Raw genomic sequence first — 44,425 nt, 5'->3', positions numbered from 1 at the left:
GATGGCGTTCTGGAAATCTAACCGCCTAGGCTGACACAGAATTTTGAACGCCCTCGAAAAACATTTTGAACACTGCCCAAAAAATGTACTTAATTGTAAGGGCCTCTGATATTTGCTCAATGATTGAAATCGCACTGCATTTCAGACCTTAGCAAAAAATTATCAGTTTAAAAATTATTACAGCCTATGCGTCAATATCTGGTGAAATATGCAACCTATGCCGCTTTTCGTTTGCAATACATGGACCCATTGACCACTTAATCAATTGATATAATCTGATCCGCCTTTGCAGCATATGGCGCAACTCGCACCATCGCCAGTCGCCGAGAGTCGCTGCCAGTGGTATGTTATATAAGATACGCTACATTAACAGAGAGATACCATGAAGCCAGCTGTCATCGATGCACGCATTACCCCGGAAGGTCGTCTGGATGTGTTGTCCAAGGTCGAGGTTGGCAAGCTGCTGGATACCAGCCAGGGCGGGCTATACAACATCTTCCGCAACTGTTCGCTGGCGGTGCTCAATTGCGGCAACCAGATGGATGACGGCAAGCAGCTGCTGGAGCGCTATAAGAGCTTTGACATTCGCGTGGTGCAACAGGCCCGCGGCATCAAGCTGGAGGTGAAAAACGCGCCGGTCAATGCCTTTGTCGACGGGGTGATGATCCGCGGCATTAGTGAGCACCTGTTTTCGGTGCTGCGCGATGTGATCTATGTCAGTGATGAGATCAACGATAATCCGAAGTTTGATATGGACTGCTCCGACGGCATCACCAACGCCGTGTTTCATATCCTGCGCAATGCCAATATCCTGCGGCCCAACACCAACCCCAATCTGGTGGTGTGCTGGGGCGGACATTCGATTACCCGCAAGGAATACGATTACACCAAGGAGGTGGGCCATGAGCTGGGCCTGCGCGGTCTAGACATCTGTACCGGCTGCGGCCCTGGCGCCATGAAGGGCCCCATGAAGGGCGCGACCATCGGCCATGCCAAGCAGCGGCTTGATGACGGCCAGTACCTCGGCATCTCCGAGCCGGGCATCATCGCCGCCGAATCCCCCAACCCTATCGTCAATGATCTGGTGATTATGCCGGACATCGAAAAACGGCTTGAGGCCTTTGTGCGCACCGGGCATGGCATCGTGGTGTTTCCCGGCGGCGCCGGTACCACGGAAGAGCTGCTGTATCTGCTGGGTATTCTGCTGCACCCCGCCAACAAGGATCTCCCCTTTCCCCTCATCCTCACCGGGCCGGCGAGTGCCGAGGCATTTTTTATCGGCGTCAATCAGTTCATTGCCGACACCCTCGGCATCGAGGCGCAACAGCGTTACAAGGTGATCATCAATGATCCCGCCCGCGTGGCGCGCGAGATGCACGCCGGCATTCAGGAGGTGCGCGATTTTCGCCGCACCCATGGCGATGCCTATTATTTCAACTGGCTGCTGAAGATCGACAAGGACTTCCAGCAGCCGTTTGAACCGACGCATGACAATATGCGCAATCTTGTGCTGCACAAGAGCCTGCCGAACCATACCCTGGCGGCCAACCTGCGGCGTGCCTTCTCCGGAATTGTCGCCGGCAATGTGAAAGACGACGGTATCCGCGCCGTGGAACAGCATGGGCTGTTCGAGATTCATGGCGATGCCGACATTATGGAGCCCGTCGATGCCCTGCTGGCCTCTTTCGTCGAGCAACACCGCATGAAACTGCCCGGTACCCAATATGTGCCGTGTTATCGCATCATAAAATAGCGGCCTCACGCATTGCACCCATAAAAAAACCCTGGACCCACCTGGCCCAGGGTTTTTTATTAAAGACATACTTCCCGTTACTGCGGCTCAGTGAAACGCGGAGGTCTCCTCCATGCTCAACATCTCTTCGCCTTCCTCTGCCTCACCCTCAGTGAATCCCGCCGCACCGGCGATGGCGCTCAGCAGCACATCACTGGGCCCACCCCCATCAATCGCGGCGGCCTGGGTTGCCTGCTGCTGCGTCTGTGTTTCACTGAGCGTTTCCGATTCCAGCTGAATCCGTCCTTCATTTTGCGTTTCAATAGTGATTCTCATCGCTTATTCCTCCTTAAGATTACCAGCCCAGAATGGCGTAGCGTGCCTCGATGTTGACCGCCTGATTGGTCAGGTTTTTCACCGTGATCCAGTAGGTAATATGCTGGTCACTGGCGCGTTCCACCTGCACATCAAAATCGATCTGTGGTCCGCCGGATCGTGGCGTCAGTGGCACAACATTCCACACCACATGCCAATGCTCGGGCCAGCTGTGGGTAAACCATCGCTGGGTCGCATTCGCCGCCACCGGCCCCGTGAATTGCACCCCGATCCATTTATTCTCATACAACGCCGACTGCACGAGCTGGCGCAGGTTGGGGCGTCTACCGATACGCTGTGTACTGGGCCGACCCGTCGCGCTGGTCTGCGCGCTGCCGGTACTGCGCAACAGACTGCGCGCCCGCGCCGGACTCAGTACCGGACGGCGCCGCGCCTTGAGTACCCCCTGTACGCAGGCCAGTGCGCCTACCACGATGGGCGATGCGCTCGAGGTGCCGCTGAAGCGATCGGTATACCAGAGGTCTTCATTGCTGCCGCCCTGCAGATCCCCGTAACCGGTGGTCGTGACCTCACGCCCCCAGCCCTGGGCGTCCACCGCCGAACCGTAATTGGAAAAATCCAGGCGGGAGCGGTCGGGGCCGTGATTGCGACCGTGAGTGCCGGGCGGCGGGGCGCCCGCGCCCACCAGGATGGCGCCGGAGTCGGCCGCACTGCGGTTGAAGGGGTTGCGCCAGCTGTTCGGAAAGCCGGCCGGCCGCGTATTGTAGATGGAGGCATTCAGATTTTCCGCGCCATTGCCCGCGGCACCCACCACGATCATGCCCATGGTGACGGCATAACGGACAGCGGCAAAATCATCCGGCCACCACTCGATCGCAATATAGCCCTTTTGATCGCTGCGACCCTGAAAATTAAAACGTGGCCCGGGGCGATGCAATTCCAGCAGGATGATGTCGCCCTTTCTGGAGACCTGTGCCGCGCGTCGAATCGCCCCCGCCGTGCCCATGCCGCCAAAAATGGAAATGCCGCGTATCCGCGCATCGGGGGCAATGCCGGTAATACCAAAACTGTTTCGATCACCGCTGAGCACGCCGATGACGGCCGTGCCGTGATTGCGCCAGCCCATATCGCTTGACGGTGTACCGCCGACCACGCCCCCCTGATTGACGCGCAGATCTTCATGCGTAAAGCGCCAGGCACCCTCGATATCGCAGATACCGACACCTGCGCCGCGCCCACCGCTGAGTGTCGCGGCATAGTATGCATCGATGCCCGCCGGCGCAGGACCGAGGTAGGCCTGGCGTGCCGTGAAATTGATGGTGGCCGGTTCGGCCTCCTCCGCAATGGAACTCATCATGTTGATAAACTCCGGGGCCTCCTCCGCCATGGATTCGGCGCGCGTCTCACTGGGGGTCGCCGGTGGTTTTACATAGGCGGCCTCCACGGCTCCGCAACCGCACAGTTTCGCGGCCAGTGCCTCCAGTTTGTCTTCCGGTGCCTCCACCTTGTAGTACAGCGACAGGTCGGGCAGCTCAGCCATCATTGCCTCGTCGAGGGTCGCTGCTGCGGCCATTGAGCTCATCTCCTGCTGCAACTGTTCTTCGCTGTCACCAAACAGCGGCGCCATGGTGATCCCTTCCTTGCTCAAGATCGCGCTCAGGTCCTTGACGTCGGCCCCCGACAGCGAGCTCACCGTAGTCTGATGCGAGCGCAGCTCCGCTCCCTTCTTCGCCATTACAATGAGTTCGCTGGGCGGTAATTCATAAGAGTGCTCGGCAAACGCCGAGCCTTTTTCCGCTGACTTCTTTCTCGCCATGATCGTGTCCTCCTGACAGTGGTTTAAGGTAAAGAGGCAGGTTCTGCCTCGGGTTTACAATACGCCGCCCTGACGGCGGGCAGTTGGTCAAGCACCGTGGCAATACGCTGGCACTCTTCCCAATTTCCGGCTTCAATCACAAAAAAATAATTTTCGGCCTTTCCTTTTTCGTGACCTGGTTGCTGGTTTGAATATTGAGGCTTGATGATGACGTGTAACGCATCGATGGTGGTCGTCAGTTGCCTGACCATGGGGGCGGATTGATCCTGCACCTGAAACTGATGCGCGACCTCCGGGCTTAATTCAATGATAACTTCCATGTTATTTTGTGCGCTCCCGATGCACTCCTGTGCATTTCTAGTCCATTCCGATTGTGGGTATGCACGTCAGTACAAGCCTGACGCAGTAATCCTTTTCGGTAAGTGTTTTGCAAGGCTAGAGATATAGTAGAGGAAAATGCGCTCGTCAATGGCGCGGGATTATTACCCAATCACAAACGGCTTGCATGAGGGACGGGGTGTTATGACCCGGGTTGGCGATGTAAAAATCTAGACGCCGTAACGCAGGCGATACCACAGCATACCCACCCACTCGTGGAAGACCATGCTGGTCTGATGCAGTGCCCTGGCGCTGGGCAGAAAGGCCGACAGCTCCAGTTCGCGTTGACTGCTACCGCCGAAGGCGGTGGGGGCGGGATGCACGATGATCCCGAACTTCTCGAAGGATTTTACGCTGCGCGGCATGTGCAGGGCATGGGTGACCAGGTAGATCGAGGTGATGCCTTCTGCCTTTAAGATGTCGCTCGCGTATTTTGCATTTTCATAGGTGGTGTGGCTCTGCGTTTCGTGCCAGCGCACGGCCAGGGCATATTCCTCTTCGATGAGTTGCTGCATCATCTGTGCCTCGGACGGATGTTCGTCATCACCCAGACCGCCGCTTACCAATACCGGTAACAGGCTGCGGCGCGCCAGCCAGACCCCGTAACGTATCCGTTCCAGCGCCATCGCATTGGGTATGTCGCCGCCATATTCGGGACTGTCGTGACGCCGACCCGCACCCAGAATCACGATCGCCTGCGGGGGCTGTTCTGTCGTCTCGCTGACTACCTTCGGTGAGAGGGCAGTTACGGGCTCCAGCCAGGACAACAATAGCGTGGCACTGATGGGCAGACTGACGAGATACAGCAAGGCAAGACTACTTAATGCTATATGGCGTCCGCTGCGCGGGTAGCGCGGCATCAGCAGCAGGCCCAGCAGGGCTGCAATAATAAAACCACCCGGCGGTAAAATGAGTTGTTCCAGCACACCGCCGATGCCCACCGCCATGCTTATGCTTCCGTGCGCCCGCTACCGTGAGCGGCAACCGCATTGGCCAGCGTGGCGAATTCCTGCAGGCTCAGGGTCTCTGCCCGTCGCTGCGGATCGATGCCCACCGCCTCCATCCGCTCTGCGCTGATCATCGGCTTGAGGGTATTGCGCAGGGTTTTGCGGCGCTGGGAAAAGGCCTGCGTCACCAGCGTCTCGAACACCCTTGTGTTATCCACGGCCACCGGCGGCTGTTGATACGGCACCAGTCGCACCACCGCGGAATGGACCTTGGGCGCCGGAGAAAAGGATTCCGGCGGCACATCCATCAGCGACTCAACCCGACAGTGGTACTGCATGGCGACACTTAGCCGGCCGTAGCTTTTGGTGTTTGGCGTGGCGGCGAGCCGGTCTACCACCTCCTTCTGTAACATGAAGTGCATGTCCTTAATCACTTCATGCCGTTCCAGCAGATGAAACATCAGCGGCGTGGAAATGTTGTAGGGCAGATTGCCGACGATGCGTAAGGGACGGCCATCGCCCGCCAGCGAGGCGAAATCAAAGCGCAGGGCATCAATCGCATGGATCTGCAGCTGACCCTTGTCACGACAGTTTGCCGCCAGTTTGGGAATGATGTCCCGGTCCAGTTCGATGGCATCCATCGCCGTTACGCAGGGCAACAACGCCTCGGTCAGCACGCCCAGGCCGGGGCCGATCTCCACCAGGTGATCGTCGGTCTGCGGATGGATGGCGGCCACAATGCCCGCCACGATATACGGGTCCACCAGAAAGTTCTGCCCGAAACGCTTGCGGGCGCGATGCGTGGCGGGGCCGGTGGATGGCTTGTTGGAAGAACCCTTCATGCGACGGGGTGTGCCTGCGGATTATTTGTCTCCGTCATCGTGGTTTGATCCGTCTCTGGTTTATCATCTGGTTACTGTTCGGGTTACTGTTCTGGTTTATCTTCTGATTTATGTTCTGCCTGATGCGACAAGACATGCGTCACCATCTCGCTGGCGATGCGCAGGGCATACAAGAAACTATCTGCTTTGGCCTGGCCGGTGCCTGCCAGGGATAGCGCCGTGCCATGATCCACCGAGGTGCGAATAATGGGCAGGCCGAGGGTGATGTTCACCGCCTCACCAAAACCCATGTGCTTGAGCACCGGCAGTCCCTGATCGTGATACATCGCCAGCACCGCATCCGCGCGCGCCAGATTGTTAACCGTAAATAGTGTGTCTGCCGACAGCGGGCCTTCGATACTGCCCGGCCGCGCCTGCTGGGCGATGCGTGCGCGCACGGCATCCAGCGCCGGCGTGATCACCTCGATCTCCTCGCGCCCCAGATGGCCGTCTTCTCCGGCGTGCGGGTTCAGGCCGCAGACCAGAATGCGGGGGGCATCAATCCCCAGCCGGGTCTGTAGTTCACGATATAGAATCTCCAGCACCTCGGTCAGCCGTTGCGGGGTGATCGCGGCCGGCACCGCGGTCAGCGGCAGGTGGGTGGTCACCAGCGCGACACGCAGGCCTTCGGTGGCGAGCATCATCACCGGATGCCCGCCGGTGCGTTGGGCCAGGTATTCGGTGTGCCCGGAAAAGGCGATGCCGGCCTCATTGATCACAGCCTTGTGTACCGGCCCGGTGACCAGCGCATCAAACACGCCGCGTTGACAGCCATCGATCGCCGCATCAATCGTCTGCAGCACATAGGGGGCATTCAGCGGATTGAGGACACCGGCCTGCACCGGAGCGGCGAGGGCGATATCCCAGACCAGCAGGCGGCCGGCGCGGTGCGGTGCGCGCGGCTGGTGCTGCATTTCTGCAAACGGAATAATCTCCAGCGGCAGGCGCAGGGCGGCAGCGCGCTCGGCCAGCAGGCGCGCATCGGCGATGACCACCAGCGCAAAGGCGTGATCCTGTTGCGCCAGTTGCACGCACAGGTCCGGCCCGATGCCGGCGGGTTCGCCGGCGGTGATCACCAGTCGCTGTATGAATCGATTCATCGCTGCCTGTATCGTGGGGATGGTCAATTGTGTGGTTGTCGCCGTGGTCCGGCTGTTAGTTAGAGGCGATTTTCGACAAAGGCCTCATCACGGATGCGGCGTATCCACGCCTGCATGGCCGGGTCTGTTTTACGCGCGCGCAGCACCTCCTGGGCCTTTTCACGCTGCACCTTTGCGGTGTTGTCGTGGTCTCTGCGTTCCAGCACCTGCAGTACATGCCAGCCAAACTGGGTGCGTACCGGCTGGCTGATCTCATTCACTGCCAGGGCCTGCATCGCCTGTTCAAACTCGGGCACCATCTCACCCGGATTCACCCAGCCCAGGTCGCCGCCCTGGACGGCGGAACCGGGGTCCTTGGATTCGGCCCTGGCCAGCGATGCAAAATCCTCTCCGTCCAGCAGACGCCGGCGGATCTCGTGCAGCCGTGCGAGGGCCTGGTCATTGTCCTCTCCCAGCTCCGGGCGAATCAGGATGTGGCGGGCATGGCTCTGCGTCACCACATGCCGGGCCTCGGGGCTGCGCTGGTCCAGCAATTTAATGATGTGAAAACCACTGGGGCTGCGCAGGGCGTCGCTGATGCTGTTGTCTTGTTGCAAGAGCACCCAGTCAGCAAACAGGGTCGGCAGGGCGGCGGCCCGACGCCAGCCAAGATCGCCGCCTTCCAGCGCCTGCTGCCCGTCAGACACCGACACCGCAGTCTGATAAAAATCGGCGCCGGCACGCAGTTCGGCAACCACCTTTTCGGCCTTTGCCCGGGCCGCGGCAATGTTCTCCGCGCTCGCCGCTTCGGGTACGGAAATCAGGATATGGCCGAGATGGAATTCCTTATCGACACCACTGCGCAATGCCTGGTTGCTGATAAAGGTGTCTATTTCCTGTTGGGTGATGACGATCCGGTTGGTTACCTGGCTCTGCTGCAGACGATTGATGGTGATCTCTTCACGCATGTTTTCGCGAAAGTCTTCATAGTCCAGCCCCTCTCTGGCAAGGGTGTCACGGAACTGGCCCAGGCTCATGCGGTTCTGCGCGGCGATATTTTCCACGGTGCGATTGAGGGTCTCCTCATCCACCCGGATGCTGCCGCGGTTTGCAATCTGCAACTGAATGTTGCGCAGGATCAGGCGCTCCAGCAATTGGCGCTGCAGCACCGCGTCGGGGGGCAGCTGGGTGTTCTGCTGACGCAGCTGCTGTTTGATCAGCTGCATCTCCTTGTCCAGCTCGAGGGCGGTGATCACCTGATCATTGACCACCGCCACGATGCGATCCAGCGGATCGGCAATTGTCAGCGCGGCCTGCGCCGAGGGGCCGGTAAGGGGCAGTGTGATCAGGCTGGCCATCATCGCCAGCGTTACTATCATGCCCAGGCTTCGGTTGTTGCTTACAACTTGCTTCATGGAAAAGGCTCTCTCGGTTGCTATTGGCTGGCGGTTTTCGGTGGGCACCCGGCGTACGCATGCGGCGGCTCAGGGCGCTAGGATATCACGTGCCAGCAGATCCTCGACCTTACGGCCCACGCTGGTCAGGCCCTTCAGCTCCAGTTGCAGCCACAGGGAGTCGCTCAGCTCGGCCTCGCTGACATCCACCCGGTAACGGCGTTGCACCACGCGCAGCGACCAGCAGCAGCTCTGGTACTCGATGCCGGCCAGCGACTCCAGCGTCACCTCTTCTTCCAGCGCGCGCAGCCAGCGGCCCACCACCGACCAGCGCGCGGTCACCGGCCACATCCCGGCGATATCCACCTGCTTGCGGATGTCGCGTTCATAACGATAGCCCAGCCGCAGCACCCGGCGCTGATCCTTCTGATAGCGCCAGTCCAGGGTGCCCCGTTCGGTCTTCTCTTCGCGGTCATTCCACTGCCAGCTGGCGCTGGCGCTCTGGGTCGGTGTCCAGCGACTGCGCAGCATCGCCAGCCAGTCCGACTGCGCCTCGGTCTCCACGCTCTGCCCCGGCAGGGTCACCTCGCGGTCACGAAAATAGAGGATACGACCCAGGCCTGCGTTCAACAGTTCCCGGCCGCGCTCATCATAAAAGCGGGTGTTGAGCGCCAGGCTCAGCTGATTGGCGTCGCCGACACGGTCGGCCCCGTTGAAGCGATTTTCCCGAAACAGCTGATCAAAACCGAACAGCGACAGGCTGCTGTCAAACACCCGCGACACGCCGGCCGTATCGACGATCAGCTCATCCTGTTGCCGTTTGGGTACGTACAGATAATAGAGGCGTGGCTCCAGGGTCTGGCGTCGGGCCCGGCCCCAGCCCTCCAGCTCACGTTCGAACACCAGCCCGCCATCCAGGCTAAACAGGGGCAGGCTGCGCGCCGGGCTGGCATCGACGCCGGGATCCACCTCGTGTCGCGACTCCTGCAGGGCATACTGGGTGTGGCGGAAGGACAGCCTCGGCAACAGGAAGCCTGGCGCCCCGCGCAGCGGCCAGCCCAGCTGGCCCTGCAGATCCAGCCGACTGCCCACCACACCCTCGGCGCGATCAAAGCGCACCGCCTCACCCGCCAGGCTCAGGGTCAGTCCCGCCGGCGCCACCCATTCGCGGCTGGAGAGCCGCAGCTGGGGCAGGCGCTGATAGGGGCGGGCGCTGACCGGCAGACTTTCATCCAGGGTCTGATAACCCTGCAACAGCAGGTTCGCGCGCCAGGCCTCGCCACGGTATTCCACCTCACCCCGGCGCTCCAGGTGGGTCACGCTGGTGGTCGCCAGGTCACCGCCAAAGTCATCCAGATAGTCCTTGTCCGACGCGAAGCGGTAGTCCATCTGGGTCCGCCATCCCGCCGCCGGCGTGCCGGCGTGGCTAAACTTCAGCGCACTGCGCTCCTCTCCGAACACCCGGTCATCGCTGATGTGGCCCAGATCCAGCTGGCCGCGGCTGTTTTCATTCAGGTAGCGAAACTCGCCCTCCAGCAAGGTGCCGCGGCGCGTCATCAGCCGTGGGGTCAGGGTCGCATCCCGCTGCGGCGCCATGTTCCAGTACCAGGGTACCGCCACCTCCGTGCCCGCCACCGAGGTCTCACCGATCGAGGGCACCAGGAAACCGGTCTTGCGACCCGCCAGCGGAAAACTCAGGTAGGGGAAATAGAAGATCGGCACGTGCAGAAAACTGACGCGGGCGTGGCGGGCGACGCCCTCATTGGCCGCCGTGTCCAGCTCCAGGCTGGAGGCCCTCAGCAGCCAGATCTCATTGCCTTCATCGCAGGTGGTGAAGCGGGCCGCCTGCAGGCGGGTGCGGGTGGGGCCCAGCAGCTCCAGCCTGTCGGCCTGGCCACGAATATGCTGGTCGGTCAGCCAGAAGCGGGCGGGACTGAAATCGCCGCTGTCGGTCGCCAGGTCCAGACGGGCGCTGTCGCTGGTCAACACCTGGGTCCCGTTTTCGTAACGCACCTGGCCGTCGGCCTGCACGGTCTCGGTCTGTTCGTCGTAGTGCAGGCGGTCCGCCCACAGCCGCTGCCCGTCCTGGCGGCCCACCACCTTGCCCTCCAGCCGGTACTGATTTTTTTCGATTACTGCCTGGTCCGCGCTAAAGCGCCAGCCCGGCTGGTCGGTGCCCGCTGGCGCCGGGTATGGCGGGGCGATGTCGACAAAGGGTGTGCGGCAGTGTTGCCAGGGTATCTCCGCCGCCGACAGCGCCGGGGCGCACAGCAGCAGGGCGCCGGCCATAGCCGCCGTCGCCACTGCGACGCGGTGTGCACTATGGGCCAGGCGGGGTCTCGCGGGCATGTCGTGCTTATTTGCCAATACAGAAGCTGGCGAAGATCTTTCCCAGCAGCTCGTCGGCGGTGACCGTGCCGGTGATCTCGCCCAGCACCTGCTGGGCCTGCCGCAGCTCCTCCGCCAGCAGCTCACCGGCGGCGTAGTCCTGCAGCTGTCGTTGCCCATGCGCCAGGTGTTGCTGGGCCTGGGACAGGGCGTCCAGGTGACGGCGGCGCGCCATGAACTGGCCCTCACCGCTGGCCGCATAGCCGACACAGGTTTTGAGATGCTCGCGCAGGGCGGGCAGGCCGGCACCGGTCTGGGCCGAGACCGCCAGGGTCTCGAATCCCGTCACCGCCGGCTCCACCGGCGCCGCGCCCAGCAGGTCGAGTTTGTTCTGCAGCACCGTGATCGCCGGTCCGGCATCCGCCAGTCTGGCCAGCAGGTCCTGCTCCGGGGCGTCGAACGGCTGGGTCACGTCATGCAGGAACAGGATGCGATCGGCGGCCGCGATCTCCGCCCAGGCGCGGCGCACGCCCTCCTGCTCTACGGCGTCGTCGCTATCCCGCAGACCCGCGGTATCGATGATGTGCAGGGGCAGGCCATCGATCTGGATCTGCTCCCGCAGCACATCCCGGGTGGTGCCAGGAATGGCGGTGACGATGGCGGTGTCGCGGCCGGACAGGGCATTGAGCAGGGTCGATTTTCCGGCGTTGGGGCGGCCGGCGATCACCACGGTCATCCCCTCGCGCAGCAGGTTCCCCTGCTGGGCGCTGGCCAGCGTTTCGGCCAGCCGGGCCTGCACCGCCTCCAGCCGGGCCTGTACCTGGCCGTCGCCCAGAAAATCGATCTCCTCTTCCGGAAAGTCAATGGCGGATTCCACGTACTGGCGCAGCTCGGTGAGCGCCGCCACTAGCTCGTGCACCCGCTCGGAAAAGGCCCCCTGCAGGGAGCGCAACGCGAGGCGCGCCGCCTGGGCGGAGGCGCTGTCGATGAGATCGGCCACCGCCTCGGCCTGGGCCAGGTCCATCTTGTCATTGAGAAAGGCCCGCTCGGAGAACTCGCCGGGGCGGGCCGCGCGGGCCCCCAGGCCCAGGCAGCGCTGCAGCAGCATGTCCATCACCACCGGACCGCCGTGGCCCTGCAGTTCCAGCACATCTTCACCGGTAAAGGAGTGGGGGGCGGGGAAATAGAGGGCCAGGCCGGTGTCGAGCGCTGCGCCATCGGCGGCCCGAAAGGGGAGGTATTCCGCCTGGCGCGGGGCGGGCACATGGCCGACCATCTGCGCGGCGATGGCGCCGGCCAGGGGCCCGGAGATACGGATGATGCCCACCCCGCCACGTCCCGGCGGGGTGGCCAGGGCGGCGATGGTCTCTAAAGCGCTGTTGCGGTTGATCGCGTCACGGGTCTGCACTTTGGTTTGCAATCTGGTTTGCACTGAGGCTTGCACTATTTCCACCGTCGGCTCACTGCGCGTTTTCCGCCCCGGGGCGAGGCCGGCCTTACTACCGACCGCCTCCTAGCTGGCCTGCGCCTCGACCTGGCGGGTGATATACCATTGCTGGGCAATGGACAGGCAGTTATTCACCACCCAGTACAACACCAGCCCGGCCGGGAAGAAGGCAAAAAAGGCGGTAAAGATGATCGGCAGGGCCTGCATCACCTTTTGCTGCACGGGGTCCATCGGCGGCGGGTTGAGCTTTTGCTGAATGAACATGCTGATGCCCATCAACAGTGGCAGCACGTAATAGGGGTCCTTGGCGGACAGGTCCTGAATCCACAGGAAGAAGGGCGCCTGGCGCATTTCCACACTCTCCAGCAGCACCCAGTACAGCGCGATGAAGACCGGGATCTGCACCAGGATCGGCAGGCAGCCGCCCAGGGGATTGATCTTTTCCTTCTTGTAGATCTCCATCATCGCCTGGCTCATCTTCTGCCGGTCATCCCCGTAACGCTCCTTGAGAGCCTTCAGTTTGGGGGTCAGACGGCGCATGTTGGCCATGCTCTTGTAACTGGCGGCGGACAGCGGATAGAAGATCAGCTTGATGATCAGGGTCACGAAGACGATCGCCAGACCCCAGTTGCCCACCACGCTATAGATCTTTTCCATTACCCAGAACACGGGCTTGGCGAGGATATCCAGTACCCCATAGTCGACGGTCAGGCGCAGATTGGGATCGATCTGTTCCAGGCGATGCTGGTCCTTCGGGCCGGCAAAAAACCGTGTGCCGAAATGGGCGCGGCCACCCGGCTCGGCGACGCGCTCCTCACCGGAGAGGCCCAGCAGGTAACGGCCATCGGCCAGGGCCTTGGTGTAAAAGTGGCTGGCGGCATCGGCCGGGGGAATCCAGGCGGCCAGAAAGTAGTGCTGCAACATGGCGATCCAGCCGCCGGTGTTGTAACTCTGCTCCGGCTTCCATTGCGCCATGTCACTGAATTCCACCTTTTCGTAGGGGTCCCAGCTGCTGGAGACCACGCCACCCGTGTAGGTGTAGATGAACATGGACTCGCGCGCCATCTCGGTGCGCTGAAACTGCTCGTAGCTGCGACCCTTCCAGATCTCCTGACTGGCATTGTGTACCTCTACATCGATGGCAATGACATAGCTGTCGCGCTGGAAGGTGTAGGTTTTGGTGACCGCGATACCGTCATCGCTCTGCCAGCGCAGGGCCACCTTTAGCTCGTCCTGACCCTCGGTCAGCACATAGTCGGTTTGCTCGGCGCGATAGAGTGCATGGTGATCGGGGGCCTTGCCCTGTGAGGCGAGCAGGCCGGACTGCGCCACAAAATAGCGCGGCATGCGGTCATTCAATAACTGGATCGGGACCTCCGGCGTATCCTGTTCAGCCGGATACCGGGGCAAGGCCACCTGACTGATCTCGCCACCGGCGGTATTGATCGTCACCTTCAACATATCCGTGGTCACGCTGATCGACTCACCGCCCATCCTGGTGATGCCGGGCGCCGCATCGGCCTGGCTGCTGCTGGCGGGATCGCGCAGGCTCGGGATCACGGCCGGGGTATCGGCGGGCGGGACGGACGCCGTTTCACCCGCCACACCGGGGCCGCTGGTCTCGACCACCGCCGGGGCGGGCGGTTGATTTTCCGCCTGCCAGGCGGTGAAGATCATCAAAATGACCAACGAGAGGGCGATAAATAAAACCAGTCTTTGATTATCCATTATTTTTTACGGCGCACTTGTGATGATGTTGCTGTGAATGGGTACCGCCCGGGGCGTCCTGCCCGGGAACGAGATCGATGCCGCCCGGGTGCCAGGGGTGGCAGCGCAGCAGGCGCCGCAGGGCCAACCAGCCCCCCTTGATCACGCCATGCTGTTGCAGGGCCTCCTGGGCATAACAGGAACAACTGGGATAAAAACGGCAACTCGGACCGAGCAGGGGGCTCAGCAGATATTGATACGCACGGATGATGAGGATCAGGATTTTTCGCATCGTTTTGCGACTCTTCGCCAGTGTGCCTTCAGTGCCTTTGTCAGGTCCGGGTTGCTCGTCGTGTGTGCCGCGTCCCGATTCAACACCACGATATCCAGTCCCGACAGTATGGCGTAATGCTGCCTGAAACTCTCGCGGATCAGGCGTTTGACGCGATTACGTCCCACCGCGGTTTTGATGAAACGTTTGCTGATGGCCATACCAAGACGGGCATGATCCAACCCATTGTGTCGCGCCAGCACGGTGAGGGCGTTATCCGAGGAGCGGCATTCCGTTGCCTTGAACACGCATTGAAAATCGGCACTACTGAGCAGGCGATAAGTCTTCGGAAAACACTGGCCCGTGCATTTTTCGGCATGGCCATCCGTCTCATCTTCCGCCATTGGCTGATTCGCCATCTGCGATACCATTGAACCTGCTTTCAGTAGTGATGAGTTCAGCGGCTTATCCCACGTCTGTTCGACGGAAAACAGGCTGGATCTTCTGCTGGACCTTCTTAAGGGGAGCTCACGTCAGGTGAGCCCAGATCCGCAAACGGCCCCCGATCGTCTCATCCTGAGCCATCGGTTGGCGCGTCTGTTTTACGCGCTTAGGCGCTTACGGCCCTTGGCGCGACGGGCGCTGATGATCTTGCGGCCGGATTTTGTGGCCATACGGGCACGAAAGCCATGGGTACGCGCACGGCGTAAATTGCTGGGTTGAAAGGTTCTTTTCATAGCACTATCTTCCGAAGTTTTTAATTATGTCGCGGTGCATTGCTAGTCCCTACCCGATGTCCCGGGTCCGGAAAGAGCAGTGACACCCTTGAGTGTAGATTTTTGATTCACTTTGCCGGTCGCCTCTGGCGGCGGACCTTTTAGCACCGGGTCTTTACCACAGGTCTTTTTTACTGACTTATTTTTTACGAACTACTCTATGAGGAGTATGGGGTTCCACAAAAAGTGATCCGCTAAATCCGGCCCTAAAACCCAGGGCCTTATACCCGTAAAAAGCGGCGCAGATTACTTTAAAAAGGCCTGTTGTGTCAAGCGATTACCCCCTCTAACGGCGATAAGAGATATTTGTCCACCGGTGTGGATAACTTTCCCCGGCACGGGTAAACTCGGCGATCTTTATGGCAACTCGTTTTCAAGCGTAGCGCTTGGACCTTCACTGCACATCATGACCTATTTCGCCCTTCATGTCGGTTACCGCAGCCTCTCCCTCGTGGAGCGTCTGTCTTGAGCCTGTTTACCGAGATCTGGCGGCAGTGCCTGGTCCGTCTCGAGGCCGAACTGACCTCCCAGCAGTTCAATACCTGGATTCGGCCCCTGCAGGTGATGGAGGACAACACCCAGCTACGCCTGCTGGCGCCGAATCGTTTTGTGCTGGACTGGGTCAACACGCGGCTCCTCGAGCGCATCGAGGCGATGGTCAAGGAGACCGGTGACGACAGCATCCGTCACGACGTCATCCTGGAGATCGGCGGTTCCTCTCCCAGCCTCAACCAGACCGCCCGCCGCGAGCGCGCGGCCGGTAGTGCCGGCCCCATGCCGGTGCAACGGGGCAATGACCGGCAGCGCAACAGCAAGGTCTCGCACAATAGCGGCCTCAATCTCAGCGCCACGTTTGAAAACTTTATCGAAGGCAAATCCAACCAACTGGCCCGTGCGGCCTCCTACCAGATCGGCGAAAATCCGGGCGGCGCCTATAACCCCCTGTTTATCTATGGCGGGGTGGGGCTGGGAAAAACCCATCTCATGCATGCCGTGGGCAACCTCATTGTGGAGCGCAACCCGGCCGCCAAGGTCGTCTACCTGCACTCCGAGCGCTTTGTGCAGGACATGGTGAAGGCCCTGCAGCACAATGCGATCGACGACTTCAAGCGCTATTACCGTTCCGTCAATGCCCTGTTGATCGATGACATCCAGTTTTTTGCCGGCAAGGAACGGTCGCAGGAAGAATTCTTCCATACTTTCAATGCGTTACTGGAAGGTCAGCAACAGATCATCCTCACCTGTGATCGCTATCCCAAGGAGGTTTCGGGACTGGAAGAACGCCTGAAATCGCGTTTCGGCTGGGGATTGACCGTGGCGATCGAACCGCCGGAGCTGGAGACACGGGTCGCTATTCTGATGACCAAGGCCGCCCAAATGGGGGTGGAACTACCGCAGGATGTCGCCTTCTTTATCGCCAAGCGGATCCGCTCCAATATTCGAGAGCTGGAAGGGGCCTTGCGCCGGGTCACCGCCAACGCCAAGTTTACCGGCCAGCCCATCACCCCGGATTTTGCAAAACTGGCCCTCAAGGATCTCATCGCCCTACAGGACAAGCTGGTCACGATCGAAAATATACAGAAAACTGTCGCAGAGTATTTTAAAATACGCGTCGCAGAGTTATTGTCCAAAAAGCGAACCCGATCCATTGCCCGGCCCCGACAGATCGCCATGGCGATCGCCAAGGAACTGACCAATCACAGCCTGCCTGAGATTGGGGATGCCTTTGGCGGCCGTGATCACACCACCGTATTACATGCCTGTCGCAAGGTGGCGGACTTAAAAATAACGGAGCCACGCATCATGGAGGACTATTCGAACATTATGCGGACCCTGTCCAGTTAATGTCTTTCTCCACCACCTGACACACATAATGGGCAATAATGGATCGATATTGATACGGAAAACGACACAAATGATCCTCGTAAAAGCTCGGTCCAAATCCTGGGTACAGACTGTGGATAACTTTTTAAAACAATAGATTCACAAACTTATCCACATTTTGCCCACAGGATTTGGGGCATCGATACCGGCCTTATCAAGCGGGTTTGAAACGAGATAACTCATTGAATATAAATAATAAATAGAGTTATCCACAGTTGTGCGTAAGCCTAATAATAGTAATAATAACTTCTTTAAATAATACTTTATTTAAATAGATGGGATAAGAACAACATGAAATTCTCCATACAACGAGAAACCTTGCTCAAGCCTCTGCAGACGATTGTCGGTGTTGTCGAGCGTCGTCAGACCCTGCCGGTATTATCCAACATCCTGGTAGCAGTAAGCCCGGATAAGTTGTCCATGACGGCCACCGATCTTGAGGTGGAAATGATCGCTACGGTGGCTTTGGAGGGTGCAGTGCCGGGGGATATCACGATTCCCGCACGCAAGATCGTCGATATCTGCCGTGCCCTTCCCGATGGCGCCACCGTACAGATCGCCCTCGATACCGATAAACAACGGGTCACCGTGCGCTCGGGCAAGAGCCGGTTTAATCTCACCACCCTTCCGGTCAGCGATTTCCCCAGCGTAGACGAAATCACCAGCCAGTTTGATTTCTCGCTTCCCCAAAATATTCTCAAGCGTCTGATCGAGAAAACCAGCTTTGCCATGGCCCAACAGGATGTACGTTATTACCTGAATGGCCTGTTGCTTGAGATCTCAAAGGGCAAGGTGCGTGCCGTGGCCACCGATGGGCATCGCCTGGCCCTGTGTTCACACGACTGTGATGTCAGCCCTGCTGATACACTGCAGATCATTGTGCCCCGCAAGGGTGTGGCCGAACTGGTCAAATTGCTTGAGGATAGCGATGCGCCGGTGCAGATCCAGGTGAGCAATAATCACATCAAGATGAGGCTCAATGACTTTATTTTCACCTCAAAACTGATTGATGGCCGCTTCCCGGATTACGAACGGGTGATCCCCAAAAACTCAGATAAACATATTTCGGCCGAACGTGAGCTGCTGCGCCATGCCCTGCTGCGCACCTCGATCCTGTCCAATGAAAAGTACCGTGGTATCCGTCTGCGGCTGTCCAATAATCTGTTGCAGGCCCAGGCCAACAATCCCGAAATGGAAGAGGCGGAGGAGGAGATCGAGGTCAACTATTCCGGTGCTGATTTGGAGATCGGATTCAATGTCAGCTATTTTCTCGATGCCCTGGCCACCATTGATGATGACTCCGTGGCCATTGAACTCGGGGATGCCAACAGCAGCTGTGTGATCCGTCCCCAGGAAGACAGCAGCTGTACCTACGTCATCATGCCCATGCGACTCTAACGCGTCCGGCGGACAGCTGTCCGCCCAGCAGTACCTATGTTGATTAACCTGCGTACTTAAGGCCAATGGCCATTCAGACACTGGAGATCCAGCATCTCCGTAATCTCACCGATCTTGTCATTTCGCCGCAACCAGGCCTCAATTTTGTGTTTGGGGCCAACGGCAGCGGCAAAACCAGCCTGCTGGAGGCGATCCACTGTCTGGGTCGCGGCAAGTCCTTTCGCACCCACAAAACCAATCTGCTTATCAATGAGCATTCCCAGGCCTTTACCGTGGTCGGCAGGATTCGACAAAAGGGACGGAACATCACTATTGGTATGCAGCGTTCCGCGGGCCACAGCCAAATCCGCCTCAACGGCCACAATATCACCCGCATCAGCGAGCTGACCGAGGTTCTCCCCATTGCCGTGATCGACCCTGGACTCCATCGCCTGATGGAGGAGGGACCGGACCTGCGCCGACGATTCCTGGACTGGGGGGTGTTCCACGTGGAACACGCTTTCAACGGGATCTGGAATAACTACCGTCGTTGCCTGGCCCAGCGCAACGCGGCTCTGCGGGCGGGGTGGTCCCAACAGGCCATTGCCCACTGGGACCAGGAGCTGGCGGCAGCAGGCGGTCAGCTGGATCGGGCGCGTCGCGCCTATCTGGAGAGGCTGCTGCCTTTTGTCCGCGAGTTCCTTGTCGCGTTTCCGGCCGTCGCGGGGATCGATATCCGTTATTTGCAAGGCTGGCGTGAGGGAGAGGACTATCTCTCCTATCTATCTGCCCACTATCTCTCCGATCGAGAGCGGGGCTTTACCCAGTTCGGCCCCCATCGCGCGGACCTTCGGATCCGCATCGAAGGCGTAGAGGCGCGGGACTTCCTCTCCCGAGGCCAGCAGAAGATCCTGGTGGCGAATCTGATCCTTGCCCAGTGTCGGCAGATGACGGCACAGAATATCTCGGCGGTGGTGTTGGTTGACGATCTGCCTGCCGAGCTGGATGCCGGCACCCGGGAGATTCTGCTGGAGTTATTGCAGAATTCCCAGGCCCAGGTTTTTTTGACCTCCACCGACCCCACCCACTTTGCGACGCGACCGTCAGCGGCGGGGGTGTTTCACGTGGAACATGGTCGGTTGCGACCCGTATAACCAGATGCTGGTGATATCGCGGGAAGGGTCGTCACCGGGGCGATAGGCTGAATGCAACGGCACTTTACCGCTAAAAATGGTACACTAGCGGCTTCCTGACATGAGGTACGGCAATGGCTAGCGACACTACCTACGATTCAACCAAAATCAAGGTTTTAAGGGGTCTGGATGCGGTGCGAAAGCGTCCCGGCATGTATATCGGCGACACCGATGATGGCACCGGCCTGCACCACATGGTGTTCGAGGCGGTGGATAACTCCATTGATGAGGCCCTGGCAGGTCATTGTACGGAGATCAGTGTCACGATTCATGAGGATGGCTCGCTGTCGGTGGCCGATAACGGCCGGGGTATCCCGGTGGACATTCATGAGGAGGAGGGTCGCTCTGCCGCCGAGGTCATCATGACCGTGTTGCATGCCGGCGGTAAGTTTGATGACAACTCCTACAAGATCTCGGGTGGGCTGCATGGCGTGGGCGTGTCCGTGGTCAACGCCCTGTCCGAGGTGTTGAAGCTGACGGTCTGGCGTAACGGTGAGGCCTATTTTCAGGAATACCACCACGGCAATCCCGTCAAGCCGCTGGAGGTGATCGGGAAGACTGACAGGACCGGTACCGAGATCCGTTTCCTGCCGAGTAGAGAGACCTTCACGGATGTTGAATTTCATTACGACATCCTTGCCAAGCGCCTGCGCGAACTGTCCTTCCTGAACTCGGGCGTGCGCATTGTGCTCAGCGATGAGCGAGTCGGCAAGGATAAGAAGGATGTGTTCGAGTATAAAGGGGGGATCAGCGCTTTTGTGGAACACCTCAATCGCAACAAGACCCCCCTGCATCCCAGCGTGTTTGGTTTTGTGACCGAAAAGGATGGCGTCGTGGTCGAGGTCGCCCTGCAGTGGAACGACTCCTATCAGGAAAATATCTTCTGTTTTACCAATAATATCCCCCAGCGTGATGGCGGTACCCACCTGGCCGGTTTCCGGGGCGGGCTGACCCGTACCCTGAATCAGTATATTGAATCGGAGGGGGCGGCGAAAAAGGCCAAGGTGTCCATGACGGGTGATGATGCCCGCGAGGGGCTGACGGCAGTGCTTTCCGTGAAGGTGCCGGATCCGAAGTTTTCCTCGCAGACCAAGGAAAAGTTGGTGTCTTCGGAGGTGAAGGGCATTGTGGAGTCGGCGATGTCGGAGAAGTGCCAGGAATTCCTGATGGAAAACCCCACGGATGCCAAGGCCATTGTCAGCAAGATCGTGGATGCCGCCCGTGCCCGTGAGGCCGCCCGCAAGGCGCGCGAAATGACGCGGCGTAAGGGCGCGCTGGATATTGCCGGCCTGCCGGGCAAGCTGGCGGACTGTCAGGAAAAGGATCCGGCCCTGTCCGAATTGTTCCTGGTGGAGGGTGACTCCGCCGGTGGTTCCGCGAAACAGGGGCGGGACCGACGCACCCAGGCCATCCTGCCGCTGAAGGGCAAGATCCTCAATGTCGAAAAGGCGCGCTTTGACAAGATGCTGTCGTCGGCGGAGGTGGGTACCCTGATTACCGCCCTGGGTTGCGGGATTGGGCGCGAAGAGTTTAATGCCGACAAATTGCGGTATCACCGCATCATCATCATGACGGATGCCGACGTGGACGGTTCACACATCCGCACCCTGTTGCTGACCTTTTTCTACCGCCAGATGCCCGAGCTCATCGAGCGCGGCCACATCTATATTGCCCAGCCGCCCCTGTACAAGGTGAAGAAGGGCAAACAGGAACGCTATGTCAAAGACGACAGCGAGCTGAATGAATACCTGTTGCAGTCGGCACTGGAGAGCGCGGGCCTCCACGTGAGTGCCGATAGCCCGGCGATTGCGGGGGTGACATTGGAAACGCTGGCGCAGCAATACCTGACCGTGAAGGCCACCATTGGGCGCTTGTCGAGTCGTTATCACATGGAGCTGCTGGACAAGATTGTCTATATGCCGGCGCTGACGGCGGAAAAACGCACGGACAAGGCGGCGGCAACGGCCTGGTTTGCCGAGCTGAGTGACCGGCTCAATGCGGACGATACCAGCGCGGTGCATTATGAGATCGCCGTGGAAGAGGACAACGAACACGGCGGCTGGTTGGCGCGGATCAATGCCATCAACCATAACGTGGGTAATGAGCGGGTGATGGCCAGCGACTTCTTCGCCTCCAGCGAATATCAGAATATGGTCGCGCTGGGCGAACAACTGAAGGACCTGCTGGGCGAGGGGGCCTTTGTGCAGCGGGGAGAACGCCGCAGCGATGTCACCAGCTTCCGCCAGGCCCTGGACTGGTTGATGGCCGAGGCGCGTCGTGGCCAGCACATCCAGCGCTATAAGGGTTTGGGCGAGATGAATCCGGAACAGCTGTGGGAGACCACCCTCGACGCCACTGCCCGGCGTCTGCTGCAGGTGAGGATCGAGGACGCGGTGGCCGCCGACGACGTGTTTACCACCCTGATGGGTGACCAGGTGGAGCCACGGCGTGAGTTCATTGAAACCAATGCCCTGCAGGTCGCAAACCTGGATATCTAGATTGTAAGTAAGTATTTACATACAATGCAGCCATTGCGCCGTAAATAGGTAGAAGGTAATGATGCCCGGTGAGGGGGTATCGGCCGGTCCGCTACCCTGTCTGTGAACCCCGGCGTTTGGCGACAGAAGATAAAAAAAGGCGGCAACCTGGAGAGGTTGCCGCCTTTTTTGTAGCGAGGATCTAGTACTCCTTCATTATTACATTGAAGGAGTACTAGCCTCAGAGATGCGGAGGTAACGAGCCGGTGGTCAGCGTCTCGTCGGTCGCCCGGTTCACGCCTCCTGGTGGTAACGGATCACCCGCTCGACCTCATTTTTAGAACCCAGCACCACCGGCACGCGCTGGTGCAGGCCCTCGGGCTGGATCTCCATGATGCGCTCGCGACCGGTGGAACAGACCCCGCCGGCCTGCTCGACGATGAAACCCATCGGGTTGGCCTCGTACATCAGGCGCAGCTTGCCCGGCTTGCTGGGGTCGCGGGTGTCTTTGGGATACATGAAGATACCGCCACGCATCAGGATGCGATAGACCTCGGCGACCATAGAGGCCACCCAGCGCATGTTGAAATCCTTGTCGCGCGCACCGGTGGTGCCGGCGATACATTCATCCACATAGCGCTGCATCGGCGCCTCCCAGTGGCGCTGGTTGGACATGTTGATGGCGAACTCCGCGGTATCCTCCGGGATGGTCATACCGGGATGGGTGAGGATGAACTCGCCGACGTTGTGATCCAGGGTGAAGCCATTCACGCCCTTGCCGGTGGTCAATACCAGCATGGTGGAGGGGCCGTACAGGGTGAAACCGCCGCACACCTGCTGGGTACCCGGCTGGAGAAAGTCTTCTGCGGTGGCGTCCTTGACGCCCTCGGGGCAGCGCAGAATGGAAAAGATACTGCCCACCGACAGGTTGACGTCGATATTGGACGAGCCATCAAGGGGGTCAAAGGTCAGCAGGTACTTGCCCTTAGGGTATTGCGCAGGAATCGGGTAGATATCGTCCATTTCCTCGGAGGCCATGGCCGCCAGATGACCGCCCCATTCGTTGGCCTTGAGAAAGATGTCGTTGGAGAGGATATCCAGTTTTTTCTGGGTCTCGCCCTGGATGTTTTCACTCCCCGCGGAACCCAGTACACCCACCAGGGCGCCCTGGTTGACGCAGCTGGAGATGGCCTTGCAGGCCGTGACCACGTCGTTGAGCAGCGCAGTAAAGTCGCCGGAGGCCGAGGGAGAGTTACGCTGTTCCTCGATGATAAATTGGGTAATCGTTTCGCCAGTATGCATTGTCTATTCCTGTTCTAGTTTTTGATCAAAATTCGTAATGGTTCGGTTCGTAATCGCCCGGTCAGAGTTCAGCCATGGTTTTGCCATAATTCAGCCATGGTTTGGCGGCTGTGCAAGTCTGCCGATGGCGTGTGACACTGTGACAACAGACCCCAAAAGTGGCCGCGAACCGCACCACCACACTGCCCGGTAAATACCGCCCGCCGGAGCGGATAGTCACAGCCTGACAGAGGTGGAAAACCCCGCCGGGCCGGCCCACGCGCGGCGGAAAAGCCGACCATTCTAGCACACCCCCGTCTTTATTTTAAATACGGGGGATTCTGCCAACCCAGCGGCCACCGTTCCCGTTTAATAGTTGCCTGCTCCCAGTGCAGCCCGTAGCATATGCCGGATTTCCCGCATTGACCGATCAAGAAGAGAACCGAGATGACAAAAACCGTCCGTATCGCCACCCGTAAAAGCCCCCTGGCCCTGTGGCAGGCCGAATTTGTGCGCGCCAGTCTGTTGGCCGCCAATCCAGGTCTCAATGTGGAGCTGGTAAAGATGGTCACCCAGGGCGACAAGATCCTCGATACCCCGCTGGCAAAGGTGGGGGGCAAGGGCCTGTTCGTCAAAGAGCTGGAGCAGGGCATGCAGCGCGGTGAGGCCGATATTGCGGTGCACTCCATGAAGGACGTGCCGGTGGAGTTTCCCGAGGGCCTGCACCTGGCGGTGATCTGTGAGCGCGAAGACCCGCGTGATGCCTTTGTCTCGAATACCTATAACACTATCGAGGACCTGCCGCAGGGCGCCAGGGTGGGTACCTCGAGCCTGCGCCGCACCTGCCAGATTCGCGCCTGGCGGCCCGACCTGGAGATTCTGGACCTGCGCGGCAATGTGAATTCCCGGCTGAGAAAGCTGGATGACGGTGAGTATGATGCAATCATCCTGGCCTGTGCCGGTCTGCTGCGCCTGGAGTTTGGTGAGCGGATACGCACCCACCTGGATCCGGGCTTCAGCCTGCCGGCCATCGGCCAGGGCGCGGTGGGTATTGAATGCCGCATTGACGATCCTTTCATCAATGGCCTGATCGCACCGCTCAATCACTCGGCGACGGCGATTCGGGTGCGGGCCGAGCGGGCCATGAATCATCGCCTGGAAGGCGGCTGCCAGGTACCCATTGGCGGTTTCGCCGAACTGGACGGCGACACTCTGCTGCTGCGGGGACTGGTGGGTCGCCCGGATGGTACCGAGATGGTACGGGGTGAGATTGCCGGGCGGGCCGAAGAGGCGGAATTTCTGGGCACCACCCTGGCGGATGACCTGTTGTCCCGCGGCGCCCGCGAGATATTACAGGAAGTCTATTCCTAAGAAATGTCGACCCCCGAGACGGATCTGTCGGGTATCACGGTCGCCGTCACCCGGCCGGCGCACCAGGCAGAATCCCTCTGTCACTCCATCCAGGCCCTGGGCGGCACCGCGTTACGTCTGCCGGTGATCGCCATCGGCCCCTGTACGGCTGCCGATGCGCAGAGGCTGGCGGAACAGCTCCGCCGGCTCGACGAATATCAGCTGGCCATCTTCATCAGCGCCAACGCCGTTTCCGCCACTCTGCAACAGCTGCCACCCGGACAAGTCTGGCCGGCAACGGTCGCGATCGCCGCCGTGGGTCAGGCCACCGCCCGGGCGATCAACGCACAAGGAAGCGCCCACGGACTGGTGGTATCGCTGGTCTCCCCCGAACCCTACAATAGTGAGGCCCTGCTGAGCCTGGAGCCGATGCAGAACCTGCAGGGCCAGCGCGTGATCATCTTCCGTGGCAAGGGGGGGCGAGAATGGCTCGGCGACACATTACAGGCGCGAGGCGCGACGGTGGAATACGCGGAGTGTTATCAGCGCGTAACGCCGGCCACAGACATGAGCCCATTGTTCCAGTTATGGGAGGCGGCTGTGCGAGTGCCGATTGTGGTGACCAGTAATGAGGGCCTGGAAAACCTGCATGCAATGGTGGGTGAGTCTCATCTACAATCACTCCTGAAGTCGCCGCTGATTGTCGTCAGTCAGCGCGCAGTAGACCTGGCTGAGTCGCTGGGATTTAAACAAAAACCCGTGGTGGCAAAAACGGCAAGTGATGAGGCCCTTTTGTCGGCCATCAAGTGGTGGAAGAGACATGAGCGATAAACCCGTAACAGCGAATTCCGAGCCAGCAAAACCCGAGGCCGCGAAACCCAAGGCCGCGAATGCCGATGCCACGAAAGCCGGTATCAGCCAGGAATCGACCGCGAAGGCTGGGCCTGCGGCTGGCGCCGCCACAAAGCCGACGGAGACGGCCAAACACCAGCCGGCGGCGAAAAAGAGGACAGACAGCCATCGCTCCCCGCTATCCCTGCTGGCGATGTTGATTGCCCTGCTCGCCGCGGGTGCCGCCGGTTATGGGCTCTGGCTGTTACAGATACAGGTGCCCCTCGGCGCGCAGCTGGTGAAAACCCAGGCTGCCTTGCAGACACAGGTCGCCCAGCTGGAACAGGGCTTGCAGCTCAGCCGCGCAGAATTGACGAAGCAGACGCGTGCACAGCAGGTGGTAGAGGATGAACTGCAGACGCTGGGCACGGCGATGCAGGATCTGTCGGCCAGCCTGGGCCGCAGCACCGTGGCCTGGCGCATGGCGGAGGTCGAGTATCTATTGACGGTGGCGAATCACCGCCTGATCCTGGCACAGGACCGTGAAACCGCAATCGCGATTTTTGAGACCGCCGATGAGCGCATCAGGGCGATTGGTGACACCTCGTTATTGAAGGTGCGCAAGGCAATAGCGGACGAATTACAGGCCCTGCGCGCGCTGCCTGAAGTGGATGTTGCGGGACTGGCGCTGCGCGTCGGCAGCCTGCTCGACAGTGTTGAACAGTTACCCCTGCGGGATAAAAACCGCATCGCCGCCGCAACCCGGGAGACTAGCGCAGAAACACCGCCGGCCGACTGGCAGCAGTTTGCGTTGGCCGTGTGGAACGATCTCAAAAGCCTGGTGCAGGTACGCCGTCACCAGCAGCCAACCGAGCCGTTACTGCCGCCAGACCAGACTCGACACCTCTATCAGAATCTCAGCCTCAAGCTCGAACAGGCACGCCTCGCCGTGCTGCAACGTGACACTGCGCTATTCCACCAATACCTCACGGAGGCAGAGGACTGGATACGGCATTATTTTGAGGCCGAATCCGCGGCGGTGGTCAATGCGCTGACGACGTTGGACACGCTGGCCGATAGTGAACTGCGGCCGACGATGCCGGATGTGAGTGCATCGCTGCGTCTGCTACGAGAAGTCATGCAGCAGCAACGAACCGCGACGCGGGTCGATAGCAAGCAGGGCACAACAGAATGAAAATACTGCTGATCAGCCTGGTGACATTATTAATAGCGGTGGTGGTCGCCCTGATCGCCATGGAAGATCCCGGCTACATGCTGATCGCGGTTGGAGGCTGGACGGTGGAGACCACCGTGGCATTGAGTGCGGTGATCATCGTGCTGGTATTTGTCACGCTCTATTACAGTATCCGCGCAACCCGGCGGGTATTGTCAGTACCCGAGGGCGTACGGCAGTGGCGAAAACAACGCCGCGAACAGCAGGCGTTAAAATCACTCACCCGTGGCCTGATTGATCTCGCGGAGGGGCATTGGGCAGCCGCGGAAAAGAAGGTGCTGAAATACGTGTCGGTGAGCGATAACCGTTACCCGGCCAAAGGCTCCACCAGGGACTCTATATCAGGTGAGGCGACATTACTCAATTATCTGGCGGCGGCGCGTGCCGCCCAGGCACAGGGCGCAGATCAGCGGCGTGACCACTATCTGAAACTGGCGCATGAGAATCACCCAGCGGCGGATATTGCGGTGGGTCTGACCCAGGCGGAATTGCAGCTTAAGCAGAATCAACTGGAACAGGCGCTGGCAACGCTACGACATCTGCAGCAGCTGGCACCGAAACAGCCGCAGGTATTGCAGGCGCTGGCGAAGCTTTATAAGCGGCTGGGTGATTGGGAACATGTATTGGAAATAGCGCCCTTGTTACGCAGGCATAAAGTGATGTCGGCAGACGCGGTTACCGAGCTTTCAGAACAGGCCTATTTGATGTTATTGCAGGCGGCGGATTCATTCTCCGAACTCTCCGATGTGTGGAGGCGCATGCCCGAGCCCTATCGGGAAACCGAAACCATTCTGGCGAGCTATGTAACACGCCTGCTGGAGATGGGTGAAAGTAATCTGGCCGAGCCATTGCTGCGTCATGCATTGCATCGACAGTTTAGTGAACCCCTGCTGCGGCTATACGGAAAAATAGAAGGCGCGGAGCCTGCTCGCCAATTGGCGCTGGTGGAATCCCTGCTGTTGAGCCATGCGCGAAATGCCGTTGCCCTGTTGACGGCGGGACGTTTGAGTCTGCGTAACAAATTATGGGGCAAGGCGCGCAGTTATCTGGAGGCCAGTGTGAATGCGCAGCCGAATGCGGAGGCCTATAATGAGCTGGGCAACCTGCTGGAGCGCATGGGCGAAAGTGTGGGAGCCGCGGAATGTTTTCGTGCCGGCCTGAGTCTGCTGCCGGGCTGTGAGCAGTCCACTCCGATCAGTATGGAGCTGGCGGCGAACCCGGTGATTGCCCTGTCGAATGAGGCCGTTTCTGAATCAGAGACGGTGATGAGAAAGGCCGTAGCCGGTCTGCGTACCACTACTTCCGGTGAGAGCCGAACCGCTATTGAGACGGCCGAGGCCGCATCTACAAAAGACGAAAAATAGACCGCCGGCGATGTCGGAAATACGTTGGCCTATTCAGGCTTGGGTGTCTGAAACTCAAAGGCATCCGAGAAATAGCGATCCTCTCTCAGGCCATGCGGTTTGAGGGCATCAAGGGCAGCATGCACCATTACCGGCGGACCACAGGCATACACATCAAAGCCCGCCAGCCCTGCAGGAAAATCCTCGATCACGGCATTGTGCACATAACCCGTACGCATTCCCTCAGCAGGGGCGCTGCCGTTGGCTGACGCGGCCTCGGGCTCGGAAAAGACCGGCACAAAATGAAACTGTGGCAGGTGCCTGGCCCACTTGCGTGGCAGCGCCTCAAGATAGAGGTCTTTGTGGGCACGCACCCCCCAGTACAGATACATGGGCTGGTTCAGACCCTCGGCCAGGGCGTGTTCGATAATGCCCTTGATCGGCGCGAAACCGGTACCGCCGGCGATGAAGATAAGCGGACGCTGGGCCTCTTCGCGCAGAAAGAAACTGCCATGCGGACCCTCAATACGCAGGATATCCTTCTCGTGTAGTTCATCCATCACATAGCCGGTGAAATTCCCGCCCTCCACGTGCCGAATGTGCAGCTCGAACAGCGCATCATCGTGAGGGGCATTGGCGAGCGAAAAGCTGCGTCGGCGGCCATCGGGTAACAGGATGTCGATATACTGCCCGGCGCGAAATTGCAGTCGCTCGGTGTCGGGAAGTTTCAGGTACAGCCGCACCACATCATGCGAAAGAAATTCCTTTTTCTGCACCTTGGTGGGCAGGATTTTGACGGGCAGGTTGTCGGCCGCGCCGATCTCCTTGATCTCTACGCTCAGGTCCGACATTGCGCGGGCCTGACAAAACAGCGCCAGGCCCCGGCTGATATCCTCGTCGCTGAGGGCGGGTGGGCGTTTCGTGCCATAATCCACCGTGCCGCTGAGCAGCCTGCCCTTACAGGCGCCGCAGCCACCACCGCGACAACCGTAGGGAAAGGCATAACCGTGTCGCAGTGCTGCATCTAGAATGGGTTCGTCGGATTCAACGATAAAGCTGTGGCCGCTGGGCTCAATTCGAACTGTAAAACTCATGAACATCCCGGAATTGTATAAAAGGTCAGCGATTATGCGTGAAACACGGGGCGTAAACCACCTATGAAAACTGTGCTTATTGTGGGCTGTGGCGATATCGGCGAGCGTATCGCCGGATTATACCGGCAGAAAAACGTATCGGTGGTGGGACTGGTGCGCAGCGCGGAGAGCGTGCACCGATTGCAGCAGGCGGGGATCACACCGCTACAGGCCGATCTCGGCCAACGGTCCGGTCTGGCTACACAACCGGCGTTACCCACGGCGGAGGCCACGGTGTTTTATCTGGCCCCACCGCCGAATGAGGGGGATACCGATCCGCTGTTGCGCCAGTTTCTGGCGGGTATTGCAGCGAATGCCCTGCCGGAAAAACTGGTGCTGCTCAGTACCACCGCCGTATATGGCGACTGCCAGGGTGATTGGATCAACGAGTCGCATCCGGTCAACCCGCAAACCGCACGGGGCCGGCGCCGGCTGGATGCGGAACAGCTTGCGGGTGAATGGTCACAACAGACCGGGGTGCCGGTGGTCATCCTGCGGGTCGGCGGCATCTACGGCCCCGGCCGCCTGCCCATCGAGCGTATCAGACAGGGCCTGCCTATTCTGAACGAGGCGGAGTCTCCCTATACCAATCGCATCCATCAGGATGACCTGGCCCGGATCTGCGTGGCGGCCGCCGAGCGCGGTACTGCGGGTGAGGTATACAACGTCGCCGATGGTCAACCCGGCACCATGTCGGCCTATTTCAAGGCGATCGCCCGGGCCCATGGTCTGCCGCTGCCGCCGGAGGTAAGTTTGGCCGAGGCGGAAAAGGTGATGAGTGCGGGGATGTTGTCCTATCTGCAGGAATCACGCCGGCTGGATAACCATAAGTTGCTGGCTGAGTTGGGAGTGGAGTTGCGCTATCCGAACCTGACAGCGGGCCTGGCTGAATGTTCTGATGTAGTGGTGCACACTTAAGCACACGCTACGTTATCCACAGCTAATCACGCGGCGCTGGATAAGCGCTATGCCCCGGCTAACGGGGCACCATGACACGGTCCAGACATTCGCCTATTTTAGGTTATGGGCTGTAGGTGCGGGTGTTAGGTTGCGGGCGATGGCGTCGATCAACTGCCGGGCCAGGCTGGTCTTGGATGCCGTGGCAAGCTGCTGCAGGCTATCCGCCGTGATGATCAGCAGGGCGTTGTCGTCGCTTTCAAAGCCCATATTCTCAGCCACCAGATTGGCGGCAATCATGTCGAGATTTTTTCTTTGTAGTTTTTCCCGTGCGTGTTGTTCGAGGTTCTCTGTCTCGGCAGCGAAGCCGACGGTATAGGGGCCGTGTTTTAGTGCGGCGACCTCGGCGAGGATGTCGGGATTGCGTTGCAGTTGCAGGTTGATACTGTCCGCGTCTTTTTTGATTTTGTGGCCAACGACCTGCACGGGTCGATAGTCGGCCACTGCGGCGGCGCTGATGAAGATGTCGCTGTGTTTAGCTTGCTGCATGACGGCATCAAACATTTGCTGCGCGCTACGCACGTCGATACGCCTGACCCGCGGCGGTGTGGCCAGCGCGCTGGGTCCGCTGATCAGGGTCACCGTGGCGCCGGCCTCGGCAGCGGCCTGGGCGATGGCGTAGCCCATCTTGCCGGAGCTGCGATTGCTGAGATAACGCACAGGATCGATGGCCTCCTGGGTAGGGCCGGCGGTGATGAGCACGGTGCGACCGGCAAGCGACCCGCTCTCAAACAAACCCGCGGTTAGGTTGGCCAGGGGTTCCGCCTCCAGCATGCGGCCGGGGCCGACCTCGCCACAGGCCTGATCGCCGCTGTCGGGACCGAACTGGTGTATGCCCCGCTCGCCGAGCTGGCGCAGGTTTTGCTGGGTAGCGGGATTGGCCCACATCTGCTGATTCATGGCGGGGGCGATGGCGATGGGTGCCGCCGTGGCCAGACAGAGGGCGCTGAGCAGATCGTCGGCGCGACCCTGGGCCAGGCGGGCGATGAAATTGGCGCTGGCCGGGGCGATGACCACCGCGTCGGCCCAGCGCGCCAGTTCGATATGGCCCATGGCGGCCTCGGCCCCGGTGTCGAGCAGGGCCGTGTGTACCGGGTTGCCCGACAGGGCCTGAAAGGTCAGCGGGGTAACGAATTCGGCGCCGCCCTCGGTGAGCACCACGCGCACCTCGGCCTGCGCCGCCCTGAGTTGGCGCACCAGCTCGGCGGCCTTGTAGGCGGCGATGGAGCCGCTAACGCCGAGTAGGATGTGCTTGTTGCTGAGGCTGTTCATCGGAGTGTGTGCATAGTGCCTGGACTGGCAGGGAGACCCTGATATTTTAGAGGGGCCTATTTTATACGAATTGGCGGATAATATCTGAATCCGCGGTTAAGCCACGGATTCAGGGATTCAGGTATAAAGATAAAAGCACAAGGAGCGTGTAATGCCGATTACCGACTGGCCCCTGCAGGAACGTCCACGGGAGAAGCTGTTGCAGCGCGGCGCGGCGTCGCTGTCGGACGCGGAGTTACTGGCGATATTCCTGCGCACCGGGGTGCCGGGAAAAACCGCGGTCGATCTGGCGCGTGATCTGCTGACCCGGTTTGGCAGTCTGCGGGCACTGCTGAATGCCGACCTGAAACAGTTTTGCGAGGGTGAGGGGCTGGGCCAGGCGAAGTACGCCCAGCTACAGGCGACCGTGGAAATGGCGCGCCGGCACTTTTCAGAAATCCTGCAGCGGGGCAGCGCCCTGGAAAATCCGGCACAGACCCGGGACTATCTGATGGCGCGCCTGCGGGACTATTCCTTTGAGGTGTTTTCCTGTCTGTATCTCGACAACCGGCATCGGGTGATCCAGTTTGAAGAGCTGTTTCGGGGCACCATCAATGGCGCCAGTGTGCATCCACGGGAGGTGGTGAAAAAGGCCCTGGGGCACAATGCCGCGGCGGTGATCTTTGCCCACAACCATCCCTCCGGGGTGGCGGAGCCCAGCGCCGCCGACCGGGAGATTACCCGGCAGCTAACCGCCGCCCTGGCACTGGTGGATGTGCGGGTGCTGGATCATGTAGTGGTGGGGGATGGGGCGACGGTGTCGTTTGCCGAGCGGGGTCTGATCTGATGCGGGACGCAACGGGTTCAGGAATCTTGTTTGCCCAGGGCGTGATCCAGCGCATCCAGCGTCTGCATTAATTCATCGGGTTCAGTGTCGACCTTTTCTGGTTTTTGCGGCGGCGTAATCTCATCGGAAATCCAGCGGAAGGTGATGAGGCTGATGTTGTCAGCCGCCGGGTAGCTGCGAAATTCGGCCTGGTAGGCAATGCGCTCTACTGCCTGATCCAGGGTGTTCTGGCTCAGGGTATCGGCGAGACTGTCCTCGGTTAATGGCCCCCACAGACCATCACTGCACAACAGGATCATGTCGTATTTTTCCAGCGGAATCTTTTCGCTGACGGTGGGAATCGGGGGGTGTTTCTGATAGCCCACACAGCGAGTGACCAGATGGCGCTGGGGATGATTGTCCAGTTCCTCGACGCTGAGTTTACCCTTGCGACGCATCTCCTCGATCCGGGAATGATCGGTGGTGCGCATGCACGGTTTGCCGCCGCGAAACAGATACAGGCGACTGTCGCCGACATGCGCCCACCAGGCGCAGCCATTCTGGATGAGACACACAACACAGGTAGTACGAGGTTCGATGGGCGGGTACTGCTCATTGCCTGCACGCAGCACAGCGAGGTGAGCATCCGCGATAAGTTCCTTGAGATAGGCGCCAGGATCATCCACCGGTAAGGTAGAACGCTGAAATTGGCGCAACATACGATTGACCAGCGACCTGGAGGCAATCTGGCCGCCGCGATAGCCGCCCATGCCATCCGCAAGCACCAGCAACACGGCATTGTCGTGTTCGACAACACCGATACGGTCTTCGTTGACAACACGATTACCGAGGCGAGTGGTCTTGCTGAGTTGATACTTCATGTTATAGGGGCCGGGTCAGGGTATGCACGATCTTGTCCAGCAGGTTGTCTTCGGCGGCATCTTCCCGCTGCAGGACGGCCAGAAATTCATCGACCGTTTGTGGCCGCAACAGGGGATCCATCTCCATCGCCCAATCCAGCGCCTCCAGCAAGGAGGCCGAATAGCGCCGTTTAAAGGCGGACTTGGCGGAGCGTAATTTGTCCTTTTCATTGCGGGTCTTGGCGGACGGGGGTGCGCAGCCCTCGATGCAGGCCCGCATGGTGGCGCCAATCGCGTAGATGTCGGTCCAGGGGCCGATGTAGCCGCCAAGATTGTATTGCTCCATCGGCGAAAATCCGGCGGTGACCACCTGGCTGACTTGTAATTTACGGCTGGTGTTGCGCGGATGCACCGCGCCAAAATCGAGCAGCAGCGGAATGCCGCCGGGACAGAGATGGATATTGCCGGGTTTGATGTCCAGATGCAGAAAACCCGTCTCATGCACCAGCCGCAGACCGTCAAGCAGGGGCGGAAAGATCGTTTTTAAAAAGGTCTCGCTGAGATTACCGTCGCGGCTCTTGATGTAACCCTGCAGGTTCTTGCCTGGGCGATATTCCATCACCATATAAACGGTGCCATTGGCGCGGAAGAAATTCAGCACCCGCACAATATTGGGATGTTTGAGCTTGATCAGCGCCGCGGCTTCTTGCAGAAACAGGCGCATGCCCTCATTGTGGTGTTCCTGCTGCTGACCGCCCTGCGGCATGACGAAACCATCGGGCAGTCGCTGGGCCAGCTTGTTGGGCATGTATTCCTTGATCACCACCCGCAGCTCGGCGTGCAGATCGGTGGCGAGGTAGACAATGCCAAACCCGCCCGCATTCAGGGTCTGGTCGATCCGGTAGTGTTCCAGTTCAGTGCCGGCGGGGAGGACAATGTCGGATTGAGTCATAAATAGGAGAGCCGGGCTTTTGTAAATGGAACCTACATTTAGTTGCGGTTAAACTGCACCATCCTTTGACGGGTTGGTGTAATTTTTGGAGCACTTTTTTGGAGCACTAACGATGATACGCAGCATGACAGCCTTTTCCCGCCAGGAGGGTGACACCGAAAATGGGCAACTTGCATGGGAATTAAGATCGGTCAATCACCGATTTTCTGAAGTCAGCCTGCGGTTACCGGAGGAGTGCCGGTTTCTGGAGCCGACGATTCGCGAGCAGATCGCCAAACGGATAAACCGCGGCAAGATCGATGCGACCCTACGCTATCAGACGGCGGTGGCGGATCAGCAGCCGCTGGAGCTGGATCGGGCGCTGGTGGAACGGGTCGCCCACGCCACCCGTGAAATTGATCAAATTTTATACAATGCGGCCCCGATCAGCGCCCTGGAAGTCCTGCGCTGGCCGGGCGTGCTCAAGGCCCCGGAAAAGGGCCCCGAGCGGCTGGCGGCGGATGCCCTGGCCCTGCTGGATCTGGCGTTGACCGAGCTGCTCGACACCCGGGCGCGGGAGGGGGAAAAGCTCCAGGCGGTGATCGCGGCGCGCTGTGACGCCATCGACGAGCAGGTAAAAGTGGTCGAATCGCGCCTGCCGGAGATCCAGCAGGCCGCGCGCGCCCGGTTGGAACGGCGGCTGGCGGAGATCGCCGGCGAGCTGGACCCGGCGCGGCTAGAGCAGGAGATCGTCCTGCTGGCCAACAAATCGGATGTGGACGAGGAGATTGAGCGCCTCAAGGCCCATGTGGAGGAGGTCCGGCGGGTAATGACGCAGGACGAGCCCGTGGGTCGACGGCTGGATTTTCTGATGCAGGAGCTCAATCGTGAGGCCAATACCCTGGGTTCGAAATCGGTACACACCGATACCACCCGGGTGTCGGTGGAGCTAAAGGTACTGATTGAGCAGATGCGCGAACAGATCCAGAATATTGAGTGAGCGCAGCCTGGGCTGGTTCGGCACACTTAACGACATTTAACGGTATTTAGGAGTGCAATAATGTCTTTTAACGGCAATATTGATCATGAGCGGAACGGCGGAGGGTCGGTTGATGAGTCAGGGCGATAAGGCCGAGGGCACGCTGTACATCGTTTCCGCCCCCTCCGGGGCCGGGAAAACCAGCCTGTTAAGGGTCCTGCTGGAGAATGCGCAGGGCATCGGCCTGTCCATCTCCCACACCACCAGGGCCCGGCGGCCCGGCGAGGAGGACGGCGTCCATTACCATTATGTGGATGAGCCGACTTTCACCAAAATGGTCGGGGACGGGGCCTTTCTGGAGCACGCGAAGGTCTTCGACAACTATTACGGGACCTCACAGGCCGCCGTGCTGGCGCAGCTGGCATCGGGCCAGGACGTGATTCTGGAGATTGACTGGCAGGGTGCCCAGCAGGTGCGCCGGCATTTCCCGCAGGCGGTGGGGGTCTTCATTCTGCCACCCAGCAAGCAGGCCCTGCGGGAGCGGCTTACCGACCGCGGACAGGACGACACGACGATCATCGACCGTCGCATGCGCGATGCGGAGGCCGAGATGTCCCATTATCCCGAGTTCGACTATATCGTGGTGAATGACGATTTCCAGACGGCGCTGCACGACCTGCGTTCGATCATCGCCAGTCAGCGCCTGGCCATCCGCCGCCAGGCCGTGAGCCTGCAGGGGCTGTTAAGGGAGCTGCTGGACTGAGGTGCGCAGCAAAATCGCCGATCTACCGCGGCAGGATTTTTTAAGATTTTTAAGGGCTTACCGGCGTTTTTTCTGGCCTTTTCGGGCATGATTCTGTAGACTTTTTGGCCCCTGTGGTCATCCGTATCGGTCGGGCCACAGCCTCATACTAGTAGACAGCATTGTAGTGAAATCACTGGGAGTTTGGCGTCATGGCACGAGTTACCGTAGAAGATTGTTTGGAAAATGTAGAGAGCCGTTTCGAGCTGGTGTTGCTGGCGAGTAAGCGCGCCCGCCAGTTGGCCGCCGGCAAAGAGCCCCTGGTCAACTGGGAAAATGACAAGCCCACCGTGGTTGCTCTGCGTGAGATTGGTGAAGGCAAGATCACCAGCAAAATCCTGCAAGACATGGCCAGCGAAGAAAAGCGGGCGCGGGCGGTTGCCGAGGTTGAGGCGGCGTTCGAGACCCCTGAGTTGACCGACGAAGAGTAGACCGTACTACCCCGTTTCATGTTAGCGGCAGGCATTGGTGATAGGCCCGGTTCGTAACGTCGTAATGTAATCTTTGATCACTCCGCTTCGCATGAGGCTAACCGTGAAATTGTGAGGGCCCGGTGTTTTTAATCCATGATCTGTGTACTCTGCTCGAAGGGTATCTTGAACCGGATCAGGTTAAAGAAGTCTACCGGGCCTATCTTTTCGGCGCTGAGGCGCACGAAGGCCAGCATCGCCTGACGGGCGAGCCCTACATCTATCACCCCCTGGCAGTGGCCAAAATCCTGGCCGAAATGCGGATGGACTACAACACCATCATCGCCGCCCTTCTGCATGACGTTATTGAAGACACCACCACCGCACGCGAGCAACTGGCCAGCGAGTTCGGTGAAGAGGTTGCCACCCTGGTGGACGGCGTCACCAAACTCACCCAGGTTGAATTTGGCAGCAAGGCAGAAGCCCAGGCAGAAAATTTCCGCAAGATGATTCTCGCCATGGTGAAGGATATTCGTATCATCCTCATCAAGCTGGCGGACCGACTCCACAACATGCGCACACTGGGTGTGATGCGGCCGGATAAAAAACGGCGCATAGCGCGTGAGACGCTGGAAATCTTTGCGCCCATTGCCAACCGGCTGGGCATGAAGAACATCTGTCTCGAGTTAGAGGATTTATGCTTCAGGGCAATCTATCCGCTGCGCTATCAGGTTCTGGAAAAGGCGGTAAAACAGTCGCGCGGCAACCGAAAAGAGATCATCGATAAGATTCGCGTCTCACTGGAAGAGCGGCTGCACAGCGAGGGCATGGATTTTCAGGTCGAGGGAAGGGAAAAACATCTTTACAGCATTTATCAAAAGATGCGCAACAAGGGCCTGAGCTTTAACGAGGTGTTTGACGTGTTCGCCTTCAGGCTGGTGGTCGATAAGGTGGACACCTGCTATCGGGTCCTGGGTATCGTGCACAATCTCTATAAACCGGTGCCGGGCCGCTTCAAGGATTACATCGCCATACCCAAGGCCAATGGCTATCAGTCGCTGCACACGATTCTGTTCAGCCCCTACGGGATTCCCATCGAGGTGCAAATTCGCACGCAGGATATGCAGCGGGTGGCCGAGGCGGGCATCGCCGCGCACTGGATGTACAAGACCGGCGATGCAACCCCGGGCCATGCCACGGAATGGCTCAAGGGCCTGCTGGAGTTGCAGCAGAATGCAGGCAATTCCGAAGAGTTTCTCGAAAACGTAAAGATCGATCTGTTCCCGGATGCGGTGTACGTGTTCACCCCGGCCGGCGATATTATGACCCTGCCGCGTGGCGCCACGGCGCTGGATTTTGCCTATGCGGTGCATACCGACATCGGTAACTCTTGCGTGTCGATCATGATCAATCGGCGTCTGGCGCCATTGCGCAATGTGCTGCATAACGGTGAAACGGTGGAGGTAATCACCGCGCCGGGCGCCAAACCCAATCCGGTGTGGCTGGATTTTGTGGTCACCGGAAAGGCGCGGGCGAATATACGTCACTTCCTCAAACATCTGCATCAGGATGAGGCCATCGGCCTGGGTCAGCGCATGCTGGACAAGGCCCTGGCAGCAAATGATATGTCGTGGGACAAGGTGCCGCCCGAGAGGGTCGGCCAATTGCTCGAGCAGCTGAATGTGAAATCACGCGAGGCGCTGTATCAGGACATCAGTTTGGGTAATCGCGTAGCGTCACTGGTGGCGCGGCAGATTGCGGATATCAGTCTGGGCATCAGCGGTCAGGCGAAACAAGGCGCGGGCATGAAGGGCATGTTTAATCGTTATGCCCCAGGCTGGCTCAAATCCAATTCCGCTCGTCAGGGCAGCAAGCCCTTAGCGATCCGCGGCACCGAAGGCTCGGTCGTGACCTTTGCCAAATGTTGTCACCCCATTCCGGGCGATCCGATTCTGGGTTTTGTCAGTGCGGGGCGCGGGATAGTAATCCACTTGCGAGGTTGCAAGAATATCCGGGAATTTCAGAATAACCCGGAACGCTGGGTGGATCTGCAATGGGAGGAAAATGTCGAGGGCACCTATCCGGTCGAGATCCGCGTGGATACCCAAAACCAGCGGGGCGTGCTGGCGACCGTGGCGGCGGTGATCTCAGATCTGGAAGCCAATATTGAGAACGTCTCCATCGACGAACGCGATGGCCGCTTTTCGTCATTGCTGTTCACGATATCGGTGAGAGACCGTGTACACCTCGCCAACATCATCCGCCGTGTACGAGCGATCGATAGCGTCGTCCGCATTGCCCGTTCAAAATAACCAGAACACATTTCGATATTGATTGAGGGAAAGTCATGAATACAGCCACCGCGCAGACCGATAAAAAACGCACCGTGATTCAGACCGATGCCGCGCCCGCGGCGATTGGCACCTATTCACAGGCAATAAAAGTAGGCGATACGGTCTATCTTTCCGGACAGATTCCATTGCGAGCAGACACCATGGAAGTGGTGGAGGGTGACATGGCGGCGCAGGTCCGCCAGGTGTTTGATAATCTACAGGCCGTGGCGCGCGCGGCAGGCGGCGACCTGGCGGATATAGTGAAGCTGAATATCTTCCTGACCGACCTGTCGCACTTCGCCCTGGTGAACGAAGTCATGGCGGATTATTTCCAGCCGCCCTATCCGGCTCGCGCCGCCGTGGGTGTCGCGAGCCTGCCCAAAAACGTGCCGGTGGAAATGGACGCTATCATGGTGCTGGGCGGCTAGCCACGCCGTGAACAAACGGACAGGCCCTCAGTTTTTCGCGGCGCCCTGATCGATCCACTGGCGCAGGGTTTTAATCTCAGCGGCCGATAGGGATGGCCGCTCACCGTGCGGCATCTTGATGGATGGGTCGGCGCGGCCCTCAACCAGTATGATCAAGGTGCTGGAAAGGCTGTCCCCGGCCTTTATGACAGGCCCGAATCGGGTGCCCTTCATCAGGGATTCATAGCTGGACATATCAAGCCCCGAGGCCAGCTGCCCCGGAGCATCCGGCAGGTGACATTCCAGACAGTGTTTTTCGAGGACAGGCACAATGTCTGTGGAGTAACTAACCTTGGGCTGCGTCTTATCACCGCCATCACAACCCGCCACGAGCAGCGTTGCAATACATGCTAACAGGGAATAGACGATCGTCAGGCTGCGGTTTTGCATGGCATTTTCCTTGGTTCAATTTAGAGTCATACAAGCGTCATACACAATGAATATGATCCGCCACGAGATTGACGTGGGCCACTTGCGGGCTGTTCTGTTGATGCTGCAAATATCTGGTAAAGATGCGACAAAACATTTTCACTTAAGAGTAGCATTTCTTTCGACACATACTACACTAAATATTAGCGCAGGCTAATATACATGAGCGTAAAGATCAGGTAACAAAAGTGGTGCAGCCTGGGCTTGTACTGATGGTCGGGAAAAGCCGGTATCTGACACACCCCATCGGGGGAGCAAGGCAGGGGAATAAAAATAATCTCTATGGGCAGAAGCCAATTTAACGACGCCGCCGGTTACCCTGCCTGGTAGCAGAGGCGCCAAAGAGTGGCATGAACCGAATAGACTATACTTTCTGGAAAAAAGGCCGGTCGCCAAAAACTGAAAATAACGAGCTGATAACAAGCTAGTTTGAGTTATTACTGACGGCCTCAAGCCAGAACACATCCGCTGATGAATAACAGGAGAACAAAATGAATAAACAGCACTGTATGCACTTCAGCGCACTGCCAATGGGCATGAAAGTGCTGTATACAGGCACCCTGGTGGTACTGGGTATTGGTTATCTGTTTGCCATGATCCATATCTTTTCCTCGCATGCCGGGCGGGATGGAAATCCCGCCTTGTCGGTAGATGATCTGATCATCGCCTACAGCGGCAGTAAATCGGACACACGTCTCGAGGCCGCGTTAAAGGGGCCGATGGCCAATATGCTGCCGGGAGAAGAGCGGAACCAGATCATCGCCTGGGTACGTTCGGGCGCGGAGCAGGCAACCTATGCCAGCAGTGGTGCAGAGCAAATCATCGAAAAGCGCTGTCTCACCTGCCATAACGGGTCGAATCCACATATCCCGAGCTTCAAGGAGTTTGAGGGGCTGAAAGCGACGGCGGAGCTGGATACCGGTATGGATATCTTTACCCTGGTGCGCGTCTCCCACATACACCTGTTTGGCATCACCTTTATCTTTTTTATTGTCAGCACCATATTTTGCCATGCCTACATCAAACCCCTGTGGCTCAAGTGCATCATCATCATCGTGCCATTTATCGCGATTATCCTCGACATCGGTTCCTGGTATCTCACCAAACTGTATTCGCCATTCGCCTGGGTAGTAATGGGAAGCGGGGCGCTGATGGGCGTGGCATTCGCGATTCAATGGCTGGTATCGGTATACCAGATGTGGTTTTACCGCCTGCCAAAAGAGATTCAGGATAAGGGTAGCGTCGTCTCTTAAGTCCTGATAATGGAGTGCCCAGAAACGGTCCGTTGTGACTATAAAAGGAGAGTAAAAATGAAAAAAACAATCGTAGTGTTGATGTCGGCAGCAGCAATGTGTTTTGCCATCAGTGCCCAGGCCGGTGATGCCGCCGCGGGCGAGGCAAAGAGTGCCAATTGTACGGGTTGCCATGGGAAGAACGGTAAAAGCAATAATCCGAATTATCCCAATCTGGCCGGACAAAAAGAGGCCTATCTGATCAAGGCGACCAAGGCCTATCGTGATGGTGAGCGTAAAGACCCCATGATGAGTTCCATGGTGAGCGGTTTAAGCGACGCCGATATCGAGGATCTGGCCGCATTCTATTCCAGTGTGAAATAGTCAGGCCAATGGTGGGTCGGCAATCGACCCACCATTTTTGCGACTAAAGGTTTGGTGAAGTCAGATTCCAGGTCCACCACCAGTTCTCTTCTTTGGATACGCGTCCTATCAGTTCTTCCATGGATAGTTGTTCCGCTTCCTGTTGATTAGTCATAACTCTTCATACGCTAATCGTAACCAGAGTTTATTTGCTACGGCACATTCCCTTTGTTGTGAGTCATAATTTCGAAGTTGAGAGATGCTCCGCCATTAAGCGAAGCTTGCTGGCTGGGGGAGCGTCCGAGTTGAGCGCCGGGATAGGTACAAGAGCGGCAAAAATAAGGCGGTGAGCCAGAGGGAGCCCGGTTCAGGGACGGCATATTTTCCTTCGGTTCCGGCGATCTTGGCCCCGGCATTATCGGTTTGGTACCAGTTAACTGTGTACTTTCCGTCTAGATATTCATCTAGGACGTATAGCCCTGCACTAAATGTTTCATTTTGGCTACGCGTCCAGTCGGTTGTATAGCCCAGTAGATCTTTCGTGATTGTGACGTAAGGTAATCCTTGATTTGGATCATCAGTTACCTTCCATGCGTACGCATGTACTCTGCTCGAGTCTTCTAAGAAAACGTGAAAGTCATGGGAATCAATTGTTTCCCATTTGAACAATATGAGGTCGGTCCATCCATCATAGCTTTCTCCTTTCTTGATTGTTGGCTGAATCGGTACTGCTGACGCAGAAAACGATGTAAGACAGGTAACGGCAAGAATCAGTATAAATGGGCTCTTTAGCTTCATGTGTTTCTCCTTAATTGTGTGCCTAACACCAAGCCCAGCCATGGAGGCGCATAAGCGCTGACGTCGGCTGAAGCGCAGTGTTGGGCGGCTGCTGCGTAGGTCAGTGGTTTTTGCTGCCAAAAAGCAGGAGCACACCGCCAATCGCTATCGCCCCCACGCCAGTCCAGACTGGAACATTGACCGTCTGCTTGTCCTTTACCGACAGCTCAATCGGTCCCAGCTTGGCATCATGGGTCTCCTTCGTGTAGGTAAAACTTCCATACACCAATCCCAGGACGCCGGCCACGATCAACACGAGTGCCGCAATTTTGACTGCATTCATTTCGTCTACTCCTATTTAATGAACCCTTGAACACCTAGCACGGGCAGTGCGCCTGGAATTGACTATTAAATCCGGGGCCGCAAACAACCAAACCGCTCTGCCTAGCGCCCCGCTAAATAGAAACACGCCAACATCGTTACAGGCGTTGGCCACGACTGACACGAATCAGTATCACCACAACCGCGATGACCAAGAGGACATGAATGAATCCGCCCATGGTGTACGAGGTGACAAAACCCAGTAGCCAGAGGACAACCAGAATGATTGCAATGGTCTCAAGCATTTTGCTTCTCCTTTCTTTGCCTGAACTTGGCGAATTGCTGATCTGGCAGTCACTGCCGGCCAACATTGAAGCTGAGCCACGCCAGCATGCAGGCGTCAGCTCAAGCGCATTGCTGCTTCGCAGATGACAGACGATTGAGGAACCGCATAGTAAGCATGGCACAGGAGGCGCTATATGCCTGTTGAAAAGAAAGTTCAAATCCAGTGAAAAACAAGCGTTTAAGCGTAGTCCGCACTCATGGAGTGCTGAAGGCTCGGTAAAACACCCCAGGGATCTAGGGAGAACTCCCGCTCATGTGCTTGTGCGTTGCTGATAGGCCTAACGTAATGGCACCTGTCAGCCTCTACCTGATTGGCTATGCCTGCACCAGGCGCCCTCTTGATCCGGTCATCGAAGGTGCAGGGCGGTTTGCCGATGGCCTCTCAGGCAGCAGAAACTCGAAAGACTCCGCCTTCAACAGCTCATCCAGAAGTCTAGCGAGGAACGACCATTAATAATGGCATCGCCACGAACCTGTTAAAGGGCTCTGAGCTTCCCCCAATAAAACGGACGGTTTAATTACTCTCGTATCGTGCTTCGAATTCCACCGGTGTCATGTAGTCTATCGAAGCATGACGACGTTGCCGATTATAAAACACCTCTATGTATTCAAAGATACTTTGCCTGGCCTCATTTCGGCTATGGTAATCCTCGTGATACACCAGCTCGTTCTTTAGCGTACCGAAGAAGCTTTCGGCCACCGCGTTGTCGAGGCACTCGCCCTTGCGGCTCATGCTGCAACGCAATTGGCTATCACGCAGCTGTTGCCGGTACGCACCCGAGGCATAGGTGCTGCCTTGATCGGAATGGACGATGATGTCACGCACTTGCCCACGGCGCCAGATGGCCATCGTCAGGGCCTCTTGCACCAGCTCAGTGTTGTTCCGATTCCCCATGGACCAACCGATCACCTGACGAGAGAAGAGCTCTAGAATCACGGCGAGATACAGCCATCCCTCGCGGGTGGGGATGAACGTGGTATCGGAGACCCAAGCGGTGTCCGGCCGTTTGACGATAAACTGTCGCTGTAGCAGATCAGGTGCGGGCTGCGCGGTGTTCTTCGAATCAGTGGTAATGACAAATCTGCGCGCCATCTTTGATTGAATGGCCGCCTCTTTCATCAGGCGCGCTACCCGGTTAACACCACAGGCCTCGCCTTCCGTGACCAGGTCTTTGTGGATCTTCGGTGAGCCGTAGATTCCTCGCGATTGCCGGTGGTGTTGTTTGATCTTATCGGTCAGCTTGCGGTTTTCACGGCATCGTGCGCTCTCGGGTCGATCCAGCCAGTCATGGTAGCCGCTACGAGAGACGTCCAGCACTGCACACAGCCTCGCCAAAGGGTACTGGTGATGATGTTCCCGGATAAAGGCGTACTTCACTTGAGTTCCTTCGCAAAGTACGCCGCGGCTTTTTTTAGGATTTCGTTTTCCTCCCGAAGCCGTTTCAACTCCTGCCTCAAGGTGGCCATTTCGCTCTGGTCTTCCTTCTTCGGCCGCCCGCGTTTAGCGGTGGGCACTTTGCCTTGTTTGGTCATCTGCTCCTTCCACTTGTAAAGCTGATTTCTACGGATGCCAAGTTGCCTGGCAATCTCACTGGCAGGTCTGTCGGATTCCTCCAACAGGCGCAAGGCTTCAAGCTTAAAGGCTTCGGGATAGGTTTTATAGGGTCTGCGTTGTGATGTCATGAGACACTCCTTTGAGAGACGATTGCCTCTGATTAAAAGTGTCCGTTAAACTGGGGGAGGTTCACTCTGACCCCTTTAACGGAACCTGTTAAAGGGCTCTGACCCCTTTAACGCTGACCCCTTTAACGCTAAATCTATGGTAAACAATATACCTATTAAAAGATAAGATAATATCGCACCTCCAATAAAACCTATGCTGTATTGATTTTCACTGCTGTCCCGTTAAGAAGTAAGAAAGAAGGCCTGAAACCCAACTTGTTTTGA

At 58.4% G+C, this 44,425-nt stretch carries 41 protein-coding genes and 1 pseudogene; 18 read left to right on the top strand and 24 right to left on the bottom strand.

Annotated elements, in window-relative coordinates:
- Positions 1-382 precede the first annotated feature (382 nt).
- Complete coding sequence (gene ppnN / locus RRB22_12560; GenBank protein ID MDT8385237.1) at positions 383-1,753, top strand: nucleotide 5'-monophosphate nucleosidase PpnN; 1,371 nt, start codon at positions 383-385, stop codon at positions 1,751-1,753.
- Positions 1,754-1,840: 87 nt separating this feature from the next.
- On the opposite strand, the gene RRB22_12555 is transcribed toward ppnN, so the two are convergent.
- From RRB22_12555 to rpmH, 13 genes are all read right to left on the bottom strand, one after another.
- On the bottom strand, positions 1,841-2,068 hold the full coding sequence (locus RRB22_12555) for a hypothetical protein (protein ID MDT8385236.1): 228 nt from the start codon (positions 2,066-2,068) through the stop codon (positions 1,841-1,843).
- Between the two features lie 19 nt (positions 2,069-2,087).
- Positions 2,088-3,884 carry a S8 family peptidase gene (locus tag RRB22_12550; protein MDT8385235.1) on the bottom strand — a complete coding sequence of 599 codons (1,797 nt, stop codon included), beginning with the start codon at positions 3,882-3,884 and terminating at the stop codon, positions 2,088-2,090.
- 23 nt (positions 3,885-3,907) lie between these two features.
- Complete coding sequence (locus RRB22_12545; protein MDT8385234.1) at positions 3,908-4,204, bottom strand: hypothetical protein; 297 nt, start codon at positions 4,202-4,204, stop codon at positions 3,908-3,910.
- A gap of 228 nt (positions 4,205-4,432) precedes the next feature.
- Positions 4,433-5,209 (bottom strand): YdcF family protein, encoded by a 777-nt coding sequence (locus RRB22_12540; protein MDT8385233.1) that lies wholly within the window; start codon positions 5,207-5,209, stop codon positions 4,433-4,435.
- 2 nt (positions 5,210-5,211) lie between these two features.
- Positions 5,212-6,051, bottom strand: a complete 840-nt coding sequence (gene rsmA / locus RRB22_12535) for a 16S rRNA (adenine(1518)-N(6)/adenine(1519)-N(6))-dimethyltransferase RsmA (GenBank protein MDT8385232.1) — start codon at positions 6,049-6,051, stop codon at positions 5,212-5,214.
- 83 nt (positions 6,052-6,134) lie between these two features.
- A complete protein-coding gene (pdxA, locus tag RRB22_12530; protein MDT8385231.1) occupies positions 6,135-7,190 on the bottom strand; it encodes a 4-hydroxythreonine-4-phosphate dehydrogenase PdxA in 1,056 nt (351 codons plus the stop codon).
- Between the two features lie 59 nt (positions 7,191-7,249).
- Positions 7,250-8,584, bottom strand: coding sequence for a peptidylprolyl isomerase (locus RRB22_12525; protein MDT8385230.1), 1,335 nt, complete (start codon positions 8,582-8,584; stop codon positions 7,250-7,252).
- 69 nt (positions 8,585-8,653) lie between these two features.
- Positions 8,654-10,912, bottom strand: a complete 2,259-nt coding sequence (locus RRB22_12520) for an LPS-assembly protein LptD (GenBank protein MDT8385229.1) — start codon at positions 10,910-10,912, stop codon at positions 8,654-8,656.
- Positions 10,913-10,919: 7 nt separating this feature from the next.
- Entirely contained in the window at positions 10,920-12,311 is a 1,392-nt protein-coding gene (gene mnmE / locus RRB22_12515; GenBank protein ID MDT8385228.1) for a tRNA uridine-5-carboxymethylaminomethyl(34) synthesis GTPase MnmE, read from the bottom strand.
- Between the two features lie 93 nt (positions 12,312-12,404).
- Complete coding sequence (yidC, locus tag RRB22_12510) at positions 12,405-14,066, bottom strand: membrane protein insertase YidC (protein ID MDT8385227.1); 1,662 nt, start codon at positions 14,064-14,066, stop codon at positions 12,405-12,407.
- The gene (gene yidD, locus RRB22_12505) at positions 14,059-14,337 is read right to left on the bottom strand and encodes a membrane protein insertion efficiency factor YidD (GenBank protein ID MDT8385226.1); all 279 of its coding nucleotides are present in this window, start codon (positions 14,335-14,337) and stop codon (positions 14,059-14,061) included. Before yidD ends, yidC begins: the two co-directional genes overlap by 8 nt.
- On the bottom strand, positions 14,322-14,735 hold the full coding sequence (gene rnpA / locus RRB22_12500) for a ribonuclease P protein component (protein MDT8385225.1): 414 nt from the start codon (positions 14,733-14,735) through the stop codon (positions 14,322-14,324). The genes yidD and rnpA overlap by 16 nt, the downstream gene beginning before the upstream one ends.
- 183 nt (positions 14,736-14,918) lie before the next feature.
- A complete protein-coding gene (gene rpmH / locus RRB22_12495; GenBank protein MDT8385224.1) occupies positions 14,919-15,053 on the bottom strand; it encodes a 50S ribosomal protein L34 in 135 nt (44 codons plus the stop codon).
- 510 nt (positions 15,054-15,563) lie between these two features.
- On the opposite strand from rpmH, the gene dnaA reads away from it, so the two are divergent.
- The 4 genes from dnaA (at position 15,564) to gyrB (ending at position 22,044) form a co-directional block, all read left to right on the top strand.
- The gene (gene dnaA / locus RRB22_12490) at positions 15,564-16,937 is read left to right on the top strand and encodes a chromosomal replication initiator protein DnaA (protein ID MDT8385223.1); all 1,374 of its coding nucleotides are present in this window, start codon (positions 15,564-15,566) and stop codon (positions 16,935-16,937) included.
- A 330-nt stretch (positions 16,938-17,267) separates the two neighbouring features.
- The gene (gene dnaN, locus RRB22_12485; protein ID MDT8385222.1) at positions 17,268-18,374 is read left to right on the top strand and encodes a DNA polymerase III subunit beta; all 1,107 of its coding nucleotides are present in this window, start codon (positions 17,268-17,270) and stop codon (positions 18,372-18,374) included.
- A 65-nt stretch (positions 18,375-18,439) separates the two neighbouring features.
- Positions 18,440-19,507: a DNA replication/repair protein RecF gene (gene recF / locus RRB22_12480; protein MDT8385221.1), complete on the top strand. Its 1,068-nt coding sequence runs from the start codon at positions 18,440-18,442 to the stop codon at positions 19,505-19,507.
- 113 nt (positions 19,508-19,620) lie between these two features.
- On the top strand, positions 19,621-22,044 hold the full coding sequence (gene gyrB, locus RRB22_12475) for a DNA topoisomerase (ATP-hydrolyzing) subunit B (GenBank protein MDT8385220.1): 2,424 nt from the start codon (positions 19,621-19,623) through the stop codon (positions 22,042-22,044).
- A gap of 273 nt (positions 22,045-22,317) precedes the next feature.
- Here the strand turns inward: gyrB and RRB22_12470 are convergent, their stop codons facing one another.
- The gene (locus RRB22_12470) at positions 22,318-23,325 is read right to left on the bottom strand and encodes a class 1 fructose-bisphosphatase (GenBank protein MDT8385219.1); all 1,008 of its coding nucleotides are present in this window, start codon (positions 23,323-23,325) and stop codon (positions 22,318-22,320) included.
- Positions 23,326-23,751: 426 nt separating this feature from the next.
- Here RRB22_12470 and hemC point away from each other — a divergent pair, with 426 nt between their 5' ends.
- From hemC to RRB22_12450, 4 genes are read left to right on the top strand one after another with little or no spacing between them, the layout of a single operon-like run.
- The gene (gene hemC, locus RRB22_12465) at positions 23,752-24,675 is read left to right on the top strand and encodes a hydroxymethylbilane synthase (GenBank protein ID MDT8385218.1); all 924 of its coding nucleotides are present in this window, start codon (positions 23,752-23,754) and stop codon (positions 24,673-24,675) included.
- A gap of 3 nt (positions 24,676-24,678) precedes the next feature.
- On the top strand, positions 24,679-25,485 hold the full coding sequence (locus RRB22_12460) for a uroporphyrinogen-III synthase (GenBank protein ID MDT8385217.1): 807 nt from the start codon (positions 24,679-24,681) through the stop codon (positions 25,483-25,485).
- Positions 25,475-26,680 carry a uroporphyrinogen-III C-methyltransferase gene (locus RRB22_12455; protein MDT8385216.1) on the top strand — a complete coding sequence of 402 codons (1,206 nt, stop codon included), beginning with the start codon at positions 25,475-25,477 and terminating at the stop codon, positions 26,678-26,680. The genes RRB22_12460 and RRB22_12455 overlap by 11 nt, the downstream gene beginning before the upstream one ends.
- Positions 26,677-28,083 (top strand): heme biosynthesis HemY N-terminal domain-containing protein, encoded by a 1,407-nt coding sequence (locus RRB22_12450; protein MDT8385215.1) that lies wholly within the window; start codon positions 26,677-26,679, stop codon positions 28,081-28,083. The genes RRB22_12455 and RRB22_12450 overlap by 4 nt, the downstream gene beginning before the upstream one ends.
- Positions 28,084-28,112: 29 nt before the next feature.
- Here the strand turns inward: RRB22_12450 and RRB22_12445 are convergent, their stop codons facing one another.
- Positions 28,113-29,156, bottom strand: coding sequence for a CDP-6-deoxy-delta-3,4-glucoseen reductase (locus tag RRB22_12445; protein MDT8385214.1), 1,044 nt, complete (start codon positions 29,154-29,156; stop codon positions 28,113-28,115).
- 63 nt (positions 29,157-29,219) lie between these two features.
- On the opposite strand from RRB22_12445, the gene RRB22_12440 reads away from it, so the two are divergent.
- The gene (locus RRB22_12440) at positions 29,220-30,113 is read left to right on the top strand and encodes an SDR family oxidoreductase (GenBank protein ID MDT8385213.1); all 894 of its coding nucleotides are present in this window, start codon (positions 29,220-29,222) and stop codon (positions 30,111-30,113) included.
- A 93-nt stretch (positions 30,114-30,206) separates the two neighbouring features.
- Here the strand turns inward: RRB22_12440 and coaBC are convergent, their stop codons facing one another.
- Entirely contained in the window at positions 30,207-31,424 is a 1,218-nt protein-coding gene (coaBC, locus tag RRB22_12435) for a bifunctional phosphopantothenoylcysteine decarboxylase/phosphopantothenate--cysteine ligase CoaBC (GenBank protein MDT8385212.1), read from the bottom strand.
- Positions 31,425-31,575: 151 nt separating this feature from the next.
- Here coaBC and radC point away from each other — a divergent pair, with 151 nt between their 5' ends.
- Positions 31,576-32,250 (top strand): DNA repair protein RadC, encoded by a 675-nt coding sequence (gene radC / locus RRB22_12430; GenBank protein ID MDT8385211.1) that lies wholly within the window; start codon positions 31,576-31,578, stop codon positions 32,248-32,250.
- Between the two features lie 17 nt (positions 32,251-32,267).
- Here the strand turns inward: radC and RRB22_12425 are convergent, their stop codons facing one another.
- Positions 32,268-33,110 (bottom strand): protein phosphatase 2C domain-containing protein, encoded by an 843-nt coding sequence (locus RRB22_12425; GenBank protein MDT8385210.1) that lies wholly within the window; start codon positions 33,108-33,110, stop codon positions 32,268-32,270.
- A 1-nt stretch (position 33,111) separates the two neighbouring features.
- The gene (locus RRB22_12420) at positions 33,112-34,041 is read right to left on the bottom strand and encodes a serine/threonine-protein kinase (protein ID MDT8385209.1); all 930 of its coding nucleotides are present in this window, start codon (positions 34,039-34,041) and stop codon (positions 33,112-33,114) included.
- 124 nt (positions 34,042-34,165) lie between these two features.
- Here RRB22_12420 and RRB22_12415 point away from each other — a divergent pair, with 124 nt between their 5' ends.
- The 5 genes from RRB22_12415 to RRB22_12395 all read left to right on the top strand — a co-directional run bounded on the left by RRB22_12415 (position 34,166) and on the right by RRB22_12395 (position 38,972).
- Entirely contained in the window at positions 34,166-35,020 is an 855-nt protein-coding gene (locus RRB22_12415; protein ID MDT8385208.1) for a YicC/YloC family endoribonuclease, read from the top strand.
- 85 nt (positions 35,021-35,105) lie between these two features.
- Positions 35,106-35,762, top strand: a complete 657-nt coding sequence (gene gmk, locus RRB22_12410) for a guanylate kinase (protein ID MDT8385207.1) — start codon at positions 35,106-35,108, stop codon at positions 35,760-35,762.
- 191 nt (positions 35,763-35,953) lie between these two features.
- The gene (gene rpoZ, locus RRB22_12405; GenBank protein MDT8385206.1) at positions 35,954-36,232 is read left to right on the top strand and encodes a DNA-directed RNA polymerase subunit omega; all 279 of its coding nucleotides are present in this window, start codon (positions 35,954-35,956) and stop codon (positions 36,230-36,232) included.
- Between the two features lie 122 nt (positions 36,233-36,354).
- Entirely contained in the window at positions 36,355-38,523 is a 2,169-nt protein-coding gene (spoT, locus tag RRB22_12400) for a bifunctional GTP diphosphokinase/guanosine-3',5'-bis pyrophosphate 3'-pyrophosphohydrolase (GenBank protein MDT8385205.1), read from the top strand.
- 35 nt (positions 38,524-38,558) lie between these two features.
- The gene (locus tag RRB22_12395; GenBank protein MDT8385204.1) at positions 38,559-38,972 is read left to right on the top strand and encodes a RidA family protein; all 414 of its coding nucleotides are present in this window, start codon (positions 38,559-38,561) and stop codon (positions 38,970-38,972) included.
- 27 nt (positions 38,973-38,999) lie between these two features.
- Here the strand turns inward: RRB22_12395 and RRB22_12390 are convergent, their stop codons facing one another.
- Entirely contained in the window at positions 39,000-39,401 is a 402-nt protein-coding gene (locus RRB22_12390; protein MDT8385203.1) for a c-type cytochrome domain-containing protein, read from the bottom strand.
- A 530-nt stretch (positions 39,402-39,931) separates the two neighbouring features.
- Between RRB22_12390 and RRB22_12385 the strand changes: the two genes are divergently transcribed.
- Together RRB22_12385 and RRB22_12380 are read left to right on the top strand one after the other, a co-directional pair.
- Entirely contained in the window at positions 39,932-40,693 is a 762-nt protein-coding gene (locus RRB22_12385; protein MDT8385202.1) for an elongation factor-1 alpha, read from the top strand.
- A 57-nt stretch (positions 40,694-40,750) separates the two neighbouring features.
- Positions 40,751-41,056 carry a cytochrome c gene (locus RRB22_12380; protein ID MDT8385201.1) on the top strand — a complete coding sequence of 102 codons (306 nt, stop codon included), beginning with the start codon at positions 40,751-40,753 and terminating at the stop codon, positions 41,054-41,056.
- 249 nt (positions 41,057-41,305) lie between these two features.
- Here the strand turns inward: RRB22_12380 and RRB22_12375 are convergent, their stop codons facing one another.
- The 5 genes and pseudogenes from RRB22_12375 to RRB22_12355 form a co-directional block, all read right to left on the bottom strand.
- On the bottom strand, positions 41,306-41,833 hold the full coding sequence (locus RRB22_12375; protein ID MDT8385200.1) for a hypothetical protein: 528 nt from the start codon (positions 41,831-41,833) through the stop codon (positions 41,306-41,308).
- A 100-nt stretch (positions 41,834-41,933) separates the two neighbouring features.
- Positions 41,934-42,155 carry a hypothetical protein gene (locus RRB22_12370; protein ID MDT8385199.1) on the bottom strand — a complete coding sequence of 74 codons (222 nt, stop codon included), beginning with the start codon at positions 42,153-42,155 and terminating at the stop codon, positions 41,934-41,936.
- A 136-nt stretch (positions 42,156-42,291) separates the two neighbouring features.
- On the bottom strand, positions 42,292-42,438 hold the full coding sequence (locus RRB22_12365; protein ID MDT8385198.1) for a lmo0937 family membrane protein: 147 nt from the start codon (positions 42,436-42,438) through the stop codon (positions 42,292-42,294).
- 554 nt (positions 42,439-42,992) lie between these two features.
- Positions 42,993-43,892: pseudogene (locus RRB22_12360) on the bottom strand (IS3 family transposase).
- Entirely contained in the window at positions 43,853-44,161 is a 309-nt protein-coding gene (locus tag RRB22_12355) for a transposase (protein ID MDT8385197.1), read from the bottom strand. The pseudogene RRB22_12360 and the gene RRB22_12355 overlap by 40 nt, the downstream one beginning before the upstream one ends.
- Positions 44,162-44,425 lie beyond the last annotated feature (264 nt).

It is taken from the genome of Gammaproteobacteria bacterium (assembly GCA_032250735.1).
In the GTDB taxonomy this organism is placed as follows: domain Bacteria; phylum Pseudomonadota; class Gammaproteobacteria; order SZUA-152; family SZUA-152; genus SZUA-152.
The sequence above is the reverse complement of the archived record's forward strand: the minus strand, read 5'-3'. Positions and strand labels throughout refer to the sequence as shown.

Bases quoted from the DNA above. Each gene is read 5' to 3' on its own strand.
- RRB22_12365 (MDT8385198.1), bottom strand. From the start codon at position 42,438: ATGCTTGAGACCATTGCAATCATTCTGGTTGTCCTCTGGCTACTGGGT.
- RRB22_12420 (MDT8385209.1), bottom strand. From the start codon at position 34,041: ATGACTCAATCCGACATTGTCCTCCCCGCCGGCACTGAACTGGAACAC.
- RRB22_12450 (MDT8385215.1), top strand. From the start codon at position 26,677: ATGAAAATACTGCTGATCAGCCTGGTGACATTATTAATAGCGGTGGTG.
- RRB22_12545 (MDT8385234.1), bottom strand. From the start codon at position 4,204: ATGGAAGTTATCATTGAATTAAGCCCGGAGGTCGCGCATCAGTTTCAG.
- gyrB (MDT8385220.1), top strand. From the start codon at position 19,621: ATGGCTAGCGACACTACCTACGATTCAACCAAAATCAAGGTTTTAAGG.
- ppnN (MDT8385237.1), top strand. From the start codon at position 383: ATGAAGCCAGCTGTCATCGATGCACGCATTACCCCGGAAGGTCGTCTG.
- hemC (MDT8385218.1), top strand. From the start codon at position 23,752: ATGACAAAAACCGTCCGTATCGCCACCCGTAAAAGCCCCCTGGCCCTG.
- RRB22_12470 (MDT8385219.1), bottom strand. From the start codon at position 23,325: ATGCATACTGGCGAAACGATTACCCAATTTATCATCGAGGAACAGCGT.
- RRB22_12370 (MDT8385199.1), bottom strand. From the start codon at position 42,155: ATGAATGCAGTCAAAATTGCGGCACTCGTGTTGATCGTGGCCGGCGTC.
- dnaN (MDT8385222.1), top strand. From the start codon at position 17,268: ATGAAATTCTCCATACAACGAGAAACCTTGCTCAAGCCTCTGCAGACG.
- RRB22_12440 (MDT8385213.1), top strand. From the start codon at position 29,220: ATGAAAACTGTGCTTATTGTGGGCTGTGGCGATATCGGCGAGCGTATC.
- RRB22_12380 (MDT8385201.1), top strand. From the start codon at position 40,751: ATGAAAAAAACAATCGTAGTGTTGATGTCGGCAGCAGCAATGTGTTTT.
- RRB22_12445 (MDT8385214.1), bottom strand. From the start codon at position 29,156: ATGAGTTTTACAGTTCGAATTGAGCCCAGCGGCCACAGCTTTATCGTT.
- rpoZ (MDT8385206.1), top strand. From the start codon at position 35,954: ATGGCACGAGTTACCGTAGAAGATTGTTTGGAAAATGTAGAGAGCCGT.
- rsmA (MDT8385232.1), bottom strand. From the start codon at position 6,051: ATGAAGGGTTCTTCCAACAAGCCATCCACCGGCCCCGCCACGCATCGC.
- RRB22_12520 (MDT8385229.1), bottom strand. From the start codon at position 10,912: ATGCCCGCGAGACCCCGCCTGGCCCATAGTGCACACCGCGTCGCAGTG.
- gmk (MDT8385207.1), top strand. From the start codon at position 35,106: ATGAGCGGAACGGCGGAGGGTCGGTTGATGAGTCAGGGCGATAAGGCC.
- rnpA (MDT8385225.1), bottom strand. From the start codon at position 14,735: ATGGCGAATCAGCCAATGGCGGAAGATGAGACGGATGGCCATGCCGAA.
- RRB22_12390 (MDT8385203.1), bottom strand. From the start codon at position 39,401: ATGCAAAACCGCAGCCTGACGATCGTCTATTCCCTGTTAGCATGTATT.
- yidD (MDT8385226.1), bottom strand. From the start codon at position 14,337: ATGCGAAAAATCCTGATCCTCATCATCCGTGCGTATCAATATCTGCTG.
- RRB22_12455 (MDT8385216.1), top strand. From the start codon at position 25,475: ATGAGCGATAAACCCGTAACAGCGAATTCCGAGCCAGCAAAACCCGAG.
- RRB22_12525 (MDT8385230.1), bottom strand. From the start codon at position 8,584: ATGAAGCAAGTTGTAAGCAACAACCGAAGCCTGGGCATGATAGTAACG.
- RRB22_12375 (MDT8385200.1), bottom strand. From the start codon at position 41,833: ATGAAGCTAAAGAGCCCATTTATACTGATTCTTGCCGTTACCTGTCTT.
- RRB22_12415 (MDT8385208.1), top strand. From the start codon at position 34,166: ATGACAGCCTTTTCCCGCCAGGAGGGTGACACCGAAAATGGGCAACTT.
- rpmH (MDT8385224.1), bottom strand. From the start codon at position 15,053: ATGAAAAGAACCTTTCAACCCAGCAATTTACGCCGTGCGCGTACCCAT.
- coaBC (MDT8385212.1), bottom strand. From the start codon at position 31,424: ATGAACAGCCTCAGCAACAAGCACATCCTACTCGGCGTTAGCGGCTCC.
- radC (MDT8385211.1), top strand. From the start codon at position 31,576: ATGCCGATTACCGACTGGCCCCTGCAGGAACGTCCACGGGAGAAGCTG.
- RRB22_12425 (MDT8385210.1), bottom strand. From the start codon at position 33,110: ATGAAGTATCAACTCAGCAAGACCACTCGCCTCGGTAATCGTGTTGTC.
- RRB22_12395 (MDT8385204.1), top strand. From the start codon at position 38,559: ATGAATACAGCCACCGCGCAGACCGATAAAAAACGCACCGTGATTCAG.
- yidC (MDT8385227.1), bottom strand. From the start codon at position 14,066: ATGGATAATCAAAGACTGGTTTTATTTATCGCCCTCTCGTTGGTCATT.
- RRB22_12555 (MDT8385236.1), bottom strand. From the start codon at position 2,068: ATGAGAATCACTATTGAAACGCAAAATGAAGGACGGATTCAGCTGGAA.
- RRB22_12385 (MDT8385202.1), top strand. From the start codon at position 39,932: ATGAATAAACAGCACTGTATGCACTTCAGCGCACTGCCAATGGGCATG.
- recF (MDT8385221.1), top strand. From the start codon at position 18,440: ATGGCCATTCAGACACTGGAGATCCAGCATCTCCGTAATCTCACCGAT.
- pdxA (MDT8385231.1), bottom strand. From the start codon at position 7,190: ATGAATCGATTCATACAGCGACTGGTGATCACCGCCGGCGAACCCGCC.
- RRB22_12540 (MDT8385233.1), bottom strand. From the start codon at position 5,209: ATGGCGGTGGGCATCGGCGGTGTGCTGGAACAACTCATTTTACCGCCG.
- RRB22_12550 (MDT8385235.1), bottom strand. From the start codon at position 3,884: ATGGCGAGAAAGAAGTCAGCGGAAAAAGGCTCGGCGTTTGCCGAGCAC.
- RRB22_12355 (MDT8385197.1), bottom strand. From the start codon at position 44,161: ATGACATCACAACGCAGACCCTATAAAACCTATCCCGAAGCCTTTAAG.
- RRB22_12460 (MDT8385217.1), top strand. From the start codon at position 24,679: ATGTCGACCCCCGAGACGGATCTGTCGGGTATCACGGTCGCCGTCACC.